45 protein-coding genes, 4 tRNA genes, 3 rRNA genes and 1 riboswitch (1 of these 53 cut by a window edge) are annotated in these 57,671 nt (G+C 55.3%); of the genes, 17 read left to right on the plus strand and 35 right to left on the minus strand.

The window, feature by feature from the left end; genetic code table 11:
* Positions 1-191: 191 nt before the first annotated feature.
* From lysC to SK58_RS00520, 3 genes are all read left to right on the plus strand, one after another.
* Positions 192-1,541: a lysine-sensitive aspartokinase 3 gene (gene lysC / locus SK58_RS00510; RefSeq protein ID WP_045344657.1), complete on the plus strand. Its 1,350-nt coding sequence runs from the start codon at positions 192-194 to the stop codon at positions 1,539-1,541.
* A 93-nt stretch (positions 1,542-1,634) separates the two neighbouring features.
* A complete protein-coding gene (panS, locus tag SK58_RS00515) occupies positions 1,635-2,579 on the plus strand; it encodes a ketopantoate/pantoate/pantothenate transporter PanS (protein WP_015570166.1) in 945 nt (314 codons plus the stop codon).
* Positions 2,580-2,629: 50 nt separating this feature from the next.
* The gene (locus SK58_RS00520; RefSeq protein WP_017382612.1) at positions 2,630-2,902 is read left to right on the plus strand and encodes a YjbD family protein; all 273 of its coding nucleotides are present in this window, start codon (positions 2,630-2,632) and stop codon (positions 2,900-2,902) included.
* Here the strand turns inward: SK58_RS00520 and rluF are convergent, their stop codons facing one another.
* The 5 genes from rluF to metH form a co-directional block, all read right to left on the minus strand.
* Complete coding sequence (gene rluF / locus SK58_RS00525) at positions 2,903-3,775, minus strand: 23S rRNA pseudouridine(2604) synthase RluF (protein ID WP_003860347.1); 873 nt, start codon at positions 3,773-3,775, stop codon at positions 2,903-2,905.
* A 54-nt stretch (positions 3,776-3,829) separates the two neighbouring features.
* Positions 3,830-4,147, minus strand: a complete 318-nt coding sequence (locus SK58_RS00530; RefSeq protein WP_017382610.1) for a CcdB family protein — start codon at positions 4,145-4,147, stop codon at positions 3,830-3,832.
* Positions 4,147-4,440, minus strand: coding sequence for a type II toxin-antitoxin system CcdA family antitoxin (locus SK58_RS00535; RefSeq protein WP_017382609.1), 294 nt, complete (start codon positions 4,438-4,440; stop codon positions 4,147-4,149). The genes SK58_RS00530 and SK58_RS00535 overlap by 1 nt, the downstream gene beginning before the upstream one ends.
* 95 nt (positions 4,441-4,535) lie before the next feature.
* On the minus strand, positions 4,536-6,167 hold the full coding sequence (locus SK58_RS00540) for a Na/Pi cotransporter family protein (protein ID WP_003860350.1): 1,632 nt from the start codon (positions 6,165-6,167) through the stop codon (positions 4,536-4,538).
* A gap of 116 nt (positions 6,168-6,283) precedes the next feature.
* A complete protein-coding gene (gene metH, locus SK58_RS00545; protein ID WP_048219204.1) occupies positions 6,284-9,967 on the minus strand; it encodes a methionine synthase in 3,684 nt (1,227 codons plus the stop codon).
* A gap of 193 nt (positions 9,968-10,160) precedes the next feature.
* On the opposite strand from metH, the gene iclR reads away from it, so the two are divergent.
* Positions 10,161-10,988: a glyoxylate bypass operon transcriptional repressor IclR gene (iclR, locus tag SK58_RS00550; RefSeq protein WP_003860353.1), complete on the plus strand. Its 828-nt coding sequence runs from the start codon at positions 10,161-10,163 to the stop codon at positions 10,986-10,988.
* 23 nt (positions 10,989-11,011) lie between these two features.
* Here the strand turns inward: iclR and aceK are convergent, their stop codons facing one another.
* The 7 genes from aceK to SK58_RS00585 all read right to left on the minus strand — a co-directional run bounded on the left by aceK (position 11,012) and on the right by SK58_RS00585 (position 21,995).
* Entirely contained in the window at positions 11,012-12,763 is a 1,752-nt protein-coding gene (gene aceK, locus SK58_RS00555; RefSeq protein WP_017382607.1) for a bifunctional isocitrate dehydrogenase kinase/phosphatase, read from the minus strand.
* A 51-nt stretch (positions 12,764-12,814) separates the two neighbouring features.
* Positions 12,815-14,119 (minus strand): isocitrate lyase, encoded by a 1,305-nt coding sequence (aceA, locus tag SK58_RS00560; protein ID WP_023295753.1) that lies wholly within the window; start codon positions 14,117-14,119, stop codon positions 12,815-12,817.
* Between the two features lie 31 nt (positions 14,120-14,150).
* The gene (aceB, locus tag SK58_RS00565) at positions 14,151-15,752 is read right to left on the minus strand and encodes a malate synthase A (RefSeq protein WP_017694727.1); all 1,602 of its coding nucleotides are present in this window, start codon (positions 15,750-15,752) and stop codon (positions 14,151-14,153) included.
* Positions 15,753-16,021: 269 nt separating this feature from the next.
* A complete protein-coding gene (gene metA, locus SK58_RS00570) occupies positions 16,022-16,951 on the minus strand; it encodes a homoserine O-acetyltransferase MetA (RefSeq protein ID WP_017382604.1) in 930 nt (309 codons plus the stop codon).
* Positions 16,952-17,169: 218 nt separating this feature from the next.
* A 5S ribosomal RNA gene (gene rrf / locus SK58_RS00575) occupies positions 17,170-17,285 on the minus strand.
* A 65-nt stretch (positions 17,286-17,350) separates the two neighbouring features.
* Positions 17,351-20,255, minus strand: a 23S ribosomal RNA gene (locus SK58_RS00580).
* 198 nt (positions 20,256-20,453) lie between these two features.
* Positions 20,454-21,995, minus strand: a 16S ribosomal RNA gene (locus tag SK58_RS00585).
* Together the 16S, 23S and 5S rRNA genes form the textbook arrangement of a ribosomal RNA operon.
* Positions 21,996-22,558: 563 nt before the next feature.
* Between SK58_RS00585 and purH the strand changes: the two genes are divergently transcribed.
* Both purH and purD read left to right on the plus strand, forming a co-directional pair.
* Positions 22,559-24,148 carry a bifunctional phosphoribosylaminoimidazolecarboxamide formyltransferase/IMP cyclohydrolase gene (gene purH / locus SK58_RS00595; protein ID WP_047726035.1) on the plus strand — a complete coding sequence of 530 codons (1,590 nt, stop codon included), beginning with the start codon at positions 22,559-22,561 and terminating at the stop codon, positions 24,146-24,148.
* Between the two features lie 15 nt (positions 24,149-24,163).
* Positions 24,164-25,456, plus strand: coding sequence for a phosphoribosylamine--glycine ligase (purD, locus tag SK58_RS00600; protein WP_015569963.1), 1,293 nt, complete (start codon positions 24,164-24,166; stop codon positions 25,454-25,456).
* Between the two features lie 48 nt (positions 25,457-25,504).
* Here the strand turns inward: purD and SK58_RS00605 are convergent, their stop codons facing one another.
* From SK58_RS00605 to nudC, 6 genes are all read right to left on the minus strand, one after another.
* Positions 25,505-26,197, minus strand: a complete 693-nt coding sequence (locus SK58_RS00605) for a DUF1481 domain-containing protein (RefSeq protein ID WP_017384076.1) — start codon at positions 26,195-26,197, stop codon at positions 25,505-25,507.
* An 11-nt stretch (positions 26,198-26,208) separates the two neighbouring features.
* Positions 26,209-26,481, minus strand: a complete 273-nt coding sequence (gene hupA, locus SK58_RS00610; protein WP_002445246.1) for a nucleoid-associated protein HU-alpha — start codon at positions 26,479-26,481, stop codon at positions 26,209-26,211.
* Positions 26,482-26,667: 186 nt separating this feature from the next.
* The gene (locus tag SK58_RS00615) at positions 26,668-27,258 is read right to left on the minus strand and encodes a YjaG family protein (protein WP_003862310.1); all 591 of its coding nucleotides are present in this window, start codon (positions 27,256-27,258) and stop codon (positions 26,668-26,670) included.
* Between the two features lie 41 nt (positions 27,259-27,299).
* Positions 27,300-27,971: a deoxyribonuclease V gene (gene nfi / locus SK58_RS00620; protein ID WP_003862312.1), complete on the minus strand. Its 672-nt coding sequence runs from the start codon at positions 27,969-27,971 to the stop codon at positions 27,300-27,302.
* Between the two features lie 9 nt (positions 27,972-27,980).
* Positions 27,981-29,045, minus strand: coding sequence for a uroporphyrinogen decarboxylase (hemE, locus tag SK58_RS00625; protein WP_022650209.1), 1,065 nt, complete (start codon positions 29,043-29,045; stop codon positions 27,981-27,983).
* Positions 29,046-29,083: 38 nt separating this feature from the next.
* Positions 29,084-29,857 (minus strand): NAD(+) diphosphatase, encoded by a 774-nt coding sequence (gene nudC / locus SK58_RS00630; RefSeq protein ID WP_015569966.1) that lies wholly within the window; start codon positions 29,855-29,857, stop codon positions 29,084-29,086.
* A 95-nt stretch (positions 29,858-29,952) separates the two neighbouring features.
* Here nudC and SK58_RS00635 point away from each other — a divergent pair, with 95 nt between their 5' ends.
* From SK58_RS00635 to SK58_RS00680, 10 genes are all read left to right on the plus strand, one after another.
* Positions 29,953-30,450, plus strand: a complete 498-nt coding sequence (locus SK58_RS00635) for an Rsd/AlgQ family anti-sigma factor (protein WP_017384077.1) — start codon at positions 29,953-29,955, stop codon at positions 30,448-30,450.
* A gap of 54 nt (positions 30,451-30,504) precedes the next feature.
* A riboswitch (TPP riboswitch) is annotated at positions 30,505-30,614 on the plus strand.
* 79 nt (positions 30,615-30,693) lie between these two features.
* On the plus strand, positions 30,694-32,589 hold the full coding sequence (gene thiC, locus SK58_RS00640) for a phosphomethylpyrimidine synthase ThiC (RefSeq protein WP_032646854.1): 1,896 nt from the start codon (positions 30,694-30,696) through the stop codon (positions 32,587-32,589).
* Complete coding sequence (gene thiE / locus SK58_RS00645; RefSeq protein WP_048219208.1) at positions 32,589-33,230, plus strand: thiamine phosphate synthase; 642 nt, start codon at positions 32,589-32,591, stop codon at positions 33,228-33,230. Before thiC ends, thiE begins: the two co-directional genes overlap by 1 nt.
* Entirely contained in the window at positions 33,217-33,972 is a 756-nt protein-coding gene (thiF, locus tag SK58_RS00650) for a thiazole biosynthesis adenylyltransferase ThiF (RefSeq protein WP_017384080.1), read from the plus strand. The genes thiE and thiF overlap by 14 nt, the downstream gene beginning before the upstream one ends.
* Complete coding sequence (gene thiS / locus SK58_RS00655) at positions 33,956-34,156, plus strand: sulfur carrier protein ThiS (protein WP_048219209.1); 201 nt, start codon at positions 33,956-33,958, stop codon at positions 34,154-34,156. Before thiF ends, thiS begins: the two co-directional genes overlap by 17 nt.
* Before the next feature lies 1 nt (position 34,157).
* Positions 34,158-34,925, plus strand: coding sequence for a thiazole synthase (thiG, locus tag SK58_RS00660; protein WP_023302917.1), 768 nt, complete (start codon positions 34,158-34,160; stop codon positions 34,923-34,925).
* Positions 34,925-36,052 (plus strand): 2-iminoacetate synthase ThiH, encoded by a 1,128-nt coding sequence (gene thiH / locus SK58_RS00665; protein WP_015569973.1) that lies wholly within the window; start codon positions 34,925-34,927, stop codon positions 36,050-36,052. Before thiG ends, thiH begins: the two co-directional genes overlap by 1 nt.
* A gap of 338 nt (positions 36,053-36,390) precedes the next feature.
* Entirely contained in the window at positions 36,391-37,932 is a 1,542-nt protein-coding gene (locus SK58_RS00670) for a sensor domain-containing diguanylate cyclase (protein WP_045339800.1), read from the plus strand.
* 180 nt (positions 37,933-38,112) lie between these two features.
* Entirely contained in the window at positions 38,113-38,421 is a 309-nt protein-coding gene (locus SK58_RS00675) for a PTS sugar transporter subunit IIB (protein ID WP_010425948.1), read from the plus strand.
* On the plus strand, positions 38,421-38,738 hold the full coding sequence (locus SK58_RS00680) for a PTS lactose/cellobiose transporter subunit IIA (RefSeq protein WP_003862327.1): 318 nt from the start codon (positions 38,421-38,423) through the stop codon (positions 38,736-38,738). The genes SK58_RS00675 and SK58_RS00680 overlap by 1 nt, the downstream gene beginning before the upstream one ends.
* A gap of 115 nt (positions 38,739-38,853) precedes the next feature.
* Here SK58_RS00680 and rpoC read toward each other — a convergent pair whose 3' ends face one another.
* The 13 genes from rpoC to SK58_RS00745 all read right to left on the minus strand — a co-directional run bounded on the left by rpoC (position 38,854) and on the right by SK58_RS00745 (position 52,916).
* Positions 38,854-43,077 carry a DNA-directed RNA polymerase subunit beta' gene (gene rpoC / locus SK58_RS00685; RefSeq protein WP_017384083.1) on the minus strand — a complete coding sequence of 1,408 codons (4,224 nt, stop codon included), beginning with the start codon at positions 43,075-43,077 and terminating at the stop codon, positions 38,854-38,856.
* A gap of 76 nt (positions 43,078-43,153) precedes the next feature.
* A complete protein-coding gene (gene rpoB / locus SK58_RS00690) occupies positions 43,154-47,182 on the minus strand; it encodes a DNA-directed RNA polymerase subunit beta (protein ID WP_015569976.1) in 4,029 nt (1,342 codons plus the stop codon).
* A 319-nt stretch (positions 47,183-47,501) separates the two neighbouring features.
* Positions 47,502-47,867 carry a 50S ribosomal protein L7/L12 gene (rplL, locus tag SK58_RS00695; protein ID WP_002445276.1) on the minus strand — a complete coding sequence of 122 codons (366 nt, stop codon included), beginning with the start codon at positions 47,865-47,867 and terminating at the stop codon, positions 47,502-47,504.
* A 66-nt stretch (positions 47,868-47,933) separates the two neighbouring features.
* Positions 47,934-48,431 (minus strand): 50S ribosomal protein L10, encoded by a 498-nt coding sequence (rplJ, locus tag SK58_RS00700; RefSeq protein WP_003862338.1) that lies wholly within the window; start codon positions 48,429-48,431, stop codon positions 47,934-47,936.
* A 289-nt stretch (positions 48,432-48,720) separates the two neighbouring features.
* Positions 48,721-49,425: a 50S ribosomal protein L1 gene (rplA, locus tag SK58_RS00705; protein ID WP_006810530.1), complete on the minus strand. Its 705-nt coding sequence runs from the start codon at positions 49,423-49,425 to the stop codon at positions 48,721-48,723.
* Between the two features lie 3 nt (positions 49,426-49,428).
* Positions 49,429-49,857: a 50S ribosomal protein L11 gene (gene rplK / locus SK58_RS00710; protein WP_003862340.1), complete on the minus strand. Its 429-nt coding sequence runs from the start codon at positions 49,855-49,857 to the stop codon at positions 49,429-49,431.
* A 156-nt stretch (positions 49,858-50,013) separates the two neighbouring features.
* Complete coding sequence (gene nusG / locus SK58_RS00715; RefSeq protein ID WP_003862341.1) at positions 50,014-50,559, minus strand: transcription termination/antitermination protein NusG; 546 nt, start codon at positions 50,557-50,559, stop codon at positions 50,014-50,016.
* A gap of 1 nt (position 50,560) precedes the next feature.
* A complete protein-coding gene (gene secE, locus SK58_RS00720; RefSeq protein ID WP_003862342.1) occupies positions 50,561-50,944 on the minus strand; it encodes a preprotein translocase subunit SecE in 384 nt (127 codons plus the stop codon).
* 227 nt (positions 50,945-51,171) lie between these two features.
* Complete coding sequence (tuf, locus tag SK58_RS00725) at positions 51,172-52,356, minus strand: elongation factor Tu (protein WP_022646700.1); 1,185 nt, start codon at positions 52,354-52,356, stop codon at positions 51,172-51,174.
* A 118-nt stretch (positions 52,357-52,474) separates the two neighbouring features.
* A tRNA-Thr gene (locus SK58_RS00730) sits at positions 52,475-52,550 on the minus strand.
* Positions 52,551-52,556: 6 nt separating this feature from the next.
* Positions 52,557-52,631: transfer RNA gene (locus tag SK58_RS00735), tRNA-Gly, on the minus strand.
* 116 nt (positions 52,632-52,747) lie between these two features.
* Positions 52,748-52,832 (minus strand) — tRNA-Tyr (locus SK58_RS00740).
* An 8-nt stretch (positions 52,833-52,840) separates the two neighbouring features.
* A tRNA-Thr gene (locus SK58_RS00745) sits at positions 52,841-52,916 on the minus strand.
* Positions 52,917-53,233: 317 nt separating this feature from the next.
* On the opposite strand from SK58_RS00745, the gene coaA reads away from it, so the two are divergent.
* Positions 53,234-54,184, plus strand: a complete 951-nt coding sequence (gene coaA, locus SK58_RS00750) for a type I pantothenate kinase (RefSeq protein ID WP_015569977.1) — start codon at positions 53,234-53,236, stop codon at positions 54,182-54,184.
* A gap of 43 nt (positions 54,185-54,227) precedes the next feature.
* Here the strand turns inward: coaA and dppF are convergent, their stop codons facing one another.
* The 4 genes in view from dppF to dppB are tightly spaced (at most 10 nt apart) and all read right to left on the minus strand, a layout consistent with a single transcriptional unit that may run on beyond the window.
* Positions 54,228-55,241 (minus strand): dipeptide ABC transporter ATP-binding subunit DppF, encoded by a 1,014-nt coding sequence (gene dppF, locus SK58_RS00755; RefSeq protein ID WP_017383568.1) that lies wholly within the window; start codon positions 55,239-55,241, stop codon positions 54,228-54,230.
* Entirely contained in the window at positions 55,238-56,221 is a 984-nt protein-coding gene (dppD, locus tag SK58_RS00760) for a dipeptide ABC transporter ATP-binding protein (RefSeq protein WP_015569978.1), read from the minus strand. The genes dppF and dppD overlap by 4 nt, the downstream gene beginning before the upstream one ends.
* Positions 56,222-56,231: 10 nt before the next feature.
* Positions 56,232-57,134, minus strand: a complete 903-nt coding sequence (dppC, locus tag SK58_RS00765) for a dipeptide ABC transporter permease DppC (RefSeq protein WP_017383569.1) — start codon at positions 57,132-57,134, stop codon at positions 56,232-56,234.
* Positions 57,135-57,143: 9 nt separating this feature from the next.
* On the minus strand, positions 57,144-57,671 hold the 3' portion of the coding sequence (gene dppB / locus SK58_RS00770) for a dipeptide ABC transporter permease DppB (protein WP_006810536.1). The gene runs 492 nt beyond the window's last position; 528 of the gene's 1,020 nt are visible here — the last part of the coding sequence; its start codon lies off the right edge, out of view; it ends in the stop codon at positions 57,144-57,146.

Raw genomic sequence — 57,671 nt, forward strand, 5'->3', positions numbered from 1 at the left:
GGAGCATAAAATATGGGCCTGTTATAAGTCCTGTTTCTGAGGGGTACCCCCCCATGAAAAATCCGCATAATCCCAGCATTGACAGGACCTCCCCCGCATTTTATTTATAGGGCCGTATTTTGCGCCTGCACCTGTTCTCGCTTCATTCTTGTGCCAAGGTCGCTCTATTCATTCCCTGACACGAGGTTGTTATGACGAGTTTTGTGGTCGCCAAGTTTGGCGGCACCAGTGTGGCAGACTACGATGCCATGAACCGCAGCGCCGATGTGGTGCTGGCCGATCCGAATACCCGCCTGGTTGTGCTTTCCGCCTCAGCCGGCGTGACGAACCTGCTGGTTTCCCTGTCTGAAGGACTGGAAGCGACCGAGCGTTTCGTGAAGCTGGATGCACTGCGCAAAATTCAGTTCGACATTCTTGAGCGTCTGCAAAACCCGAACGTCATTCGTGAGGAAGTGGAACGCCTGCTGGAAAATATCACCACCCTGGCTGAAGCCGCGTCGCTGGCCACCTCCAGCGCACTGACCGATGAACTGGTCAGCCACGGCGAACTGATGTCCACCCTGCTGTTCGTTGAGATCATGCGCGAGCGCAATATTCAGGCGCAGTGGTTCGACGTGCGTAAAGTGATGCGCACCAGCGACCGCTTTGGCCGCGCCGAGCCGGACGTGGAAGTCCTGGCAGAGCTGACCAACCAGCAGCTTGCCCCGCGCCTGGATGAAGGCATAGTGATCACCCAGGGCTTTATCGGGAGCGAAGCCAAAGGGCGCACAACCACGCTGGGCCGTGGCGGCAGCGACTACACCGCCGCCCTTCTGGGTGAAGCCCTGCACGCCACCCGCGTGGATATCTGGACGGACGTGCCGGGTATCTACACCACCGACCCGCGCGTGGTCTCTGCGGCAAAACGTATTGACGTGATCGCCTTTGAAGAAGCGGCTGAAATGGCGACTTTCGGCGCGAAAGTGCTGCACCCGGCCACGCTGCTGCCCGCCGTGCGCAGCGACATTCCGGTCTTCGTTGGCTCCAGTAAAGATCCAAAGGCGGGCGGGACGCTGGTCTGCAAGAAAACCGAGAACCCGCCGCTGTTCCGCGCGCTGGCCCTGCGTCGTAAGCAGACGCTGGTTACCCTGCACAGCCATAATATGCTGCACTCCCGTGGATTTCTGGCGGAAGTGTTTGGCATCCTGGCGCGCCACAATATCTCCGTGGACCTGATCACCACGTCAGAAGTCAGCATCGCGCTGACGCTCGACACCACCGGCTCCACCTCTACCGGCGACACCCTGCTGACGCAGTCGCTGCTGATTGAGCTTTCCGAGTTGTGCCGCGTGGAGGTGGAAGAAGATCTGGCGCTGGTGGCCATCATCGGTAATAAGCTGTCGCGCGCCTGTGGCGTGGGCAAAGAGGTGTTCGGCGTGCTCGACCCGTTCAATATCCGCATGATTTGCTACGGCGCGTCCAGCTACAACCTCTGCTTCCTGGTCCCTGCCGATCAGGCCGAGCAGGTCGTGCAGAAACTTCATCAGAATTTGTTTGAATAAAATTCGTTAGCACGATAAACAATATCAATAAGCCGGGCACAGACCCGGCTTTTTTATAACAAAACAACACGACAATACTGCAAGGAATTCACTATGCTCTCCGCTATCACCCGGCTGTTCCCGTTATGGGCGCTGCTGCTCTCTGTACTCGCGTATTACACTCCTGCCACGTTCACGGGCATTGGTCCGTGGGTCACCACGCTGCTGATGCTGATTATGTTCGGCATGGGCGTGCATCTGAAAATTGACGATTTCAAACGCGTGCTGTCTCGCCCGGCGCCGGTTGCCGCAGGGATTTTCCTGCACTACCTGGTGATGCCGCTCGCGGCCTGGCTGCTGGCGATGGCCTTTAAGATGCCGCCCGACCTTTCCGCAGGGATGGTGCTGGTGGGGAGCGTCGCCAGCGGCACGGCATCTAACGTCATGATCTATCTGGCGAAAGGCGACGTGGCGCTCTCCGTCACCATCTCGTCGGTTTCCACGCTGGTGGGCGTGATTGCCACGCCGCTGTTAACCCGCCTGTATGTGGACGCGCATATCCAGGTGGACGTGATGGGCATGCTGCTCAGCATCCTGCAAATCGTGGTGATCCCGATTGCGCTGGGGCTGGTGATCCACCATCTCTTCCCGCGGGTAGTGAAAGCGGTTGAGCCGTATCTGCCCGCGTTTTCGATGGTCTGCATACTGGCCATTATCAGCGCCGTGGTAGCCGGTTCCGCATCGCACATTGCTTCGGTGGGCTTTGTGGTGATCGTCGCGGTTGTGCTGCATAACACTATTGGTCTGCTGGGCGGTTACTGGGGCGGAAAGCTGTTTGGCTTTGACGAATCCACCTGCCGCACGCTGGCGATCGAAGTGGGGATGCAGAACTCCGGCCTGGCGGCGGCGCTGGGTAAAATTTACTTCTCACCGCTGGCAGCGCTACCGGGGGCGCTGTTCTCCGTCTGGCACAACCTGTCCGGTTCGCTGTTAGCAGGATACTGGTCCGGTAAGCCGATTGATGACCAACCGAAAAAAGATGCGGTGAAACAGGGTTAATTGACCCGGCTTGCTTTACACTGAAGCCTCCCCATCAGGAGGCTTCAGCAATGGCTACACCACGTTTGACCCAGAAAGACATGACCGAAGCCGAGCAGCGCGAACTGAAAACGCTTCTCGACCGCGCCCGCATCGCGCATGGCCGCACGCTGACGAACGCCGAAACCAATCAGGTTAAAAAAGAGTACATCGATAAACTGATGGCGCAACGTGATGCCGCGGCGAAAAAAGCCCGCAAGCTGAAAAAAGAGCAGGCTTATAAACCCGATGCAGAGGCGACTTTTTCCTGGTCCGCCAGCACATCAACCCGTGGAAGGCGCTAATCAGCGCCCTTTCTTTTTGCGCCCCGGCTGGGTAAAGCGTTTTCCGTTGCCCGGCTTGCCCCGCCCTTTCTCTTCCGCCTGCGGTGCCTTCACCACCGGACGCTTAATCGCCTGCGTTTTCGGTTTGGCTTTAGCTTTCGGCTTCGCTTCGGACGAGGAGTTCTCGATAAGTTTGAACAGCTCGATCAGCTCGTCATCCGTTAAGTCACGCCACTCGCCCAGCGGGATCCCGGACAGGCTGACGTTCATGATGCGCGTGCGTTCCAGCTTCGTCACTTCATAACCGAAGTACTCGCACATGCGGCGGATCTGGCGGTTCAGGCCCTGCACCAGCGTGATACGAAACGCAAACGGCGCCTCTTTTCTGACTTTACACTTCTTCGTCACGGTGCCCAGAATCGGCACGCCTGCGCCCATTCCCCGGATGAACTCGTCCGTGACCGGCTTGTTCACCGTAACAATGTACTCTTTCTCGTGGTCGTTACCGGCACGCAGAATTTTGTTGACCAGGTCACCGTGGTTGGTAAGGAAAATCAGCCCCTGAGAGTCTTTATCCAGACGGCCAATCGGGAAAATACGGCTGCTGTGGTTCACGAAATCAACGATGTTGTCCCGCTCGCCATCTTCCGTAGTGCTGACAATCCCAACCGGCTTGTTCAACGCGATAAACACCAGGTCTTCGGCATCACGCGGTTCGATGACCTGACCATTCACTTTCACCACATCGCCAGGCACTACCTGATCGCCAATAGTGGCGCGTTTGCCGTTAAGAAACACGTTACCCTGTTCAATGTAACGGTCAGCCTCGCGACGTGAGCAGATCCCGCTCTCGCTAATGTATTTGTTTAATCGGGTTGATTGAGTTGGCAGCATAGTTTCTCCTGTGAAGGGCGAAATATACCTTACCTTGCGCCTGACAAAAAAGTCCTAGTAACCGCTGATCAGAAAATCGAGTGCATCCCGCAATGAAGCACTGCTGTTAGTAAGATCGGCAACGCGTTCACCTAACTCTTTTGAAGAGATGCCTGACAGCATATGCATCATGACAACGCAGGACTTACCCGCGATTTCAACGACAGGGCACACTTTCGCAGGCGGACGAATGCCGCCCAACTGGCTTAATTCAACGGCGGGAGCAACCAGTACATGTTTCATCACATTAGCAACAGGATGCTGCATGTTAATAAGCCATGGATATGCTTTTTTCCCATTACCTTCATTCGCATAAGCAAAATATTGCTCCATCAGAATGACCTCTGAAAGTCACTAAAGGAGCCGTTTTCATCAACCCACTGGTTAATGGCCTCTATAGACGCTTTATTTTCTGCTAACCACTCTGCGCGCTGATGCGCACGAAACTGCTCCTGTAGAGCGGCCGTGAGTACAGCAGAGAGATTGAGCTTAAGACGTCGCGCTTCTTCAAGAATTTCTGGTGCTAACGAAACATTGACTGATTTTTTAATGCCATTAGTAGTGCGCATGATAACCCCCATTGGAATGCGCATGAATTGGCGAAGTGTAGCGTAATAAACGAGCATTTTCTATTCCCTTAAAAATGTAAGGCCTTAAGAATGAATTGCTCTTTAGAAGGTGTCACGCCTCACAAAAGGGTTTTGCGAGGCGCTTTCAGAGATTAATACTCATCCCGCTCATCGTCTTCATCCGGCTGCTCCATCACGCTATAGGCCACCGCACAGAACAACGAGTTGAGACGCTTCATATCCCCCAGCAGCCCCAGGTGGAGTGAGCTGGTCTCGATACTCTGCACGTTCTGCTGGTGCAGACGCTCAACGTGGGCGTGTGAGTAGCGGCGATTAAGAATGCGGAAACGATGCTTGTTGCGGCGCAGGCGGCGCGCACTCGGCACGTCGCTGGAGAAGAAGACCGACATCGCCAGCTTGAGGTTGCTGACCAGCTGTTCGTGCAGCGCTTCCAGCTCTTTCAGCCCTTCAACAGAAAACGCCCGGCGTGCGGCCAGGGATTTGTCTGCGATTTCACTGCCCATACGCTCGACAATATCCGAAGCCTGCTCCAGGTTAAGCGACATCTCGATGATTTCCGCCCAGCGGCGCGACTCCTCTTCCGCCAGCTCGTCCTGGGGGATCCGCGCCAGATAGAGCTTGATGGCGGTATACAGCACGTTGATATCGTCCGCCAGCCTGCGCAGCTCTTTTTCTTCGCGCGGCTCGCCGTGCATCACCTTTTGCAGCCCTTCCAGCATGGTTTCCATCGCGTCGCCCATGCGCAGCGTTTCGCGGGCGGCATTGGCGATTGCCAGCGCAGGAGTATCCAGCACCGAGGTGTCCAGATGCTTCGGTTTAAGGCGCGCGTCCAGCTCCGGTTCATCACGAATAAGCCGCTCGCAGAAGCGGGCCATCGGCGCGGCAAACGGCACCATCGCCAGACAGCGCACCAGGTTGTAGAAGACGTGGAAGTAGATCACCAGCTCCGCTTTCGGCAGAGAGAGATTATCCATCAGGTTCGCCAGCGGGTGCACAAACGGCAGAATGATCAGGCTACCCACCAGCTTAAACAGTAAACTCCCCAGCGCCACCCGGCGGGCGGCAGCGTTGGCGGCGCTGTTGTTGAGCATCGCCAGCAGGCCAGAGCCGAGGTTGGCACCGATCACCAGGCACAGCGCCACCGGGAAGGAAATTACCCCTGCGGCGGTTAAGGTCGCCGTCAGGAGGACCGCTGCCAGGCTGGAGTAGCTGACGATGGCAAATACCGCGCCGATCAGCGCATCCAGCATAATGTCGCCGGTTAACGAGGCGAAGATAACCTGCACACCGTTGGCCTGGGTGATCGGCGTGACAGCCTGCACAATCAGCTCCAGTGCCAGCAGGATCAGCCCGAGGCCAATACCGACGCGGCCAAGCTGCCCGGCACGGCTTTGCTTACGGCCGAGGAAAAAAATGACGCCGATAAAAATCAGCAGTGGCGACAGCCAGGAGAGATCGAACGTCAGGATACGCGCCATCAGCGCGGTACCGACGTCGGCGCCAAGGACAATCACCAGCGCCGGGGCGAGCGCCACCAGATCCTGCGCCACGAACGAGGTGACGAGCATGGTGGTGGCGTTGCTGCTTTGCACCAGCGCCGTGACGCCAATACCCGCGCAGAAGGCGAGCGGCTTCTTCTCAACGCTGCCGCTGAGAACGGTACGTAAACGTGCGCCAAACACACGCATCACGCCGGTACGAACGATATGGGTGCCCCATACCAGCAGTGCGACTGCGGAGAGCAGGTGTAACAACGTCAACACGGTAGGTATTCCTCCTTATCGTTATTCGTTTTCCTGAGGTTCAGTATAAGGGTTTAAACGTAAGAAAGAGACAAGGCACCATAGCGGTGCCCTGTTTGTTGTAAGGAAAAGTGACGTTAGTCTGCGTCGTAGCCCAAATTCGGCGCCAGCCAGCGTTCCACCTCTGACACGCTCATGCCTTTACGCAGGGCGTAATCCTCAATCTGATCGCGCTGAAGCTGTGCCACGGCGAAGTACTTGCTGTCCGGATGGCTGAAGTACCAGCCGGAAACGGACGCGCCCGGCCACATGGCGAACGACTCGGTGAGCTTCATGCCGGTATGCGCTTCGACGTCCAGCAACTTCCAGATAGTGCCCTTCTCGGTGTGTTCCGGGCAGGCCGGATACCCCGGCGCCGGACGAATGCCCTGGTAATTTTCGCGAATCAGCTCCTCGTTGCTGAGATTCTCATTCGCCGCGTAGCCCCAGTGCACCTTACGTACGCGTTCATGCAGATATTCAGCGAAGGCTTCCGCCAGACGGTCGGCGATCACTTTCACCATGATTTTGTTGTAATCATCGTGCTGCGCGTCGTACGCATCCGCCAGCGCGTCTTCTTCCAGACCACCAGTTACGGCAAAGGCGCCGATATAGTCGGCTTTACCGGAGAGTTTCGGTGCGACGAAATCCGCCAGGCAGTAGTTGGCAAAGCCCACTTTCTCGGTTTGCTGGCGCAGGTGGTGGCTCACGGCCAGCACGTGGGTGCGGGTTTCATCGCGGTAGATTTCCACATCGTCGCCCACGCGGTTCGCCGGGAACAGCCCCACCACGCCGCGCGGGTTGAGGGCTTTCTCTGCGCTCAGCCTGTCGAGCATGTCGTTAGCATCTTTAAACAGGCGCTTCGCCTCTTCGCCCACCACCTCGTCTTCAAGAATGCGCGGATATTTGCCCGCCAGCGACCAGGTCATGAAGAACGGCGTCCAGTCGATGTAGTTACGCAGCGTTTCGATGCTGGCCGTCACGTCCTGCACGCCCAGACGGTGTGCGACCGGCGGCGTATAGCTGGACCAGTCGAACGCCAGATCGTTATCGCGCGCCGCCTGAAGCGAAACCGGCGGCGTGCGCGGTTTCTTACGTCCATGCTGAATGCGGACGGTTTCATACTCTTTGCGGGTGCGGGCGACAAAGTCATCGCGCTGGGTGTCGGACAGCAGCGCGGAGACCACGCCCACGGTGCGCGAGGCGTTTTGGACATACACCGTCGGCCCACTGTAGTTCTGCTCGATTTTCACCGCCGTGTGGGCTTTCGAGGTGGTTGCCCCGCCAATCAGCAGCGGAATGGTAAAGCCCTGGCGCTCCATCTCTTTTGCCACGTTGACCATTTCGTCAAGCGAAGGCGTAATCAGCCCGGAAAGACCAATCAGATCCGCATTCACTTCGCGCGCGGTCCTGAGGATTTTATCCGCCGGGACCATCACGCCAAGATCGATAATTTCGTAGTTATTACACTGCAACACCACGCCAACGATGTTTTTGCCGATGTCGTGTACGTCGCCCTTCACGGTGGCGATGACCATTTTACCGTTACTGGAGCCCTTCTCTTTGCTGGCTTCGATAAAGGGTTCCAGATACGCCACCGCCTGCTTCATGACGCGGGCGGATTTCACCACCTGCGGCAGGAACATTTTGCCCTCGCCGAACAGATCGCCGACCACGTTCATACCGTCCATCAGCGGCCCTTCGATCACTTCAATCGGACGGGCGGCCTGCTGACGCGCTTCCTCGGTATCCTGCTCGATAAACTCGGTAATGCCTTTTACCAGCGAGTATTCCAGACGCTTATTCACATCCCAGGAGCGCCATTCGGCCTGTTGAACGTTGGCTGATTCGTCAGATTTACTGCCGCGGTATTTTTCCGCCAGATCCAGCATGCGTTCGGTGGCGTCGTCACGACGATTGAGGATCACGTCTTCTACGGCGTCGCGCAGCTCGGCTGGCAGATCGTCGTAAATTGCCAGCTGGCCGGCGTTGACGATCCCCATGTCCATCCCGTTGCGGATGGCGTAGTAGAGGAATACGGCGTGGATCGCCTCACGCACCGGGTCGTTGCCGCGGAACGAGAACGACACGTTTGACACGCCGCCGGAGATCAGCGCATGCGGTAGCTCGCGTTTAATGTCTTCACACGCGCCGATAAAGTCCTGGGCGTAGTTGTTGTGCTCTTCGATGCCGGTCGCGACAGCGAAGATGTTCGGGTCGAAGATGATGTCTTCCGGCGGGAAGCCCACCTCTTCGGTCAAAATTTTGTACGCGCGGCGGCAAATCTCAATCTTGCGCTCGCGGGTATCGGCCTGACCCACTTCATCGAAGGCCATCACCACCACGGCGGCTCCGTAGCGACGGACCAGCTTCGCGTGGTGGATAAAGGTATCGACGCCCTCTTTCATCGAGATGGAGTTAACGATACCTTTGCCCTGAATGCACTTCAGCCCTTTTTCGATGACTTCCCATTTGGAAGAGTCAATCATGATCGGCACGCGGGCGATATCCGGCTCACCGGCAATCAGGTTGAGGAAACGCACCATTGCCGCTTCGGCATCAAGCATCCCCTCGTCCATGTTGATATCGATGATCTGCGCGCCGCTTTCTACCTGCTGGCGGGCAACGTCCAGCGCTTCGCTGTACTTCTCTTCTTTGATCAGACGCTTGAACTTCGCAGAACCGGTAACGTTAGTACGTTCACCCACGTTCACAAACAGGCTGTCGTCGCCGATGGTCAACGGCTCCAGGCCGGACAGACGACAGGCTACCGGAAGCTCGGGTAGCTTGCGCGGTGGAAGCCCGGCGACGGCGCGGCTCATGGCGGCGATATGCTCAGGCGTGGTGCCGCAGCAGCCGCCGACGATGTTGAGGAAACCAGATTCGGCCCATTCGCGGATTTGCGCCGCCATGGTGTCGGCATCGAGATCGTATTCACCAAACGCGTTCGGCAGACCGGCGTTCGGGTGGGCGGTGACGTAGCACTCTGCGATGCGCGAAAGCTCCTGCACGTACTGGCGCAGTTCGTCCGGCCCCAGCGCGCAGTTCAGGCCGAAGGAGAGCGCTTCGGCGTGGCGCAGGGAGTTATAAAACGCTTCGGTTGTCTGGCCGGAAAGTGTGCGCCCCGAGGCGTCGGTGATGGTGCCGGAAATCATGATCGGCAGGTCGACGCCCAGCGCCTCGAACTCCTCTTTCACCGCGTAAATTGCCGCTTTGGCGTTGAGGGTGTCGAATACGGTTTCAATCAGGATCAGATCGGAACCGCCTTCCACCAGCGCTTTAGTGGACTCACGATACGCGGCCACCAGCTGGTCAAAGGTGATGTTCCGAAACGCCGGGTCGTTGACGTCCGGAGAAATCGACGCGGTGCGGTTGGTTGGGCCCAGCACCCCGGCTACGTAGCGCGGCTTGTCCGGCGTACGGGCCGTCCATTCGTCGGCGCAGGCGCGCGCCAGCTTCGCCGCTTCAAAGTTGATCTCCGCCGACAGGGATTCCATCTGGTAATCCGCCATGGCGATGGTTGTCGAGTTGAAGGTGTTGGTTTCAACAATATCCGCACCCGCTTCGAAGTAAGCGTTGTGGATATCCCTGATAACAGACGGTTTGCTTAACACCAGCAGGTCATTGTTCCCTTTCAGGTCACAAGGCCAGTCGGCAAAGCGATCGCCGCGGAAATCGTCTTCACTCAGACGATAGCCCTGGATCATGGTGCCCATGCCGCCGTCCAGCACCAGAATTCGTTCATTTAACTGCGCACGCAGTTGCTCTACTTTGCTGCTCACACTTGCTCCCGACAACGCTCAACATGGCCAAAAGGCTGCGTTCCATACTGGCATAATCTCGCAGGGTCGAAAAGTCACACAGCGGTAACATGAGACATGTTCACTATCACTCCTCCGATCAGTCAGGAAAGCGGTTGCAAAACCACCAAATAAAACGAAAATGATTTCCACGATACAGAAAAAGGAGTTCGTCATGGTTACGACCGTTCCCGCTAAACGCGGCAGAAAACCTGCTGCAACCACCGCTGCACAACCTGGCGGACAGGTTCAATCCCTGACGCGCGGCCTGAAGCTGCTGGAATGGATAGCCGAATCGCATGGTAGCGTGGCCCTGACGGAGCTGGCGCAGCAGGCTGGCCTGCCGAACTCCACCACGCACCGTCTGCTGACCACCATGCAGCAGCTGGGCTTCGTGCGTCAGGTGGGCGAGCTGGGGCACTGGGCGGTGGGGGCGCATGCGTTTATTGTCGGCAGCAGCTTCCTGCAAAGCCGCAACCTGCTGGCGATTGTCCACCCGATTCTGCGCAAGCTAATGGAGGAGTCCGGCGAGACGGTAAACCTGGCCGTACTGGATCAGAGCGATCACCAGGCGATTATTATCGACCAGGTGCAGTGTACGCAGCTGATGCGCATGTCCGCGCCGATTGGCGGCAAGTTGCCGATGCACGCCTCTGGCGCAGGGAAAGCGTTTCTCTCGCAGCTGAGCGAAGAGCAGGTAACGGGGCTGCTGCACCGTAAAGGACTGCACGCCTATACCCACGCCACGCTGGTGTCGCCGGTGCATCTGAAAGAAGATCTGGCTCTGACCCGCAAGCGCGGCTATTCGTTTGATGACGAAGAACATGCCCTCGGGCTGCGCTGCCTCGCGTCCTGCATTTTTGACGAGCACCGCGAGCCGTTTGCCGCTATCTCCATCTCCGGGCCGATTTCACGTATGACCGACGACCGCGTCACCGAGCTGGGCGCGATGGTGATTAAGGCCGCGAAAGAGGTGACGCTGGCGTATGGTGGGATTCGTTAAACGTGCATTGCCGCCTGATGCCCTCACCCCGGCCCTCTCCCACAGGGAGAGGGAGAAAAGCGGATGCAAAACCGCTGCTTGCGGCGGTAAGCATAGACATCTTCCACGTGCCCATTTTTGATCCGCGTTTGCAGCCCGCGCCAGTAGCTGGCGCGGAACAGATCGGCATGCATCTCTTCGAATAGCGGCCCGATGCGCGGGTCGGCACAAAGCCAGTGGCGAAACTCCTCCGGAAACACATCGCCCGGCGATACGCTGTACCACGGCTCGCTGGACAGTTCATCTTCCGGGTAGCGCGGCGGCGGGATATCGCGGAAGTTCACCTCGGTCATGTAGCAAATTTCATCGTAATCGTAGAACACCACCCGCCCGTGACGGGTGACGCCGAAGTTTTTAAACAGCATGTCGCCGGGGAAAATATTGGCGGCGGCGAGCTGGCGAATCGCATTGCCGTACTCTTCAATGGCGTCTCGTAAAGCCTGGCCTTCGGATTGCTCCAGCCAGATATTTAGCGGCACCATCCGGCGTTCGATGTAGAGATGGCTAATCGCAATCTTATCGCCAAGATCGGTAATTTTCGTCGGCGCTTCCTGCATTAGGAGCGACATCAGCGCCGGATCGATCTGCTGCTTATCCAGCACAAAGTTTTCAAACTCCTGGGTATCCGCCATCCGCCCGACGCGATCGTGCTCTTTAACCAGCTGATAGCAGGCGCGGACGTGAGCGGCGGTCATCTCTTTCTGCGGGGCGAATTTATCCTTAATCACCTTAAACACGCGGTCGAAGCCCGGCAGTGTGAAAACCAGCATCACCATGCCGCGGATCCCCGGCGCTTCGATAAACTGCTCATCAGCCGTGGTGACATAACGCAGGTATTCCCGATAACTTTCCGTTTTGGCATGCTTCTGACAGCCAATCGCCATATACAGCTCGGCGGTGGTTTTGCCCGGCAGGATCTCGCGCAGCCACTCCACCAGGGCGGCAGGCAGTGGGGCATAGACCATGAAATAGGAACGGGCGAAGCCAAATACGATACTGGCCTCAGCGCTGGTAGTCAGGCAGGTATCGACAAACAGTTCGCCGTCGTCGGTACGGTGAATGGGTAGCAGAAACGGCACGATGGCTGTCGGCGTAACCAGTTTGCCCACCAGCCAGGCGGCCTTATTCCGGTAGAAAAGCTCGTTGGCAACCTGCAAATGGCTGCGGCTGAGCACCGCCTCGCCGAAGGTTTCACTGAGATACGCGTGGATATAGCCGATATCCCGGGGTTTATTCTCCCACGGCAGGCGCAGCGGCAAATCCGTTAAGACGCGGTGCAGGAGCTTTTCCCAGCCGCGATCGGGAAAGAAATCTTTCGCCAGCGGACGCGGGATGGTACGGAAGCGGCGCTCCGGCTGGGAGCTGAAGATAAATAACCGCTCAGGAGATAATGAGCGGTGGTCAAATAACCGGCAATAGACGGAGTTGAAAAAGCTCTCCGCAATCTCGAAGCGCGGGTAGTCGGGTAACAGATGGGTGTAATGCTCTTTCACGCGCAGTAAAAATTCCGCATCCGGGCTTTTACCGTCGGTGATACAGCGCAGTTGCTCCACCACCAGACCTACGTGGTGATCATAAAGATGGATACGCTGCTTCATGGCCTGCTGAACCGCATGCCAGTCGGCGTGCTCAAAACGCTGTTGCGCGCCGGAGGTGACTTCCAGAAAGCGGCCATACTGGGCATCGAAGCCCTGCAAAATAGTTTGGGCAATCAGTAATTCCAGACCACGCGACATATATTCCCCCTCACCCCAACCCTCTCCCCGAGGGGGGAGAGGAGGAAAAGATTAGAACTGTGCTTCTTCCGTCGAGCCCGTTAATGCCGTGACGGAGGAGGCCCCGCCCTGAATAATCGTGGTCACATTATCGAAGTAGCCGGTTCCCACTTCCTGCTGGTGCGAAACGAAGGTATATCCTTCTTTGCCCGCCGCAAATTCTGGCTGCTGCACCTTCTCAACATAGTGTTTCATGCCTTCGCCCTGCGCGTAGGCGTGCGCCAGGTCGAACATGTTGAACCACATGCTGTGGATACCCGCCAGGGTGATGAACTGGTACTTGTAGCCCATATCTGACAATTGCTGCTGGAAGCTGGCGATGGTCGTATCGTCCAGATTCTTTTGCCAGTTGAAGGACGGCGAACAGTTATAGGCCAGCAGCTTGCCCGGATACTTCGCATGAATCGCATCGGCAAAGCGCTTCGCCAGCGCCAGATCCGGCGTGGAGGTTTCACACCAGACCAGGTCGGCGTAAGGGGCATACGCCAGGCCGCGGCTGATCGCCTGTTCAATACCGGCATGTGTGCGATAGAACCCTTCGCTGGTACGTTCGCCGGTAATGAATTCGCTGTCATACGGGTCGCAGTCAGAGGTGATCAGGTCCGCCGCGTCAGCATCGGTACGGGCAATCACCAGCGTCGGCACGCCGAGCACGTCAGCAGCCAGACGCGCGGCAACCAGCTTCTGGATCGCTTCCTGGGTTGGCACCAGCACTTTCCCGCCCATATGCCCGCACTTCTTCACCGACGCCAGCTGATCTTCAAAGTGAACGGCCGCTGCACCGGCCTCAATCATGGATTTCATCAGCTCAAAGGCGTTCAGCACGCCGCCGAAACCGGCTTCCGCATCGGCGACGATCGGCAGGAAATAGTCGATAAAACGCGGATCGTGGGGTTCGATACCCGCGGCCCACTGGATCTGATCCGCACGGCGGAAGGTATTGTTGATCCGATCCACCACTGACGGCACCGAGTTCGCCGGATAAAGAGATTGATCTGGATACATGCTGGACGCAAGGTTAGCATCCGCCGCGACCTGCCAGCCGGAAAGATAGATAGCCTCAATGCCGGCCTTCGCCTGCTGCAATGCCTGACCGCCGGTCAGCGCGCCGAGGCTGTTGATATAGCCTTTTTTAGACCCCCCATGAAGCAGATCCCACATTTTCGCCGCGCCGTTCTGCGCCAGCGTACATTCCGGGTTAACCGAGCCGCGTAACTTCACCACTTCCTCTGCGCTGTACGGACGGCGAATGCCTTCCCAGCGCGGTTGGGTCCACTCTTTTTGTAACTCTTCGATCTGTTGGGTACGGGTTTTCATGTGCAGATGCTCCATATTGTTATGTGGTGAATTACGCCAGGAAGCGGTAGCCCGGCAGGGTCAGGAAGTCGATTAAGTCATCAGAGGTGGTGATTTGCTCCATCAGACGTGCGGCATCGTCAAAACGCCCACTGCTGAAGCGGTGCTCGCCCAGTTCGTCCTGGATGACCCGCATCTCTTCGGCCAGCATCTGACGGAACAGGGCTTTGGTTACCGGTTTGCCGTTGCTGAGCGTTTTTTGATGATGGATCCACTGCCAGATGGAGGTACGTGAAATTTCCGCCGTGGCGGCATCTTCCATCAGTCCGTAGATCGGCACGCAGCCGTTGCCTGAGATCCATGCCTCGATGTACTGCACGGCGACGCGAATGTTGGCGCGCATCCCCTCTTCCGTGCGTTCGCCCGCACACGGCGCCAGCAACTGTTCTTCTGCGATTGGCGCATCGTCTTCACGGGTGACAAACAGCTGGTTTTTGTTGTCGCCGAGTACGCGGTTAAAGACTTCCATCGCCGTATCGGCCAGACCAGGATGGGCAATCCACGTCCCGTCGTGGCCATTACGGGCTTCCAGCTCTTTATCGGCTTTCACCTTGTTGAGCACCTGATTGTTACGCTCTGCGTCTTTGCTCGGGATAAACGCCGCCATGCCGCCCATCGCAAAGGCGCCGCGTTTGTGGCAGGTCTTAATCAGCAGGCGCGAGTAGGCGCTGAGGAACGGTTTATCCATGGTGACAACCTGACGATCCGGCAATACCCGGTCGGCATGGTTTTTCAGCGTCTTGATATAGCTGAAGATGTAATCCCAGCGTCCGCAGTTCAGGCCCACAATATGGTCACGCAGCGCATGGAGGATCTCATGCATCTGGAATACGGCAGGCAGGGTTTCAATCAGCAGCGTGGCCTTAATGGTGCCGCGCGGCAGGCTGAAGCGGTCTTCTGCGTAGCTAAAGACTTCACTCCACCACGCCGCTTCCTGCCAGGACTGTGTTTTAGGCAGATAGAAATAGGGGCCGCTGCCTTTCGCCAGCAGGTTTTTATAGTTGTGGAAGAAGTACAGCGCAAAGTCGAACAGGCTGCCCGGAATCGCTTCTCCGCGCCAGGTGACGTGTTTTTCTGGCAAATGCAGACCGCGTACACGGCAGATCAACACCGCCGGATTCGGTTTAAGCTGGTAAATTTTACCGGCTTCGTTGGTATAGCTGATGGTGCCGTTGACGGCGTCGCGCAGGTTGATCTGCCCGTCGATAACTTTCTGCCAGTCCGGCGCGAGGGAATCTTCGAAGTCCGCCATAAACACTTTGACGTTGGCATTCATGGCGTTGATCACCATTTTGCGCTCTACCGGACCGGTGATCTCTACGCGACGATCCTGTAAATCTTCAGGGATTCCGCGGATTTTCCATTCACCATGACGAATGGAAGCGGTTTCCGAAATAAACCCTGGCAACTTGCCGTTATCGATCTCCTGCTGTTGATGAATGCGCGCCGCCAGCAGTTTATTCCGCTGTGGCGTAAAGCGCGTCACCAGTTCAGTCAGAAACTCTACCGCTTCTGCCGTCAAAACTTGCTGTTCTTGCTCACCATTCGGCTGGGTAAAAGTCAGTTCATCGACCGTTGTTGCCTGTTGAGTCATCGTTCTGCTCCTCATCAAAGATCCAAATCACGCCCCCGACTCGAGCGAAAGATCGTTGTGTAGTTTTCGCTCAGCAGAATTAAGACTATCTATAATTTTTCCAAAATCAAAAACAATTTCCATTTTAATTTATATCAAATCACAACTGCATGATTAATATGGAATTAAAGTTTTCTTCGATGTTGAGTTGGATTTCGGAAATAAAAAAGGCACCCGAAGGTGCCTGATCTGAATAGCTGAAACGCTTTAGGATCGTTTAATGCAGACGATTACTCCAGCGTCGGATTCATGTGGCGCAGATCGTACGGCGTAATCTGGTAGACGTAATAGTTGAGCCAGTTGGTAAACAGCAAATTTCCGTGGCTACGCCAGGTTGCCCGAGGCGTGTTTTGCGGATCATTTTTCGGGAAATAGTTGTACGGGACATCCGGATTCAGACCCGCTTCAACGTCACGAAAATACTCTGACGCGAGGGTATGCGGATCGTACTCAGGATGGCCGGTAACGAACGCGATGCGTTTGTCTTTACTGGCGAACAGGTAGGCATCGCCGTCTTCCGTTTCGGCCAGGATTTCCAGGTCGGTGTAATCGCGGATCAGCTGTGCCGGAAAATCGGCGTAGCGAGAATGCGGGGCCAGGAAAGTGTCATCGAAACCACGCGTCAGCAGCGCATGCGGGTGAAGAATGTGGTGTTCGTATACGCCAGAAAGTTTGTCGCTGCGGGTTTGCTTGGGAATGCCATAGAGGATATTCAGCGCGGCCTGTACCGCCCAACAGACAAACAAGGTGGACGTGACGTGATCTTTTGCCCACTCCAGCACCTGCCTGATCTGTGGCCAGTAGGCAACGTCATTAAATTCCACCAGACCCAGCGGTGCGCCGGTGACGATCAGTCCATCGAAATTCTCATCGCGAATATCTTCAAAATTACAGTAGAAGTTATTCAGATGCTCAGCAGGCGTGTTGCGTGACTCACGCGCGTCAATGCGCAGCAGCTGGATATCAACCTGAAGCGGAGAGTTGGAGAGCAAACGCAGGAACTGGTTCTCCGTTTCGATCTTCTTTGGCATCAGATTAAGGATCAGCACCTTCAGCGGGCGAATTTCCTGACCAGAAGCACGCGAAGTTGTCATTACGAAGACATTCTCTTCACGCAAGAAATTGACGGCTGGTAGCTCGTCCTGCACCCGAATCGGCATAACCTTAAATCCTCACAGCATACGTATAAACGTTTAGACATCCAGACAGCTAACGATACCCAGAAACGGGGTTAATGTCGAGTCTGCAAGCGAAAGGTGAGAAAGTTTCAAGGAGGAAAAGCATGTAGGGCGGGTAAGGCTGGGCCACCACCCGACTTTTCAGAACGTGCAAAGCAAAAAACCCCGCACCTTACGGTACGGGGTTCTTCTTAATTGATGCCTGGCAGTTCCCTACTCTCACATGGGGAGACCCCACACTACCATCGGCGCTACGGCGTTTCACTTCTGAGTTCGGCATGGGGTCAGGTGGGACCACCGCGCTAAAGCCGCCAGGCAAATTCTGTTAATCTGTATCAGGCTGAAAATTTCGTCTCTTCGCCAAAACACCTTCGGCGTTGTAAGGTTAAGCCTCACGGTTCATTAGTATCGGTTAGCTCAACGCATCGCTGCGCTTACACACCCGACCTATCAACGTCGTCGTCTTCAACGTTCCTTCAGGAGACTCAAGGTCTCAGGGAGAACTCATCTCGGGGCAAGTTTCGTGCTTAGATGCTTTCAGCACTTATCTCTTCCGCATTTAGCTACCGGGCAGTGCCATTGGCATGACAACCCGAACACCAGTGATGCGTCCACTCCGGTCCTCTCGTACTAGGAGCAGCCCCCCTCAATTCTCCAGCGCCCACGGCAGATAGGGACCGAACTGTCTCACGACGTTCTAAACCCAGCTCGCGTACCACTTTAAATGGCGAACAGCCATACCCTTGGGACCTACTTCAGCCCCAGGATGTGATGAGCCGACATCGAGGTGCCAAACACCGCCGTCGATATGAACTCTTGGGCGGTATCAGCCTGTTATCCCCGGAGTACCTTTTATCCGTTGAGCGATGGCCCTTCCATTCAGAACCACCGGATCACTATGACCTGCTTTCGCACCTGCTCGCGCCGTCACGCTCGCAGTCAAGCTGGCTTATGCCATTGCACTAACCTCCTGATGTCCGACCAGGATTAGCCAACCTTCGTGCTCCTCCGTTACTCTTTGGGAGGAGACCGCCCCAGTCAAACTACCCACCAGACACTGTCCGCAACCCGGATCACGGGTCTACGTTAGAACACCAGCCATTAAAGGGTGGTATTTCAAGGTTGGCTCCACGCAGACTGGCGTCCACGCTTCAAAGCCTCCCACCTATCCTACACATCAAGGACCAGTGTTCAGTGTCAAGCTATAGTAAAGGTTCACGGGGTCTTTCCGTCTTGCCGCGGGTACACTGCATCTTCACAGCGAGTTCAATTTCACTGAGTCTCGGGTGGAGACAGCCTGGCCATCATTACGCCATTCGTGCAGGTCGGAACTTACCCGACAAGGAATTTCGCTACCTTAGGACCGTTATAGTTACGGCCGCCGTTTACCGGGGCTTCGATCAAGAGCTTCGCCTTACAGCTAACCCCATCAATTAACCTTCCGGCACCGGGCAGGCGTCACACCGTATACGTCCACTTTCGTGTTTGCACAGTGCTGTGTTTTTAATAAACAGTTGCAGCCAGCTGGTATCTTCGACTGATTTCAGCTCCGCCCGCAGGGGCTTCACCTACACATCAGCGTGCCTTCTCCCGAAGTTACGGCACCATTTTGCCTAGTTCCTTCACCCGAGTTCTCTCAAGCGCCTTGGTATTCTCTACCTGACCACCTGTGTCGGTTTGGGGTACGATTTCGTGTTACCTGATGCTTAGAGGCTTTTCCTGGAAGCAGGGCATTTATCACTTCAGCACCGTAGTGCCTCGTCATCACACCTCAGCGTTAACAAGGTACCGGATTTACCTGGAACCTCCGCCTACATGCTTAAACCGGGACAACCGTCGCCCGGCTGACATAGCCTTCTCCGTCCCCCCTTCGCAGTAACACCAAGTACAGGAATATTAACCTGTTTCCCATCGACTACGCCTTTCGGCCTCGCCTTAGGGGTCGACTCACCCTGCCCCGATTAACGTTGGACAGGAACCCTTGGTCTTCCGGCGAGCGGGCTTTTCACCCGCTTTATCGTTACTTATGTCAGCATTCGCACTTCTGATACCTCCAGCATGCCTCACAGCACACCTTCAACGGCTTACAGAACGCTCCCCTACCCAACAACACATAGTGTCGCTGCCGCAGCTTCGGTGCATGGTTTAGCCCCGTTACATCTTCCGCGCAGGCCGACTCGACCAGTGAGCTATTACGCTTTCTTTAAATGATGGCTGCTTCTAAGCCAACATCCTGGCTGTCTGTGCCTTCCCACATCGTTTCCCACTTAACCATGACTTTGGGACCTTAGCTGGCGGTCTGGGTTGTTTCCCTCTTCACGACGGACGTTAGCACCCGCCGTGTGTCTCCCGTGATAACATTCTTCGGTATTCGTAGTTTGCATCGGGTTGGTAAGCCGGGATGGCCCCCTAGCCGAAACAGTGCTCTACCCCCGAAGATGAGTTCACGAGGCGCTACCTAAATAGCTTTCGGGGAGAACCAGCTATCTCCCGGTTTGATTGGCCTTTCACCCCCAGCCACAGGTCATCCGCTAATTTTTCAACATTAGTCGGTTCGGTCCTCCAGTTAGTGTTACCCAACCTTCAACCTGCCCATGGCTAGATCACCGGGTTTCGGGTCTATACCCTGCAACTTAACGCCCAGTTAAGACTCGGTTTCCCTTCGGCTCCCCTATACGGTTAACCTTGCTACAGAATATAAGTCGCTGACCCATTATACAAAAGGTACGCAGTCACCCCATAAAGAGGCTCCCACTGCTTGTACGTACACGGTTTCAGGTTCTTTTTCACTCCCCTCGCCGGGGTTCTTTTCGCCTTTCCCTCACGGTACTGGTTCACTATCGGTCAGTCAGGAGTATTTAGCCTTGGAGGATGGTCCCCCCATATTCAGACAGGATACCACGTGTCCCGCCCTACTCTTCGAGTTCACAGCATGTGTGCTTTCGTGTACGGGACTATCACCCTGTACCGTCGGACTTTCCAGACCGTTCCACTAACACACAAGCTGATTCAGACTCCGGGCTGCTCCCCGTTCGCTCGCCGCTACTGGGGGAATCTCGGTTGATTTCTTTTCCTCGGGGTACTTAGATGTTTCAGTTCCCCCGGTTCGCCTCGTTAACCTATGTATTCAGTTAACGATAGTGTGACGAATCACACTGGGTTTCCCCATTCGGACATCGCCGGGTCAAGGGTTCATATCACCTCGCCGGCGCTTTTCGCAGATTAGCACGTCCTTCATCGCCTCTGACTGCCAGGGCATCCACCGTGTACGCTTAGTCGCTTAACCTCACAACCCGAAGATGTTTCACTTCTGATTGCGAAAATTTGAGAGACTCGAACACACATGAGCTGTGTGTCGTTTCAATTTTCAGCTTGATCCAGATTTTTAAAGAGCAAAACTTCTTAATGCACTCGAAAGTACATTCAGAAGTTCATCATTCATCAGACAATCTGTGTGAGCACTACAAAGGCAGGTTCTTTAAGGTAAGGAGGTGATCCAACCGCAGGTTCCCCTACGGTTACCTTGTTACGACTTCACCCCAGTCATGAATCACAAAGTGGTAAGCGCCCTCCCGAAGGTTAAGCTACCTACTTCTTTTGCAACCCACTCCCATGGTGTGACGGGCGGTGTGTACAAGGCCCGGGAACGTATTCACCGTGGCATTCTGATCCACGATTACTAGCGATTCCGACTTCATGGAGTCGAGTTGCAGACTCCAATCCGGACTACGACGCACTTTATGAGGTCCGCTTGCTCTCGCGAGGTCGCTTCTCTTTGTATGCGCCATTGTAGCACGTGTGTAGCCCTACTCGTAAGGGCCATGATGACTTGACGTCATCCCCACCTTCCTCCAGTTTATCACTGGCAGTCTCCTTTGAGTTCCCGGCCGGACCGCTGGCAACAAAGGATAAGGGTTGCGCTCGTTGCGGGACTTAACCCAACATTTCACAACACGAGCTGACGACAGCCATGCAGCACCTGTCTCAGAGTTCCCGAAGGCACCAATCCATCTCTGGAAAGTTCTCTGGATGTCAAGAGTAGGTAAGGTTCTTCGCGTTGCATCGAATTAAACCACATGCTCCACCGCTTGTGCGGGCCCCCGTCAATTCATTTGAGTTTTAACCTTGCGGCCGTACTCCCCAGGCGGTCGACTTAACGCGTTAGCTCCGGAAGCCACGCCTCAAGGGCACAACCTCCAAGTCGACATCGTTTACGGCGTGGACTACCAGGGTATCTAATCCTGTTTGCTCCCCACGCTTTCGCACCTGAGCGTCAGTCTTTGTCCAGGGGGCCGCCTTCGCCACCGGTATTCCTCCAGATCTCTACGCATTTCACCGCTACACCTGGAATTCTACCCCCCTCTACAAGACTCTAGCCTGCCAGTTTCGAATGCAGTTCCCAGGTTGAGCCCGGGGATTTCACATCCGACTTGACAGACCGCCTGCGTGCGCTTTACGCCCAGTAATTCCGATTAACGCTTGCACCCTCCGTATTACCGCGGCTGCTGGCACGGAGTTAGCCGGTGCTTCTTCTGCGGGTAACGTCAATCGACAAGGTTATTAACCTTATCGCCTTCCTCCCCGCTGAAAGTACTTTACAACCCGAAGGCCTTCTTCATACACGCGGCATGGCTGCATCAGGCTTGCGCCCATTGTGCAATATTCCCCACTGCTGCCTCCCGTAGGAGTCTGGACCGTGTCTCAGTTCCAGTGTGGCTGGTCATCCTCTCAGACCAGCTAGGGATCGTCGCCTAGGTGAGCCGTTACCCCACCTACTAGCTAATCCCATCTGGGCACATCCGATGGCAAGAGGCCCGAAGGTCCCCCTCTTTGGTCTTGCGACGTTATGCGGTATTAGCTACCGTTTCCAGTAGTTATCCCCCTCCATCAGGCAGTTTCCCAGACATTACTCACCCGTCCGCCACTCGTCAGCGAAGCAGCAAGCTGCTTCCTGTTACCGTTCGACTTGCATGTGTTAGGCCTGCCGCCAGCGTTCAATCTGAGCCATGATCAAACTCTTCAATTTAAAAGTTTGATGCTCAATGAATTAAACTTCGTAATGAATTACGTGTTCACTCGTTGAGACTTGGTATTCATTTAGTGTCCGAAGACATTAAGAATCCATGTCACTTTGAGTGCCCACACAGATTGTCTGATAAATTGTTAAAGAGCAGTGCAACGCGGCTTTCGCTCACCGTTGCGAGGTGGCGTATATTACGCTTTCCTCTTTCAGAGTCAACCCGTTATTTCAGGATTTTTTCTCTTCAACCGACCCGGTTGTTTGTGAAGTGATTCACATGTTCCGTGTCGATGGAGGCGCATTATAGGGAGTTCTCCGCAGGCCGCAACCGCTAAATGACAGAAAAATGACTGACTGCTGCATTCCACAGCAAAACCCCGCCTTATACCTTTTTACGCACAGACTTATCCACAATGATACGAAAAAGTAAAAATGTGCGAGCGTTGCGCAAACGTTTTCGTTAAAATGCTCGCGCTTCACAAGGATGCCTCGTCAGGTGTGTTAGATGAGTTTTTCACAGGAAAATTCATCTAACGCTCTCTGTAATCGTGAAATCCAGGGGATTTACCATGCAACAACGTCGTCCAGTCCGCCGCGCTCTGCTCAGTGTTTCTGATAAAGCCGGTATCGTCGAATTCGCTCAGGCACTTTCTGCACGTGGCGTAGAGCTGCTTTCTACAGGCGGTACCGCTCGCCTGTTAGCAGATAAAGGTCTGCCGGTAACCGAAGTGTCCGATTACACCGGTTTCCCGGAAATGATGGATGGACGCGTCAAAACCCTGCATCCGAAAGTGCACGGCGGTATTCTGGGCCGTCGCGGTCAGGACGACGGCATTATGGAGCAGCACAATATTGCCCCCATCGACATGGTGGTTGTTAACCTCTACCCGTTCGCCCAGACCGTTGCCCGCGAAGGCTGTTCTCTGGAAGACGCTGTTGAGAATATCGACATCGGCGGCCCGACCATGGTGCGCTCCGCAGCCAAGAACCATAAAGATGTGGCCATCGTGGTAAAGAGCAGTGACTACAACACCATTATTAATGAGATGGATGCCAACGAAGGGTCCCTGACGCTTGAAACGCGTTTCGATCTCGCCATCAAAGCCTTCGAGCATACCGCCGCCTACGACAGCATGATCGCCAACTATTTCGGTAGCCTGGTACCTGCCTACCACGGTGAAAGCAAAGATCCATCTGGCCGCTTCCCGCGCACGCTGAACCTGAACTTCATTAAGAAGCAGGATATGCGTTACGGTGAGAACAGCCACCAGCAGGCTGCCTTCTATATAGAAGAAGAGGTAAAAGAAGCCTCTGTAGCGACTGCCCAGCAGGTTCAGGGCAAAGCGCTCTCCTATAACAACATTGCCGATACCGACGCCGCGCTGGAATGCGTGAAAGAGTTCAGCGAGCCAGCCTGCGTTATCGTCAAGCACGCCAACCCATGCGGCGTTGCGGTAAGTGCGTCTATTCTGGAAGCTTACGATCGCGCCTACAAAACCGACCCGACCTCCGCGTTCGGCGGCATTATCGCCTTCAACCGCGAGCTGGATGCGGAAACCGCGCAGGCCATCATCTCCCGTCAGTTTGTCGAAGTGATCATCGCGCCATCAGCATCCGAAGAGGCGCTGAAAATCACCGCGGCGAAACAGAACGTGCGCGTACTGGTTTGCGGCCAGTGGGCAGAGCGCGTTCCAGGCCTGGACTTCAAGCGCGTGAACGGCGGGCTGCTGGTTCAGGACCGCGATCTGGGTATGGTGGGCGAAGCCGATCTGCGTGTCGTCACCAAACGTCAGCCAACCGAGCAGGAACTGCGTGACGCGCTGTTCTGCTGGAAAGTGGCGAAGTTCGTGAAATCCAACGCCATCGTCTACGCCAAAGAGAACATGACCATCGGAATAGGCGCAGGCCAGATGAGCCGCGTTTACTCTGCGAAAATCGCGGGTATTAAAGCAGGTGACGAAGGTCTGGAAGTCAAAGGTTCCGCCATGGCCTCTGACGCCTTCTTCCCGTTCCGCGACGGTATCGATGCGGCCGCTGCTGTGGGCATCACCTGTGTGATACAGCCTGGCGGTTCAATCCGTGATGACGAAGTGATTGCCGCTGCCGACGAGCATGGCATCGCAATGATCTTCACCGACATGCGCCACTTCCGCCATTAATTCCCGGAGCAGAAAATGAAAGTATTAGTGATTGGTAACGGCGGGCGCGAGCACGCCCTGGCGTGGAAAGCAGCGCAGTCTCCGCAGGTTGAAACCGTCTTTGTGGCACCGGGTAACGCCGGGACCGCGCTGGAGCCCGCACTACAGAACGTCGCCATCGGCGTAACCGACATCCCGGCGCTGCTGAGCTTTGCCCAAAACGAGAATATCGATCTGACGATTGTTGGCCCGGAAGCACCGCTGGTGATCGGCGTTGTAGATGCCTTCCGCGCCGCGGGCCTGAAAATTTTCGGCCCAACGGAAGGGGCTGCGCAGCTGGAAGGCTCAAAAGCCTTCACCAAAGATTTTCTCGCGCGTCATAACATCCCGACGGCGGAATATCAGAACTTCACCGAGGTAGAGCCTGCTCTGGCTTACCTGCGTGAAAAAGGCGCGCCCATCGTGATCAAAGCCGACGGCCTGGCTGCCGGGAAAGGCGTTATCGTGGCGATGACCCTCGAAGAAGCGGAAGCCGCCGTGCAGGATATGCTGGCGGGTAACGCCTTTGGCGACGCGGGCCACCGCATCGTGATTGAAGAGTTCCTCGACGGCGAAGAAGCGAGCTTTATCGTGATGGTTGACGGCGAGCACGTTCTGCCGATGGCGACCAGCCAGGATCACAAGCGCGTAGGCAATGCCGACACGGGGCCAAACACCGGCGGGATGGGAGCTTACTCCCCTGCTCCGGTGGTCACTGACGAAGTACACCAGCGCACCATGGACCGCATCATCTGGCCAACCGTGAAGGGGATGGCTGCGGAAGGCAATACCTACACCGGTTTCCTTTACGCAGGCCTGATGATCGACAAGCAGGGTAACCCGAAGGTGATTGAATTCAACTGCCGCTTCGGCGATCCGGAAACCCAGCCGATCATGCTGCGCATGAAGTCCGATCTGGTTGATCTGTGTCTGGCGGCGTGCGAAGGCAAGCTGGACGAGAAAACTTCCGAGTGGGACGAGCGTGCCTCTTTAGGTGTGGTGATTGCTGCGGGTGGCTATCCGGGTAGCTACAACACCGGAGATGAGATCCACGGCCTGCCGCTGGAAGAGATTGACGGTGCGAAGGTGTTCCACGCCGGTACAAAGCTCTCTGACGACGACCGCGTGCTCACCAACGGCGGTCGCGTGCTGTGTGCGACCGCGCTGGGCCAGACCGTGGCAGAGGCGCAGAAGCGCGCCTATGCGCTGATGGCGGATATTCACTGGAATGGCAGCTTCAGCCGCCAGGATATCGGCTATCGTGCCATTGCGCGGGAGCAGGGAGAGTAATTTCACACCCTCACCCTAACCCTCTCCCACAGGGAGAGGGGATTTACGTCAGAAACTCTTCTCTGTCGGCTGCCAGGTGCAGAAATCTTCATTCGCCACCAGCAACAGCTGAGAGCCTTCCGGCGCTTCCAGCCATGCCACACTCACCTCCACAGATGAATGCCGCTGACGACGCTGAATGTGTTCGGTTGCCCAGGATTCAAGCTCAGGCTTCACCGTCTGCCCTTCGCAGGTGGTCACCGTGCCGTCGGCATGCCAGCGCCCCTGGCGCAGCACCACGCGGCCCTGACGCAGCGCATCGCTGGTCTGGCGGAGTTGTTCAGCACGGTAGCGGTAGAGAGCGACCTGATCGCTGGAAAGCTGCTGTTTCAGTCCACTGACCTCATGCTGCATAAAGCTCAGCTCGCCGTGGTCGTCGAAACGCACCTTCACGTGTTCGGGAGTCTTACTGTAGATATTCAGTTCAATGAGCGACAGCGCATCGCCCTGCCAGCGGTATTCTGCGGTCGAGGTGTTGCCGTTATGCCACGGGCTGAATGCGGTGAGCATATGGACTTCATCGCTGGAATCTTTGCGCCAGATCCTGACCGCACCCTGGTTGTCAGCATAGCCGCTGGCGGTAAACGGGGGGAGTGAGGAATCATGGCTACAGGCAGACAGCAACAGTACGCCTGCCAGCGCGAGCGTTCCACGCCAGAATGACAAAAGGGGCGTTGCCGCCCCTTCGTTAAAACTGTTCACTGCCACGCGTCTTACTTAACTGCGTCTTTCAGTGCTTTACCAGAAACAAATGCCGGCACGTTAGCTGCGGCGATTTTGATTTCTTTACCGGTCTGCGGGTTGCGGCCAGTACGCTCAGCGCGGTGGTTCACTTTGAAGGTACCGAAACCAACCAGTTGTACAGCATCGCCTTCTTTCAGAGACTCAGTAATAGCAGCCAGGGTAGATTCCAGAGCAGCTTTAGCCTGCACTTTAGACAGATCAGCCTTGTCCGCAATTACATCAATCAGTTGAGTCTTGTTCATAAGTTATCCTTTCAATGTGTTTATCGCTTGCTAAGCATCGAGTGCGACGAAAATGCCAAAAAAGCACTCTCCTGCATACACGCACCGATAGCCACTTTTTTTCGCCCCCCAAATGTAGACCAGACGGGGGGCGAAAGGGAAGAGTCGAGGAGTGACAAAACAGGCGTTAAATCACGTTTTGTTGTCTCATTGGTTAAAAATTATACCAATATTGCTCTCACCGGCCTCGCGAAGGTCCGCGCGAAGCCCTTTGATCAGCTCAATATCACGTTCTTCACACTCCGCCAGCAGACGGAAAATTTCCCACTGAATATCCCATTCCTGTTCAACCGCCGGGTTAGCACGCAGCTCCTCGTCGGTCATTTCACGGCCTTCCTGGGTCATTTCCAGCATCGCAACGGTGGTAATGGATGCCTTACTGACTTCAATGGCGTGTTCCAGGGTTTCACCGCTCAGACGGGAGTGGATCAGCTCGCTCAACGCCACACAGGCATCAATGGCCGGGTAGACGCCATACAGATCGAAATCATCCGCAGCCGGAATAGCCTCTTCCAGCTTTTCGAGCTGAGAGTCAAAATTTACCTTCGCATCTTTGACCGTCAGCGTCTCCCAGATTAAATCCAGGATACGACGATAAATCTGGCCTTCGCCAAACGCCGTCTGCTTGCAGAACGCGGCATAGTTGGGATACATGCGCTCGCACAGGCAAGCCATAAACGTCACGTGCTGCCAGCTTTCCAGCTTCTCAAGGCGCAGATGAATCGGGTTTTGTAACATGATGATGTCTCGAATCGAAAATTAGCCGCAGTTTACCTGAATCACGGCTGAATTTCCTGCCAACGAATGAATGCCGGACGTGAAGAGGCCACGGCGTCAGCCCAGCGGGTTGGCTCCGGTAAACGGTAGCCCTTCATACAGCGTTGCACCCACGCCAGTGCGCTATCCATGCTGACCCGATGCCCGGTGGCGATAAACAACGGGTTGCAGCGCGCTTTACTGCGCCAGACCCACGCCAGCTGCTCGCCTTTATGGATAAGCGGCGCCAGTGCGCCCGGTTCGGCAGAGAGCGGCTCAAACGCGCCGCACAGGCGTTTTTTCGCCACGCCGATGGTCGGCACGTCCACCAGCAGACCAAAGTGGCTGGCGACACCTAAGCGACGCGGATGGGAGATACCATGCCCATCAACAAACAGCAGATCGGGTTTTTGCGAGAGTTGCTCCCACGCGGCCAGCAGCGCGGGATATTCGCGGAAGGAGAGAAAGCCGGGGATATAGGGCATGGTGGTGGCGATACGCGCCACCTTGTACTCCACCAGCTCCAGCGAAGGGTATTTCAGCACCACCATCGCCGCTCGCGTCACTTCACCGCCCTGCTCAAACCCGACGTCCGCCCCGCCAATGTACCGCGGAGGGTCCGTATCCAGACGATCCTCGCGGATCACTGATGAAGCCAGTTCGATTTGCTGAGCGCGTAGCGACGCGAGATCCATAACCACTCCTTACTTATGATACTGGGCAGAAAGCCGATGCACCGCCTCCACAAATACGCCAGCGTGTTCTGGCGGTACATCCTGATGAATACCGTGACCGAGGTTGAAGACGTGGCCTTCGCCCTGGCCGAAACCAGACAGTATAGTCGACACTTCTTCTTCGATACGGGCAGGCTGCGCATAGAGCATGGACGGATCCATGTTGCCCTGGAGCGCCACTTTGTCCCCCACGCGACGGCGCGCATCGGCAATATCGGTGGTCCAGTCGAGGCCCAGCGCGTCGCAGCCGGTGGCCGCCATCGCTTCCAGCCACTGACCGCCGCCTTTGGTAAACAGCGTCACCGGCACGCGACGGCCTTCGTTTTCACGCAGCAGGCCATCGACAATTTTGTGCATGTAGTACAGGGAGAACTGCTGATAATCACGTCCGGTCAGCACGCCGCCCCAGGTGTCGAAAATCATCACCGACTGCGCGCCCGCTTTAATCTGCGCGTTGAGATAGAGCGTGACGCTCTTCGCCAGCTTGTCGAGCAGGGCATGCAGGGCCAGCGGCTCGGCGTACATCATCTTTTTGATGACGGTAAAGGCTTTGCTGCTGCCGCCTTCCACCATGTAGGTGGCCAGCGTCCACGGACTACCGGAGAAGCCAATCAGCGGCACGTCGCCTTTCAGTTCGCGGCGAATGGTGCGCACGGCGTTCATCACATAGCCCAGCTCGCCTTCAGGATCGGGGATCGGCAGCTTATCAACGTCGGCTTTGCTTTTGATCGGAGAGGTAAAACGCGGGCCTTCTCCGGTTTCGAAATAGAGCCCAAGGCCCATCGCATCCGGAATGGTGAGAATGTCCGAAAAAAGAATGGCGGCATCGAGCGGGAAGCGGCGCAGCGGCTGGAGCGTCACTTCACAGGCCAGCTCGGCGTTTTTGCACAGCGACATAAAATCGCCTGCCTGCGCGCGCGTGGCTTTGTACTCTGGCAGATAGCGTCCCGCCTGGCGCATCATCCACACCGGGGTGACATCAACGGGCTGGCGCAGCAGCGCACGCAGATAACGATCGTTCTTCAGTTCGGTCATTTTGCAGTTCCTTATTGCGTCAGTCCGTCAGTGTAACACTACTCATACTCGGCCCGACACATTGCCACGGTATCTTCTATCAGGCGACGCGCCACCGTTCCCGGTGGGGGCAGCAGCGGTAAATCGTCGTAGCGATACCAGTTCGCCTCCAGCAGCTCTTTCTGATCGATAACAATCTCGCCGCTGTCGTATTCCGCCATAAACGCGGTCATCAGGGACATCGGGAACGGCCACGGCTGCGACGTCACATAGCGCAGGTTTTTCACCTTAATGCCGCTCTCCTCCATCACCTCGCGCGCCACCGCCTGTTCCAGCGTTTCGCCGACTTCCACGAACCCGGCGAGGACGGTGTGAATGCCGTTGCGATGGCGGGTATGCTGCGCCAGCAGGATGGAATCATCACGGCGGATGGCGACAATGATGCACGGTGCGATTTGCGGGTAGTAGCGTTCACGGCAGTGGCCGCAGAGCATTGCCCACTCGGTTTTGCTCGGGTGCATGGTGTGGCCGCAGTAGCCGCAGTATTTGTGCGAGCGGTAAAACTCCGCCAGCTGCACGCCGCGCCCCGCCAGCTGGAACAGGCCGACATCCCGATCCAACACCTGACGAACGGATCCCATATCCTGACGACGAGCCTGTTGGATCAACCATACCGGATCGCCCTGCCACTCGCCGATCCGCAGCGCCGGTTGGCCGACGAGATCGAAGATGTCTGCCGCACCGTAGGGTATCTCCCCACCGGGCAGCCATAATTTTTGTTCGTGACTGACGATCCACCAACCCAGATCTGATTTTTCAATAATACGATCCATATCTATTGCACTACCTTCGCTTCACTGACATGTTGTTAGCATTATGGTTACATTTTGGATAAGCAGATCCCATTCTAAACCTTATGGAGTCGACCATGTTAAACCAGCTGGAAAGCCTGACTGAGCGCGTTGGAGGAAGTAACACCCTGGTGGATCGCTGGCTACATGTGCGCAAGCATCTACTCGTGGCGTATTACAATCTGGTTGGTCTTAAGCCTGGCAAAGAATCCTTTATGCGGCTGAATGAAAAAGCGCTGGACGACTTCTGTCAGAGCCTGGTCGACTACCTTTCCGACGGCCATTTCAACCTTTATGAACGCATTATCCGCGAAATGGAAGGGACAACGCCGTATTTAGCGGCCAGCAAACTCTGTCCGCTGCTGGAAGCCAACACCCAGCAGATCATGGACTACTACGATTCCACGCTAGAGAACGCTATCGATCACGATAACTATCTTGAGTTTCAGCAGGCGCTTTCCGACCTTGGCGAAGCGCTGGAAGAGCGATTCACGCTGGAAGACAAGCTCATCGCCCTCGTGCTGGACAACAACCTGAATATCAGCACCAGCGATAACGTTGCGCGCCCTGCTTGAGTTCTTAATCGTTAACGAGTAATTTACAACCATTCGCCCCTCTCACGAGGGGGATTTTTCTTGTCGGAGTGCCCAGTGTGAAAGCACGGGCTGAGACCGTTAATTCGGGATCCGCGGAACCTGATCAGGTTAATACCTGCGAAGGGAACAAGAGTCACACTGCTGTTGTATCGCCCCTGAGGCGATCTTCTCTTGCTTCATCCGTCGTCTGACAAGCCATGTCCTTCACATCTGGAATGAGCTATGTCTACAACAAAACTGACCCGCCGCGAACAGCGCGAACACGCACAACGCTTCATCGACACCCTGGAAGGCACCGCTTTCCCGAACTCAACGCGCATCTACATCACCGGTTCACAGGCTGATATCCGCGTGCCGATGCGCGAAATCCAGCTCAGCCCGACGCTTATCGGCGGCAGCAAAGAAAACCCGCAGTTTGAAGACAACGAAGCCGTGCCGGTGTATGACACCTCCGGCCCGTACGGCGACCCTTCTGTTGCTATCAACGTACAGCAGGGTCTGGCAAAACTGCGCCAGCCGTGGATTGACGCCCGTAACGACTGCGAAGAACTGCGCGTGCGCAGCTCGGCGTATACCAACGCGCGCCTGGCCGACGACGGTCTGGACGAGCTGCGCTTTACCGGCCTGCTGACGCCGAAACGCGCTAAAGCGGGCAAATGCGTCACCCAGCTGCACTACGCGCGCCAGGGTATCGTCACGCCGGAGATGGAGTTCATCGCCATCCGCGAAAACATGGGCCGCGAGCGCATCCGCAGCGAAGTGCTGCGCCACCAGCATCCTGGTGAAGGGTTTGGCGCTCGCCTGCCGGAAAACATCACGCCGGAATTTGTGCGTGACGAAGTGGCCGCCGGGCGCGCCATTATCCCCGCCAACATCAACCACCCGGAATCCGAGCCGATGATTATCGGCCGCAACTTCCTGGTGAAGGTCAACGCCAACATCGGCAACTCAGCGGTGACGTCATCCATCGAAGAAGAGGTGGAAAAGCTGGTCTGGTCGACGCGCTGGGGCGCGGACACGGTGATGGACCTTTCCACGGGCCGCTATATTCACGAAACCCGCGAGTGGATCCTGCGTAACAGCCCGGTGCCGATTGGCACCGTCCCGATTTATCAGGCGCTGGAGAAGGTCAACGGCATCGCCGAAAACCTCACCTGGGAAGCGTTCCGCGACACGCTGCTGGAGCAGGCCGAGCAGGGCGTGGACTACTTCACCATCCACGCGGGCGTGCTGCTGCGCTACGTGCCGATGACGGCGAAACGTCTGACCGGTATCGTCTCACGCGGCGGTTCGATTATGGCTAAATGGTGCCTTTCCCATCATCAGGAAAACTTCCTCTACGAGCACTTCCGCGAAATCTGCGAGATCTGCGCCGCGTACGATGTCTCCCTGTCGCTGGGCGACGGCCTGCGTCCTGGCTCCATCCGCGATGCTAACGACGAGGCGCAGTTTGCCGAGCTGCACACGCTGGGCGAGCTGACCAAAATCGCCTGGGAGTACGACGTGCAGGTGATGATTGAAGGCCCGGGCCATGTGCCGATGCAGATGATCCGTCGCAACATGACCGAGGAGCTGGAGCACTGCCACGAAGCACCGTTCTACACCCTGGGGCCGTTGACCACCGATATTGCGCCGGGCTACGACCACTTCACGTCAGGCATTGGCGCGGCGATGATCGGCTGGTTCGGCTGCGCCATGCTCTGCTACGTGACGCCGAAAGAGCACCTCGGGCTGCCAAACAAAGAGGACGTGAAGCAGGGGCTGATCACCTACAAGATTGCCGCCCACGCGGCGGATCTGGCGAAAGGCCATCCGGGCGCGCAAATTCGCGACAACGCCATGTCCAAAGCGCGCTTTGAATTCCGCTGGGAAGACCAGTTTAACCTGGCCCTCGATCCGTTCACCGCCCGCGCCTATCACGACGAAACCCTGCCGCAGGAATCGGGCAAAGTTGCGCACTTCTGCTCCATGTGCGGACCTAAATTCTGCTCGATGAAGATCAGCCAGGAAGTACGCGATTACGCCGCCGCGCAGACCATTGAAGTCGGCATGGCGGACATGTCGGAAACCTTCCGCGCGAAAGGCGGCGAAATCTACCTCAAAAAAGAGGAGGCATAATGTACCAGCCTGATTTCCCCCCTGTCCCCTTCCGCTTAGGGCTTTACCCGGTGGTGGACAGCGTGGCGTGGATCGCTCGCCTGCTGGAGGCAGGCGTTCGCACGATCCAGCTACGCATTAAGGATAAACGCGATGAAGAGGTGGAGGCCGACGTGATCGCCGCTATCGCGCTGGGACGTCGCTACCACGCCCGCCTGTTTATCAACGACTACTGGCGGCTGGCGGTTAAACACCAGGCGTACGGCGTGCATCTGGGACAGGAAGATCTGGAAACGACCGATCTCAACGCGATCCGTGACGCCGGTCTGCGGCTGGGCGTTTCTACCCACGATGATATGGAGATCGACGTGGCGCTGGCGGCCCGCCCCTCTTACATCGCGCTCGGGCACGTTTTCCCAACGCAAACCAAACAGATGCCGTCCGCTCCACAGGGTTTGACGCAGCTGGCGGCCCACGTTAAGCGCCTTGCCGATTACCCCACCGTCGCCATCGGCGGGATCAGCCTTGAACGTGCGCCCGCGGTGCTGGAGACCGGCGTCGGCAGTATCGCCGTCGTCAGCGCTATCACCCAGGCGGCAGACTGGCAGGCCGCCACCGCGCAGCTTTTACAACTGGCAGGAGCAGGTGATGAAAGATCGTGATTTTATGCGTTACAGCCGCCAGATCCTGCTGGAGGATATCGCCATCGAGGGGCAGCAAAAGCTGCTCGCCAGCCGGGTACTGATTGTCGGTCTGGGCGGATTAGGCACCCCCGCCGCGCTGTATCTGGCCGGCGCGGGCGTGGGCACGCTGGTGCTGGCCGATGACGACGAGGTACATCTCAGCAATCTGCAACGGCAAATTCTCTTTACGACAGAAGATATCAACCAGCCTAAAGCGCACGTTACGCGCCAGCGGCTGAACCAGCTTAACCCCGATATCGAACTGGTCGCACTCCAGACGCGGCTGAGCGGGGAAGATCTGCAACGCGAAGTGGCCCTTGCCGACGTGGTGCTGGACTGTACGGACAATATGGCGACACGTCAGGCCATCAACGCGGCCTGTGTTGCGCAGAACACGCCGCTGATCACCGCCAGCGCGGTCGGTTTCGGTGGGCAAATAATGGTGCTTACGCCGCCGTGGGCACAGGGCTGCTACCGCTGCCTGTGGCCGGACGAGGCTGAACCGGAGCGTAACTGCCGCACGGCAGGCATTCTGGGCCCGGTGGTGGGCGTGATGGGTACTCTTCAGGCGCTGGAGGCCATCAAGTTGCTCAGCGGCATGGAGACAGAACGCAACACGCTGCGGCTGTTCGACGCCCGCTCCAGCGGCTGGCGTCATCTGGCGTTAAACCGTGCCAGCCACTGCCCGGTATGCGGAGGCCGCAATGCGCATTCTTTTTAACGATGAGCCGATGACGTGCGACGACGATCTCACCGTTGCCGCCCTGCTCGACATGCTGCGCCAGCTGAAGCCGGGAACGGCGCTGGCGCTCAATCAACAGATCCTGCCGCGCGAGCGGTGGGAACATCAGCAGGTCAATGAGGGCGACCAGATCCTGCTGTTTCAGGTTATCACAGGGGGCTGAGATGTTACGTATTGCCGACAAAGTCTTTGATTCACATCTGTTTACCGGAACCGGAAAATTCGCCTCCCCGCAACTGATGGTGGATGCCATTCGTGAAAGCGGCAGCCAGCTGGTGACGCTGGCGATGAAGCGCGTGGATTTGCGTCAGCACAACGATGCCATACTTGCGCCGTTACTGGAGGCAGGCGTGACGCTCTTACCGAATACCTCCGGTGCGAAAACGGCCGAGGAAGCAATTTTCGCTGCGCAACTGGCGCGGGAAGCGCTCGGCACCCGCTGGCTGAAGCTGGAAATTCATCCGGACGCCCGCTGGCTGTTGCCCGATCCGATCGAAACCCTGAAAGCGGCAGAGAAGCTGGTGCAGCAGGGGTTTACCGTTCTGCCCTACTGTGGTGCCGATCCTGTGCTGTGCAAGCGTCTGGAAGAGGTCGGCTGCGCGGCTGTAATGCCGCTAGGGGCGCCCATTGGCTCCAACCAGGGACTGGAGACCCGGGCGATGCTGGAGATCATCATCGAGCAGGCGACCGTGCCCGTGGTGGTGGATGCGGGCATCGGCGTACCCAGTCACGCCGCGCAGGCACTGGAGATGGGGGCCGATGCGGTGCTGGTCAATACCGCGATTGCGGTGGCCGACGACCCGGTGATGATGGCGCGTGCGTTCCGCCTTGCCGTCGAGTCCGGTCTGCTGGCTCGGCAGTCCGGCCCCGGCTCGCGCAGTGTTCAGGCGCAGGCCACCAGCCCGCTGACCGATTTTCTGGAGGCGCTCTGATGGCTACCTTTACCGATCGCTGGCGTCAGCTTAACTGGGACGATATTGCCTTACGCATCAACAGTAAAACCTCTGCGGACGTAGAGCGGGCATTAACAGCCAAACATTTGACGCGCGAAGATTTGATGGCCCTGCTTTCTCCGGCAGCCAGCGCGTACCTTGAACCGATGGCCCAGCGCGCGCAACGCCTCACCCGCCAGCGTTTTGGCAACACGGTGAGCTTTTACGTGCCGCTCTATCTTTCTAATCTGTGCGCCAATGACTGCACCTACTGTGGTTTCTCCATGAGCAACCGTATTAAGCGTAAAACGCTGGATGAGCATGAGATCGCCCGCGAGTGTGCGGCTATTCGTGAGATGGGTTTTGAACATCTCCTGCTGGTGACGGGTGAACATCAGGGCAAAGTGGGGATGGACTATTTTCGCCAGCATCTTCCGGCCATCCGCCGCGAATTTGCCTCGTTGCAAATGGAAGTGCAGCCTCTGTCGCAGGAGGAATATGCGGAGCTGAAAACCCTCGGGCTGGACGGCGTAATGGTTTATCAGGAAACCTACCATGAGGCGACCTATGCCCGGCATCACCTGAAAGGGAAGAAGCAGGATTTCATCTTCCGGCTGGAAACGCCGGACAGGCTGGGGCGCGCCGGTATCGATAAAATTGGGCTGGGCGCGCTTATCGGTCTGTCCGACAGCTGGCGGGTGGACTGCTATATGGTGGCGGAGCATCTGCTGTGGCTACAGCAGCAGTACTGGCAAAGCCGCTATTCCATCTCTTTCCCGCGACTGCGTCCCTGTACGGGAGGCGTTGAACCCGCCTCGCTGATGGATGAGCGCCAGCTGGTGCAAACCCTGTGTGCATTTCGCCTGTTCGCGCCGGAAGTGGAATTGTCGCTCTCCACGCGTGAATCCCCCGCGTTTCGCGACCGCGCGATCCCGCTGGCGATCAATAACGTCAGCGCCTTTTCCAAAACGCAGCCGGGCGGTTACGCGGACGATCACCCGGAACTGGAACAGTTTGCACCGCACGACGGCCGACGGCCCGAAGCGGTGGCGGAAGCCCTGACTGCACAGGGGCTACAGCCGGTGTGGAAAGACTGGGATAGCTGGCTGGGAAGAGCCTCGCATTAGCGCTGAAACTGTCTGCAAAAATGCGAAAAGGTTACGAGGCGGCTCGTAAGATCATAACCGGGCGATTGAGGCGATCTGCCCGGTTTTCTTATGCTTAACCACGTCAGCAACGGACGCTGACCAGGGTGAAAATGCTTCTTCCTCGTTTCGCCCTGCCCTCCGCCTCTTAAACAAAATTCAATTGATACAATAAATACGTCGTTTCTTATCTACGCTTAAGATAAATCATCTCGTCGGTAATCGCCTTCTGTATAATTTACTACCAGCAACCGGACAGCGACTATGCTGAGGGTATCGACAGACGCAACGCGTCTACCATCTGGATTGATGTACAACTCATGGCACTCCACAGTAAAAAGCTCTCTTTTACCCGGCCAATTATGGTCAGCTTCGCGGGGATCCTGTTCAGTTTCGCGCTGATCGCCATCCTGGTCATCCTTTCACAGAGAAAGGATTTTCTTGAGGATTATCATAAAATTAATGGTAATTTCACCCATAATCTGGCGGTGAACTATACCGAATCCATCCTGCGAGAAAATGACTATATTCTTGGTCGCGCTGCGATGTACTTCGCCCGTAACGACAGAGTAAATCAGACAATAAATATCGATCCGACACACGGTTTGCAGATGTTGATGCATTTGCAGAACCTGATGCCGACGGTGTCGTCTATCTCTCTGGCGGACACAGAAGGGCGCCATCTGCGCGCGCCGGAAGTGCTGCCAACGGAGAAAAGTAAGTCGTTCGACGCCAGAACCCGCCCATGGTTTGTCGGGCAAGCGGAAGCCAGCAACTTTCCTCACTACACCCGCCCCTATCTGGACTATTTCACCCAACATCCTACTGTCACCCTCTATAAGCCGGTCATTTCACCGGAAGGCCGTCTGAAGGGCACGCTCGCTTTCCATCTTGATTTAACGTCCATGGGGTATACCCTGCGCCAGATGGTGGCGCCTGTTCAGGGTGAGTTTTTTGTCGTGGAGCGTGACGGCGCCGTTGTGCTGCATCCGGACACGGGGGCGCTCTTTAAGCAGTACGTAAGCGAAGCGCTGATGGACAAAATGACCAGCGGCGAAGGCCATCTTTTCGACCCCAAAAGTAAAACCTGGTATTACTACTACTCTTTCACCAATCCGGACTGGTTTGTGATTTATCGGGTCTCCGATGCCACGCTTAACGTCATCACCCGGCATGAAACCACCGTCGTCGGCTGGGGATTTGCGCTGGCGGCAATCATCATCATTTTGTTCGGGCTTTACCTTCGTCATGCCTCGCGTTCTGTGCTGATGAACATTATCAACGCCATCAAAACCGGCGACGTCAACCAGGCACCACGCCTTGAGGCGATGCTCAGCCATACCATTCGAACCAATAAAGAACGCGAGCTGGCCTATGTCCGTCAGGCCACCCATGATGCGCTGACAGGTTGCAAAAATCGCCGTGCGTTCGATAACGATGTGGATGAGCTGCTGACCGCTCATCAACCCTTCGTTCTGGCGCTGATCGACATCGATAACTTCAAATCCATTAACGACACCTGGGGCCACCTGAGCGGGGATATTGTGCTGCGCAACGTGGCGCGGGAAGGTATTCAGATCATGCAGCCGCACCACGTTTCCGTTTACCGCTACGGTGGAGAAGAGTTCGGCGTGATATTCCCGGCCGAGCTGATGAACTCCGCGCACGCGCTACTGGAAGCCTGGCGCACCGCCGTTGAAAAGCGGACCTGGCGGGAAGAGAACCTGCGAGTGACCTTCAGCGCCGGGATGGGAGAGTGGCACTTCGAACCGCTGGAACAATTTATCGGTAGCGTAGATGAAGCGCTGTATACCGCTAAACAACAGGGTAAAAACCGCATCGTAAGCACGGCCAGCCGATAATACCCTTCCTCAAATTCTGCCCGATCTGACGGGCAGAATGCTCTCCGCTGTAAAATTGTAACCGGTTTCAGAAAAATGCCGATTTCTTTGTGATGCCTGACACACAATCGCGGTAAAGCGGTTGTTGAAGCGGTCTGCACGGGATAATTATCAATAAACACATGTAGATCGAGGCTGACTATGAAGAACATCGTTTTATGCTGTGCAGCGGGAATGTCAACCAGCATGCTGGTTCAACGTATGAAAGATGCCGCGCAGAAAAAAGGAGTCGAAGTAACCATTAAAGCCGTTCCGGTCGCGGAGTTTAAAGATAACATCGCGACGGCTGATATCGTATTACTGGGGCCACAGGTTAAATACGAACAGGCAAAACTCCAGGCGCAGGCCGATCCGCTCGGAAAAAAGGTTGCGGTCATCGACATGATGGATTACGGCATGATGAAAGGTGATGCCGTACTGGAAAAAGCGCTCAAACTTCTGGAGTCATAATGGAAGACTTAGAAACCACGATTATGGAACTGCTGGTCAACGCAGGCGCAGCGCGCAGCGCGGCCCTGACGGCGTTACAGATGGCGCGAAAAGGCGACTTTGATGAAGCCGAGAAAGCGATGGAAGAATCGCGTGAATATGTGAAACATGCGCATACGATCCAGACGCAGCTTATTGGTCTTGATGAAGGGACCGGGAAACTTCCGGTTAACCTGATCACCGTTCACTCTCAGGATCACCTGATGAACGCGATGGTTATTCAGGATCTGGCGGGCGATATGATTGAGCTTTATCGACGTATCCCGTTAGTGAACTGAAGACATACAGATGTAAAAAAACCCGCCGAGGCGGGTTTTTTATTGTCGGGTGGCGCTACGCTTACCCGACCTGTGATTCATATGCCCGGTAATTTTACCTACCGGGCATCAACGATTACTCGTTGTCGGAACCGCCCAGACCTGCGTTCAGCAGTTCTGCAAGGCTCGCGGATGCATCTTCGGCAGTCACCTGCGGTGCAGCTGGCAGTTCGCCCGCTGCGCGACGACGCATACGATCCTGGTGGTACGCATAACCGGTACCGGCCGGGATCAGACGACCCACGATAACGTTCTCTTTCAGACCGCGCAGTTCATCACGTTTACCTGCAACAGCCGCTTCGGTCAGGACACGAGTGGTTTCCTGGAACGATGCAGCAGAGATGAAGGACTCGGTTGCCAGAGACGCTTTGGTGATACCCAGCAGATCGCGTGCGAAGGTCGCACCGATTTTGCCGTTCGCTTCCAGATCGCGGTTAGCGATCTTAACGCGTGAGTATTCAACCTGCTCGCCTTCCAGGAAGTCGGAGCTGCCCGCGTTTTCGATGGTTGCTTTACGCAGCATCTGACGAACGATAACTTCAATGTGTTTATCGTTAATCTTAACGCCTTGCAGACGGTATACGTCCTGTACTTCGTTAACGATGTAACGGGTAACAGCATGCACACCACGCAGACGCAGGATGTCGTGCGGCGCTTCTGGACCATCGGAAACCACGTCACCACGTTCTACGCGTTCACCTTCGAACACGTTGAGCTGACGCCACTTAGGAATCATCTCTTCGTACGGCTCGCTGCCATCTACTGGCGTAATAACCAAGCGGCGCTTACCTTTGGTCTCTTTACCGAAGGAGATGATACCGCTGATTTCAGCCAGGATCGCAGGCTCTTTCGGACGACGTGCTTCGAACAGGTCCGCAACGCGTGGCAGACCACCGGTGATGTCCTTGGTACCGCCGGATTCCTGAGGAATACGCGCCAGGGTGTCACCAGAGCTGATCTGTACGCCATCTTCCAGCTGTACAATCGCTTTACCCGGCAGGAAGTACTGCGCAGGCATATCGGTACCAGGGATCAGAACGTCGTTACCCTGAGCATCAACGATTTTCAGTGCAGGACGCAGATCTTTACCGCCGGTAGTACGTTCAGCAGAATCCAGAACCACCAGAGAAGACAGACCGGTCAGCTCGTCGGTCTGACGAGTAATGGTCTGGCCGTCGATCATGTCAGTGAAGCGGATGAAACCACTTACTTCGGTGATAACCGGCATGGTGTGTGGATCCCAGTTTGCAACGGTTTCACCGCCAGCAACCTGCTCGCCATCACCTTTCGCCATAACCGCACCGTAAGGCACTTTATAGCTCTCTTTGGTACGACCGAATTCGTCGATCAGCTTCAGCTCGGTGTTACGGGAAGTGATAACCAGTTTACCGCTGGAGTTCACAACCGACTTCGCGTTGCTGAGCTTGATGCTACCTTTGTTTTTCACCTGGATGCTGGATTCAGCAGCCGCACGAGATGCCGCACCACCGATGTGGAACGTACGCATCGTCAGCTGTGTACCCGGCTCACCGATGGACTGTGCCGCGATAACGCCGATAGCCTCACCTTTGTTGATGATGTGGCCACGCGCCAGGTCACGACCGTAGCAGTGCGCACACACACCAAAGTCGGTGTCACAGGATACAACGGAACGCACTTTCACGGAGTCAACAGAGTTCGCTTCCAGCAGGTCACACCACTGTTCGTGCAGCAGGGTGTTGCGTGGAACCAGAATGTCTGCGGTGCCCGGCTTCAGAATGTCTTCCGCGGTCACACGACCCAGTACGCGATCGCGCAGCGGCTCTTTAACATCACCACCCTCGATAACCGGGGTCATGGTGATACCTTCGAGGGTGCCACAATCGTCTTCGGTGACGACCAGATCCTGCGCAACGTCAACCAGACGACGCGTCAGATAACCGGAGTTCGCCGTTTTCAGTGCGGTATCCGCCAGACCTTTACGCGCACCGTGCGTGGAGATGAAGTACTGGAGTACGTTCAGACCTTCACGGAAGTTCGCGGTGATTGGCGTTTCGATGATGGAGCCATCTGGCTTCGCCATCAGACCACGCATACCTGCCAGCTGACGAATCTGTGCCGCAGAACCACGCGCACCGGAGTCGGCCATCATGTAGATGCTGTTGAAGGAGACCTGCTGCTCTTCTACGCCGTCACGGTTAATCACGGTTTCGGTTTGCAGGTTATCCATCATCGCTTTAGATACACGATCGTTCGCCGCAGCCCAGATATCGATAACTTTGTTGTAACGTTCGCCTGCGGTTACCAGACCAGACTGGAACTGCTCCTGGATCTCAGCAACTTCAGCTTCCGCTTCAGAGATGATCTCGTGTTTCTTCTCTGGGATGACCATGTCATCGATACCAACAGATGCACCTGAACGCGCTGCATAAGCAAAGCCGGTGTACATTGTCTGGTCAGCGAAGATTACGGTCGGCTTCAGACCCAGAATGCGGTAACAGGTGTTCAGCATTTTGGAGATCGCTTTCTTGCCCAGCGCCTGGTTGACGATGGAGAAAGGCAGACCTTTCGGTACGATCATCCACAGAATGGCACGGCCAACGGTCGTGTCTTTCAGGCTGGTGTGCGCAACGAACTCGCCGTTTTCATCTTTTTCGTATTCGGTGATACGCACTTTAACGCGCGCATGCAGAGAGGCCAGGCCAGCGCGATAAATACGCTCAGCTTCTTTCGGGCCAGTCAGCACCATGCCTTCGCCTTTGGCGTTAACACAGTCACGGGTCATGTAGTACAGACCCAGTACAACGTCCTGAGAAGGAACGATGATAGGTTCACCGTTCGCTGGAGACAGGATGTTGTTGGTAGACATCATCAGCGCACGCGCTTCGAGCTGGGCTTCCAGCGTCAGCGGTACGTGAACAGCCATCTGGTCACCATCGAAGTCGGCGTTATAGGCCGCACAAACCAGCGGGTGCAGCTGGATCGCTTTACCTTCGATCAGGACTGGCTCAAAGGCCTGGATACCCAGACGGTGCAGAGTTGGTGCACGGTTCAGCAGTACCGGATGTTCGCGGATCACTTCGTCCAGGATATCCCAAACGACAGCTTCTTCACGCTCAACCATTTTCTTCGCGGCTTTGATGGTGGTGGCGAGGCCACGCAGTTCCAGCTTGCCGTAGATGAACGGTTTGAACAGCTCCAGTGCCATTTTCTTCGGCAGACCGCACTGATGCAGACGCAGGTATGGACCTACGGTGATTACAGAACGACCGGAGTAGTCAACACGCTTACCGAGCAGGTTCTGACGGAAACGACCCTGCTTACCTTTGATCATGTCGGCCAAAGATTTCAGAGGACGTTTGTTAGAACCGGTGATCGCACGACCACGACGACCGTTATCCAACAGGGCATCGACTGCTTCCTGAAGCATACGTTTTTCGTTGCGTACGATGATGTCCGGCGCAGCCAGATCCAGCAGACGTTTCAGACGGTTGTTACGGTTGATCACGCGACGGTACAGATCGTTCAGATCCGACGTTGCGAAACGACCACCATCCAGCGGAACCAGCGGACGCAGATCTGGCGGCAGAACCGGCAGAACGGTCAGGATCATCCACTCTGGTTTGTTACCAGACTGAACGAACGCTTCCAGCAGTTTGATACGCTTGGTCAGCTTTTTACGCTTGGTTTCGGAGTTGGTTTCGTTCAGCTCTTCGCGCAGAGTTTCACACTCTTGCTCCAGATCCATGCTCTTCAGCAGGGCCTGGATAGCTTCCGCACCCATCTTCGCGTCGAATTCGTCACCGAACTCTTCCAGCGCGTCCAGATACTGTTCTTCGGTCAGGATCTGGTTACGTTCCAGATTGGTCATCCCGCCTTCGATAACCACATAAGATTCGAAGTACAGAACACGTTCGATATCGCGCAGCGGCATATCCAGCAGCAGACCGATACGGGACGGCAGAGATTTCAGGAACCAGATGTGAGCGGTCGGAGACGCCAGCTCGATGTGGCCCATACGCTCACGGCGTACTTTGGTCTGGGTCACTTCAACGCCGCACTTCTCACAGATCACACCACGGTGTTTCAGGCGCTTGTACTTACCGCACAGGCACTCGTAATCTTTTACTGGCCCGAAAATACGCGCACAGAAAAGGCCGTCACGCTCAGGTTTGAACGTACGGTAGTTAATGGTTTCCGGCTTTTTAACTTCACCGAAAGACCATGAACGGATCATGTCTGGCGAAGCCAGAGCAATTTTGATCGCATCAAACTCTTCGGTTTTAGTTTGCGCTTTCAGAAACTTTAATAAGTCTTTCACGGATTTGCTCCCGTCGGAGTTAGCACACTCTGCTGTCGGGCGTTAACCCGACAGCAGTGACCTGTTTGAGCGAGAATTACTCGTCTTCCAGTTCGATGTTGATACCCAGCGAACGAATCTCTTTCAACAGTACGTTGAAGGATTCTGGCATGCCCGGTTCCATCTGATGGTTGCCGTCTACGATGTTCTTATACATCTTAGTACGACCGTTCACGTCATCAGACTTAACGGTGAGCATTTCCTGCAAGGTGTATGCTGCGCCGTATGCTTCCAGCGCCCACACTTCCATCTCCCCGAAGCGCTGACCACCGAACTGAGCCTTACCACCCAGCGGCTGCTGAGTAACCAGGCTGTAAGAACCGGTAGAACGAGCGTGCATCTTGTCGTCGACCAGGTGGTTCAGTTTCAGCATGTACATGTAACCTACGGTTACCGGACGCTCGAACTGTTCACCGGTACGGCCGTCAAACAGCGTAATCTGACCAGACGTTGGCAGACCACCCAGTTGCAGCAGCTCTTTAATTTCAGCTTCTTTTGCACCGTCGAATACCGGCGTTGCAATTGGCATACCTTTGCGCAGGTTCTCTGCCAGACGCAGCACTTCTTCATCGCTGAAGGTGTTCAGGTCGACTTTCTGACGAACGTCGGTACCCAGATCGTAGGCACGCTGGATGAACTCGCGCAGTTTCGCGACTTCCTGCTGCTGTTTCAGCATGGCGTTGATCTTATCGCCGATACCTTTCGCAGCCATACCCAGGTGGGTTTCCAGAATCTGACCGATGTTCATACGAGACGGTACGCCCAGTGGGTTCAGTACGATATCTACCGGCGTACCGTTAGCATCGTGCGGCATATCTTCGATCGGGTTGATCTTAGAGATAACACCCTTGTTACCGTGACGACCTGCCATCTTATCACCAGGCTGGATCTGACGTTTAACAGCCAGATACACCTTAACAATCTTCAGCACGCCTGGTGCCAGATCGTCGCCCTGAGTGATTTTGCGGCGTTTCGCTTCGAGTTTTTTCTCGAACTCGTGTTTCAGTTCGTCATACTGCTCAGCCAGCTGTTCCAGCTGATTCTGTTTCTCTTCGTCGGTCAGGCCCAGTTCCAGCCAGCGATCGCGTGGCAGTTTGTCGAGCTTCTCAGCTTCAACGCCACCGGCAACCAGCACCGCATAGATACGGCTGAACAGACCTGCTTCGAGGATTTGCAGTTCTTCAGACAGGTCTTTCTTAGCCTGTTTGAGCTGCATCTCTTCGATTTCCAGCGCACGCTTATCTTTCTCAACGCCGTCACGGGTGAAGACCTGAACGTCGATAACCGTACCGGAAACACCGTTTGGTACGCGCAGAGAAGAGTCTTTAACGTCAGACGCTTTCTCACCGAAGATAGCACGCAGCAGTTTCTCTTCTGGCGTCAGCTGGGTTTCGCCTTTCGGCGTGACCTTACCAACCAGAATGTCACCGCCGGTCACTTCCGCGCCGATGTAAACAATACCGGATTCATCCAGTTTAGAGAGCGCAGCTTCACCCACGTTCGGGATGTCAGCGGTGATCTCTTCTGGCCCCAGCTTGGTGTCACGGGACACACATGCCAGTTCCTGAATGTGGATGGTGGTGAAACGATCTTCCTGAACCACACGCTCGGAGACGAGGATGGAGTCTTCGAAGTTGTAACCGTTCCACGGCATGAACGCTACGCGCATGTTCTGACCGAGCGCCAGTTCACCGAGGTCGGTGGACGGACCGTCTGCCAGCACGTCGCCGCGCTCAACTGGCTCACCCAGAGACACACATGGCATCTGGTTGATACAGGTGTTCTGGTTAGAACGGGTGTATTTGGTCAGGTTGTAGATGTCGATACCCGCTTCGCCCGGATACATCTCGTCTTCGTTAACTTTGATAACGATACGGGATGCGTCAACGTACTGAACGGTACCGCCACGCTTAGCAACTGCTGTAACACCAGAGTCAACGGCAACAGCACGTTCCATACCGGTACCAACCAGCGGCTTATCAGCACGCAGAGTTGGAACGGCCTGACGTTGCATGTTCGCACCCATCAATGCACGGTTGGCGTCATCGTGTTCCAGGAACGGGATCAGGGACGCACCGACGGATACCACCTGCTGGGTGGATACGTCCATGTAGTCAACCTGGTCGCGGCTGAACAAGCTGGATTCGCCTTTGCTACGGCAGGTAACCAGATCTTCTACAAAGTGGCCTTCGTCATCCAGGTTGGAGTTCGCCTGAGCAATAACGTAGTTGCCTTCTTCGATAGCAGACAGGTAATGAATTTCGTCAGTAACAACACCGTCGGTCACTTTACGATACGGGGTCTCGAGGAAACCGTATTCGTTCGTCTGTGCGTACACGGACAGGGAGTTGATCAGACCGATGTTTGGACCTTCAGGCGTTTCGATTGGACATACGCGACCGTAGTGAGTCGGGTGTACGTCTCGAACTTCAAAGCCTGCGCGTTCACGGGTCAGACCGCCTGGGCCGAGTGCGGAGATACGACGTTTGTGTGTGATCTCAGACAGCGGGTTGTTCTGGTCCATGAACTGAGACAGCTGGCTGGAACCGAAGAACTCTTTCACTGCCGCAGAAATCGGCTTCGCGTTAATCATATCCTGAGGCATCAGGGTATCCAGATCGCCCAGAGACAGACGCTCTTTCACCGCACGCTCTACACGTACCAGGCCAACGCGGAACTGGTTTTCCGCCATTTCGCCTACGGAACGGATACGACGGTTGCCGAGGTGGTCGATATCGTCCACTTCGCCTTTACCGTTACGGATATCGATGAGCTTCTTCATCACTTCAATGATGTCGTCTTTGCTCAGGATACCGGAACCTTCGATCTCGTCGCGCAGCAGAGAACGGTTGAACTTCATACGACCAACCGCGGACAGATCGTAGCGGTCTTCGGAGAAGAACAGGTTCTCGAACAGGCTTTCAGCCGCTTCGCGAGTTGGTGGCTCACCAGGACGCATCATGCGGTAGATTTCGACCAGCGCGCTCAGACGATCGTTGGTTGGGTCGACGCGTACAGTCTCAGAGATGTACGGACCGTGGTCCAGATCGTTGGTGAACAGCGTTTCGATACGTTTGTGGCCAGACTGGCTCAGCTTAGCCAGCAGATCCAGGCTCAGCTCCATGTTCGCCGGGCAGATCAGCTCGCCAGTTGATTCATCAACGTAATCTTTCGCGGCTACTTTTCCTGCAATGTATTCAACCGGAACTTCGATGTGTTTGATATCATCTTTTTCCAGCTGGCGGATGTGGCGCGCGGTGATACGGCGACCTTTTTCCACATACACTTTGCCGTCGGCTTCGATGTCGAACGACGCGGTCTCACCACGCAGACGTTCCGGCACCAACTCCATTTGCAACTTGTTGTCGCGGATTTCAAAGATCACTTTCTCAAAGAACAGGTCCAGGATCTGCTCAGTGGTATAGTTCAGTGCACGCAGAATGATGGTTGCAGGCAGCTTACGACGACGGTCGATACGGACAAACAGGTTGTCTTTTGGATCGAATTCGAAGTCCAGCCATGAACCACGGTAAGGAATGATGCGTGCGTTATACAGTACTTTACCGGAAGAGTGCGTTTTACCTTTATCGCTGTCGAAGAAGACGCCCGGGCTACGGTGCAGCTGGGAAACGATAACACGCTCAGTACCGTTGATAACGAAAGTACCGTTGTCCGTCATGAGTGGAATTTCACCCATGTAGACTTCTTGTTCTTTAATGTCTTTTACGGTGCCTTCCGGCGCTTCGCGCTCGTAGATCACCAGACGCAGTTTTACGCGCAGCGGTGCGGAATAGGTCACGCCACGGATCTGACATTCCTGAACGTCAAACACCGGTTCGCCAAGGCGGTAGCTGACGTACTGCAGCTCGGAATTACCGCTGTAGCTCTGAATCGGGAACACGGAACGGAAGGCTGCTTCCAGGCCGTACTGCCCTTCAGGATCTTGCTCGATAAACTTCTGGAACGAGTCAAGCTGGATAGAAAGGAGATATGGAATGTCCAGAACTTGTGGACGTTTACCAAAATCCTTACGAATACGTTTTTTCTCGGTATAGGAGTAAACCATAGGGTTCCTCAGCTCGCTGACAAGTCGACCCATCTGTCCGACGAAGGGACAGTTTGTGCAACACCATTTTGTGGACCGGAAAATTGAATACTTTCCGCAATACCTGTTGCTATCACGCTTAAACCATTTCATTGCGATTTACACAGAGCGAGCACCCTGTCGCAGTATATTAAGTCGTCGATAGAAACAAGCATTGTCAGGACAACCAGCAGTCAAACAGTGTGAAATGCTGCTGATGCCTTACAGCGCAAAAAGGCTGGTGACTAAAAAGTCACCAGCCATCAGCCTAATTGCTTAGGCTGCAACCAGAAAAGTTGGCTTATTTAACTTCAACTTCAGCGCCAGCTTCTTCCAGAGATTTTTTCAGTGCTTCTGCGTCGTCTTTGCTCACGCCTTCTTTCAGCGCAGCTGGAGCAGATTCTACCAGGTCTTTAGCTTCTTTCAGACCCAGGCCAGTTGCGCCACGTACTGCTTTGATTACAGCAACTTTGTTCGCGCCAGCAGCTTTCAGAATTACGTCGAATTCAGTTTTTTCTTCAGCAGCTTCAGCCGGGCCCGCAGCTACAGCTACAGCAGCAGCAGCAGAAACACCGAATTTTTCTTCCATTGCAGAAACCAGCTCTACAACGTCCATTACGGACATAGCTGCTACTGCTTCAATGATTTGATCTTTAGTGATAGACATTTAAATTGTTCCTGAAAATCAGAATAAGTTTATACGTAAGCAAATGCTTTATAAAGATAACTGCGATTAAGCAGCTTCTTTCGCATCGCGTACAGCAGCCAGAGTGCGAACCAGTTTGCCAGCCGCAGCTTCTTTCATGGTTGCCATCAGGCGTGCAATTGCTTCTTCGTAGGTCGGCAGGGTTGCCAGGCGATCGATTTGCGATGCCGGGATCAACTCACCTTCAAAGGCTGCAGCTTTGACCTCAAATTTTGCATTCGCTTTCGCGAACTCTTTGAACAGACGAGCAGCAGCGCCCGGGTGTTCCATAGAGTATGCAATCAGGGTCGGACCAACAAACGTGTCTTTCAGGCACTCGAACTGAGTACCTTCAACTACGCGACGCAGCAGGGTGTTACGAACAACACGCATGTATACGCCAGCTTCACGACCTGCTTTACGCAGTTCAGTCATTTTGTCTACAGTAACGCCACGGGAATCCGCAACTACTGCAGACAGCGCGCCTTTGGCTACTTCGCTGACTTCAGCAACAATCGCTTGTTTGTCTTGAAGATTTAAAGCCATTAGCTTTGCTCCTGGATGTTTGCCGGAACTCATGTTCCGGAACTCACTTCACTCGACCCAACGGGAAGAGCGTCTTAATACGGTGAGCAGAAACAAGCCAGAGTATTTAAAATAATCTTAGCGTTCTGTCACCGTCTACGCAGGGGATTAAGTTTCTTGCGAAACACCTGCGGTCTTCGACGGAGGCCTGGATAGGCCAGGCTCCAACGAACAATTCTTTTAGCCGCTAACTTTTGTTAGCAAACGTGGGGGTAAGATTGTAGACAAAATCACCGCCCACGTAAAGGCATTAGTTTGCAGCAGCGCTCAGGCCAGCCTGGTCAACTGCAACACCTGCACCCATGGTGGTGGAGATGCTAACTTTCTTGATGTACACGCCTTTCGCCTGAGTTGGTTTTGCTTTTTTCAGCGCAACCAGCAGAGCTTCCAGGTTTTCTTTCAGTTTGTCAGCGTCAAAGTCCACTTTACCGATGGTGGTGTGGATGATGCCGTTTTTGTCGTTACGGTAACGAACCTGACCTGCTTTAGCGTTCTTAACCGCTTCAGCAACGTTAGGCGTTACAGTACCCACTTTCGGGTTTGGCATCAGGCCGCGTGGACCCAGAACCTGGCCCAGCTGGCCAACAACGCGCATTGCATCTGGAGAAGCAATAACAACGTCAAAGTTCATTTCGCCTTTCTTGATCTGATCAGCCAGATCTTCCATACCTACCAGTTCAGCGCCGGCAGCTTTAGCAGCTTCAGCGTTTGCACCCTGAGCAAATACAGCTACGCGTACGGAACGGCCAGTACCGTGTGGCAGTACAGTTGCGCCACGAACGTTCTGATCGGATTTACGAGCGTCGATGCCCAGGTTAACGGCAACGTCAACGCTTTCAACGAACTTAGCAGTTGCCAGTTCTTTCAGCAGAGCGATAGCTTCGTTGATGTCGTACTGTTTGGTCGCATCAACTTTGTCACGGATCACGGACATGCGCTTGGTCAGTTTAGCCATTTCTTAGTCCTCCACTACCAGGCCCATGGAACGTGCAGTACCTTCGATGGAGCGAGTCATCGCTTCAATGTCGGAACCAGTCATGTCGGCAGCTTTGGTCTGCGCGATTTCCTGCAACTGAGCGCGGGAAATTTTACCCACTTTGTCTTTGTTCGGCTTACCGGAACCAGACTTGATGCCCGCTGCTTTCTTCAGCAGAACTGCTGCTGGAGGGGTTTTGGTAACGAAAGTGAAAGAACGGTCAGCGTAAACAGTGATTACAACTGGGATTGGCAGACCTTTTTCCATGGATTCAGTTTTGGCGTTGAACGCTTTACAGAATTCCATGATGTTCACACCCTGCTGACCCAGAGCTGGACCAACTGGTGGACTTGGGTTCGCCATACCTGCTGCAACCTGCAGCTTGACGTAGGCTTGTACTTTCTTAGCCATTCTAAAATCCTCTGATTGGGTAATAACGCCTCGGAGAGGCTCCCCGTGAATAAAATTCGTTTTACGGGTCGGGACCCATAAAAACAAAAGGCGCGAAATTGTATTCCAATCTCGCGCCCTGTGCAACGATTAAATCGTCGCTTTTTTGATCGCTGCTTAGGCTTTTTCTACCTGAGCAAAGTCCAGCTCTACCGGGGTCGCACGACCAAAGATAGAAACGGAAACTTTCAGGCGGGACTTCTCGTAGTCCACTTCTTCGACGACGCCATTAAAGTCAGCAAACGGACCGTCGTTAACACGAACCATCTCACCCGGTTCAAACAGCGTTTTCGGACGCGGTTTATCACCAACCTGCTGGAGGCGGTTCATAATCGCATCAACTTCTTTGTCGCTGATTGGCGCCGGACGGTCAGATGTGCCGCCGATAAAGCCCATCACGCGTGGTACGCTGCGCACCAGGTGCCAGCTCGCGTCGTTCATCACCATCTGAACCAGCACGTAACCCGGGAAGAATTTACGCTCGCTTTTGCGACGTTGGCCGCCACGGATCTCAACCACTTCTTCGGTCGGAACCATAACTTCGCCAAATAACTCTTCCATATTGTGTAATTTGATATGCTCACGCAGCGACGTAGCTACGCGGCCTTCAAAACCGGAAAACGCCTGAACGACGTACCAGCGCTTTTTAGGGGCTTCAGACATCTCAGAACCTCAGGCCAGTGATAAAGGATACCAGGCGAACCAGAATACCATCCAGTCCCCACAGGATCAGTGACATTACAGCGGTTACCGCCGCTACAATCAGCGTGGTGTGCAATGTTTCCTGGCGAGTCGGCCAAATGACCTTGCGGACTTCGGTACGCGCTTCGCGGGCAAACGCAACGGTCGCTTTGCCTTTCGTCGTCAACAGCGCGACACCACCCGCCGCAGCAATCAGAATTACCACTGCAAGCGCGCGTAGCGGCAGCATCATGTCACGATAAAGATAGTTGCCGACAATCGCCACAATCAGCAGCACGGCTACAACTACCCATTTCATCGCTTCCAGGCCGCGCCCGCTCCCTTGAGCTTCGGTATTCGCACTCATAAACCAACCTGTCAGAAGTATTCTACAAACATTTTCACCCCGCGAGTGCGAGGCAAACCAATCGAAATGCTATTCGCTTTTCGTATTATACGCTCTCCGCAGAGCCTGTCTCAGCAATGATTATGACAAAATTAATCACTGATGAGCCAGGTTCTGATGTGAAAGCGTGCAAAAAGGGCATCAAATGATGCCCTTTTATTGCGCATTGCGTCAAATGTTATCAGCGATTAGCCGAGAACTTTAGCAACAACGCCCGCGCCAACGGTACGGCCGCCTTCACGGATTGCGAAACGCAGACCGTCGTCCATCGCGATTGGGTGGATCAGCGTCACAACCATCTTGATGTTGTCGCCTGGCATTACCATCTCTACGCCTTCTGGCAGTTCGATGGTACCGGTCACGTCAGTTGTACGGAAGTAGAACTGTGGACGGTAGCCTTTGAAGAACGGAGTATGACGGCCGCCTTCGTCTTTGGACAGAATATACACTTCAGATTCGAACTTGGTGTGTGGCTTGATTGAGCCTGGCTTCGCCAGAACCTGACCACGTTCGATTTCTTCACGTTTGATACCACGCAGCAGAACACCAACGTTCTCACCAGCACGGCCTTCGTCCAGCAGTTTGCGGAACATTTCAACGCCAGTACAGGTAGACTTCGCAGTCTCTTTGATACCAACGATTTCAACTTCTTCACCAACCTTGATGATACCGCGCTCTACACGACCGGTAACAACGGTACCACGACCGGAGATGGAGAATACGTCTTCGATTGGCAGCAGGAATGGCTTGTCAATCGCACGCTCTGGTTCTGGGATGTAAGAATCCAGGAAGCCAGCCAGTTCGATGATTTTCGCTTCCCACTCTGCGTCGCCTTCCAGCGCTTTCAGCGCGGAACCACGAACGATTGGAGTGTCGTCGCCTGGGAAATCGTACTGAGACAGCAGTTCACGAACTTCCATCTCTACCAGTTCCAGCAGCTCTTCGTCATCAACCATGTCACATTTGTTCAGGAACACGATGATGAAAGGAACGCCTACCTGACGACCCAGCAGGATGTGCTCACGAGTCTGAGGCATAGGGCCGTCAGTCGCAGCAACAACCAGGATCGCGCCGTCCATCTGCGCAGCACCGGTGATCATGTTTTTAACATAGTCGGCGTGGCCTGGGCAGTCTACGTGTGCGTAGTGGCGAGTCGGGGTGTCATACTCAACGTGAGAGGTGTTGATGGTGATACCACGAGCTTTTTCTTCTGGTGCGTTATCGATCTGGTCGAAAGCACGAGCAGCACCGCCGTAGGTTTTAGCCAGTACGGTAGTAATTGCAGCGGTCAGCGTTGTTTTACCATGGTCAACGTGGCCGATAGTACCGACGTTAACGTGCGGTTTTGTACGTTCAAACTTTTCTTTAGACATCGATTGTCCCTCTAAGACACGGATAAATCGGTGATATCACCACATCAACCAGGCGAAAATGCCTGAACTGTTGAATACATTTACATTGAAACAGAGAGAAAGGGAGGGAGAAGTGAAGTGGTGCTGATACCCAGAGTCGAACTGGGGACCTCACCCTTACCAAGGGTGCGCTCTACCAACTGAGCCATATCAGCACGTATTGGAGCGGGCAGCGGGAATCGAACCCGCATCATCAGCTTGGAAGGCTGAGGTAATAGCCATTATACGATGCCCGCATCCTGAAACTCGGCTACCCAGTTCTTTCTGTAACAAAAAAAGAGATTTCTCTCTTTTCTGTTCGAGCTGGTCAATTTTTCCAACCAGCTCCGGCGGCGTTGTCGCTGCCAGAAAGTGGTGGTGGGGGAAGGATTCGAACCTTCGAAGTCTGTGACGGCAGATTTACAGTCTGCTCCCTTTGGCCGCTCGGGAACCCCACCGGACTTGATGGTGCCGACTACCGGAATCGAACTGGTGACCTACTGATTACAAGTCAGTTGCTCTACCTACTGAGCTAAGTCGGCATCAAGTAGCGCGCATTCTATGGAGACCTGCGCAGTCATGCAACTAAAAAATTGCATAAAACGTTCTTTCGCTCACATTTTATTCGAAACCAGGGCTAACCGCTGTAAATTCATCCGCTCACGGTTAAAAATTCAACATGAACGCCTGATTTCGGCACGCTATAGCCCCAGGTGATGCCTGCCCGGTTAAGCATCGCTTTCCCATATTTTTTCTTATTATTCCTCTCATCTGGTGTTAACCTCCTGCCCATTGTCCAAAATTAACTATGTGATGAGCCCGCACCCGCCGTTTCGTGATGGTTCACAGAAGCATGCTTATGAGCAAAAAAGAGCAAACGTTAATGACGCCCTATCTTCAGTTTAACCGTAGCCAGTGGGCAGCCCTGCGTGACTCCGTCCCTATGACACTGACGGAAGGTGAAATCGCACGGCTAAAAGGGATAAACGAAGATCTCTCCCTGGAAGAGGTGGCAGAAATCTATCTCCCCCTTTCTCGCTTGCTTAACTTCTATATCAGCTCCAATTTGCGCCGTCAGGCCGTACTGGAACAGTTCCTCGGCACGAACGGTCAACGTATTCCTTATATCATCAGTATTGCGGGCAGCGTGGCAGTGGGTAAAAGTACCACCGCGCGCGTGCTACAGGCGCTGCTGAGCCGCTGGCCGGAACACCGCAGCGTGGAGCTGATCACCACCGACGGCTTCCTGCATCCCAACGAGGTGTTGAAAGAACGCGGCCTGATGAAAAAGAAGGGCTTCCCGCTCTCTTATGATATGCACCGCCTGGTAAAGTTTGTTTCAGATCTAAAATCGGGCGTACCTCACGTTACCGCGCCGGTTTACTCGCATCTGATCTACGACCGCATCCCGGATGGCGACAAAACGGTTGTGCAGCCCGACATCCTGATTCTGGAAGGCTTAAACGTCCTGCAAAGCGGGATGGATTATCCTCACGATCCGCATCATGTGTTTGTCTCTGACTTTGTCGATTTCTCAATTTATGTCGATGCGCCGGAAGATTTGCTGCAACGCTGGTATATCAACCGCTTCCTGAAGTTCCGCGAAGGCGCGTTCACCGACCCGGATTCCTACTTCCACAACTACGCCCAGCTCTCTGAAGAAGAGGCTATCAGCGTGGCGACCGGGCTGTGGAATGAGATCAACTACGTCAACCTCAAAGAGAACATCCTGCCGACGCGCGAACGCGCAAGCCTGATCCTCACCAAGAGTGAGAAACACGCCGTCGACCAGATTCGTTTACGGAAGTAGACCTCAGACGTAAAAAAAACCGGCTTAACGCCGGTTTTTTTATTTATGCCTGCGGCTTTTCGCCGTTTTCATCCTGATCGACCGCGAAGCAGGCCACCAGCTGTCCGCCATAATCCTTCAGCTGTGGCTGCAACTGCGTGCACGGGCCGAAGCGGCGACGGCAACGGGCGTTGAACGCACATCCCGGCGGCGGGTTAAGTGGGCTTGGCAACTCGCCGGTCAGCTTAATGCGCTCCCGGCGGTCATCCGGGTTCAGCCGCGGCGTTGCAGACAGCAGCGCCTGCGTATACGGATGACGCGGGTTAGTAAAGATCTGATCTTTCGTCCCCTTCTCCACGCAGCGTCCCAGATACATCACCATCACCTCATCGGCAATGTGCTCAACCACGGACAGGTCATGGGAGATGAAGACGTACGACAGTCCCAGATCCTGCTGTAAATCCATCATCAGGTTAAGCACCTGCGCACGTACGGACACGTCAAGCGCTGAGACCGGCTCATCGGCAATCACCACGTCCGGGTCAAGCATCAGCCCACGGGCGATGGCAATACGCTGACGCTGACCGCCAGAGAACATATGCGGGTAGCGATCGTAATGCTCGGTTTTAAGCCCCACCTTCGCCATCATCGCCAGCGCTTTTTCACGACGCTGCTCTTTGCTCAGATTGCTGTTAATCAGCAGCGGCTCTTCCAGAATCTGCCCCACTTTTTTACGCGGGTTTAAAGAACCGTACGGGTTCTGGAACACAATCTGGATTTTTTGACGACGCAGCTTCTGCGCCTGCGGATCGTGCTTGAGCAGATCCTGGCCCTGATAGTAAAGCTCGCCGCCGGTTGGCGTTTCGATCATCGTCAGCAGACGGCCCAGCGTGGATTTTCCACAGCCCGACTCCCCGACGACCGCCAGCGTTTTACCGCGTTCAAGGCTGAAGGAGACGCCGTCCAGCGCTTTTACCAGGCGCTCGGGGGCAAAAATCCCCTTCTTCACCGGGTAATGTTTTTTCAGGTCGATAGCCTGCAACAGCGGCTGTTGCGTGGTGGCCTCGTGCGTACTCATAGTGTTGGCCTCCCGGCATCATCGAGTGGGTAGTGGCATTTTGACTGCCGACCATCGGCCAGCAGATTCAGCTCTGGCTCCTCGGCGCGGCATTTATCCGTCGCATACGGGCAGCGCGGATTCAGCAGGCAGCCCTGCGGACGGTCATATTTACCCGGAACCACACCCGGCAGTGACGCCAGACGCGCTTTGTCCTGGGCAAACTCCGGCAGCGCGCGCAGTAACGCCTGCGTATACGGGTGACGCGGCGCGCGGAAGATATCGTGCGAACTTCCGGTCTCCACTACCTGACCCGCATACATCACGATGATTTTGTGTGCCGCTTCCGCCACCAGCGCCAGGTCGTGCGTAATCAGCACCAGCGCCATATTCTCTTTCTGCTGCAACTCCAGCAGCAGCTCGATGATTTGCGCCTGGATGGTTACGTCCAGCGCGGTAGTTGGTTCATCCGCAATCAGCAGTTTTGGTCGACAGGCAATCGCCATGGCGATCATCACGCGCTGGCTCATGCCGCCGGAAAGCTGATGCGGGTAAACGTCCAGACGCGATGCTGGGTCAGGTATCCCCACCAGGTTCAGCAGATCGATAGCACGCTGGCGACGGGTTTTCTTATTCCCGCCCTGATGCACCTTAATGGCTTCCATAATCTGGAAACCGACGGTGTAGCATGGGTTCAGGCTGGTCATGGGGTCCTGGAAGATCATCGCCACTTCCGCGCCCACCAGCTGGCGGCGCTGTTTTTCGGAAATGCGCTTCAGATCCTGACCGTTGAACTCCAGATTTTCCGCCATCACGCGACCGGGGTAGTCAATCAGCCCCATAATCGCCAGCGAACTCACTGACTTACCGGAGCCCGACTCTCCTACAATCCCGACCACTTCGCCCTGATTAACGCTGTAGCTGATGCGGTCCACGGCGCGAAACGGTGTGCCTTCGTCGCCAAAGTGCACGGATAATTTATCTACATTTAATAACGCCATCTCGTGCCTCTTACTGCTTCAGTTTGGGATCAAGTGCATCACGCAGACCGTCACCCATCAGGTTAAATGCCAGCACCGTCAGCAGAATCGCCAGACCCGGGAAGGTGACGACCCACCAGGCGCTTTGCGCGAACTGCAACACGTCGGAGAGCATGGTGCCCCACTCCGGTGTTGGCGGCTGCGCACCCATGCCAAGGAAGCCAAGAGCGGCCATATCAAGAATGGCGTTAGAGAAACCGAGCGACGCCTGAACAATCAGCGGCGCAAGGCAGTTTGGGAAGATATTGATAAACATCTGACGCATAGCACCGGCACCCGCCACGCGAGAGGCGGTAACGTAGTCCCGGTTCACTTCCACCAGCACCGCCGCACGGGTCAGACGCACGTAATGCGGTAGCGCAACAAACGTCAGCGCAAGCGCGGCGTTACCAATCGACGGACCAAAGATCGCCACCAGCACCAGCGCCAGCAGCAGGCTTGGCAATGCCAGCATAATGTCGACGACGCGCATGATGATGTTATCAACAATGCCGCCGAAGTAGCCTGCCACCAGGCCGAGTACGATCCCCATGATCAGCGACAGTACGACAACGAGGCAGCCAACCAGCAGCGACAGGCGTGCGCCGTACATCAGGCGCGACAGCACATCGCGGCCCACGTCGTCGGTGCCCAGCAGGTGCGTCAGGCTTCCGCCGTCCTGCCATGCAGGAGGTGCCAGCAGCGCATCGCGGAACTGATCAGCCGGGTTATACGGCGCAAGGAAGTTCGCAAACACCGCAATCAGGATCATGATGGAAACATACACCAGCCCGACGACCGCGCCTTTGTTGCGCTTGAAGTAGTGCCAGAACTCCTGCATCGGCGTCATTGGCACCGGTGCGGTGACCACTTTATTTTGAGTAACTTGTGACATGATGGCCCCTTACTTCTTATGACGAATACGCGGGTTCACCACGCCGTACAGCAAATCGACCAGCAGGTTGACGAGGATAATCATCGTCGCGACCAGCAGTACACCGCCCTGCACAACCGGATAGTCACGGCGTTGCAGCGCATCAATCAGCCAGCGTCCAAGACCCGGCCAGGAGAAGATGGTTTCGGTCAGGATCGCCCCCGCCAGCAGCGTACCGACCTGCAAACCGATAACGGTTACCACCGGCAGCATAGCGTTACGCAGGGCATGAATGATGATGACGCGCATACGGGTCAGGCCTTTAGCGCGGGCAGTACGAATATAATCCTCGCCCAGCACTTCCAGCATGGAGGAACGGGTCATACGCACGATCACCGCCAGAGGGATGGTGCCCAGCACCATTGCAGGCAGGATCATGTGCGCAACCGCATCAATGAAGTTGCCCTCTTCGCCCCAGATCGCCGTATCAATCAGCATAAAGCCGGTTAACGGGTTGGTGTCGTCAAGGAAAACCATGTCGCTGACGCGTCCGGAGAC

The organism is Enterobacter sp. BIDMC93 (assembly GCF_001037805.1).
In the GTDB taxonomy this organism is placed as follows: domain Bacteria; phylum Pseudomonadota; class Gammaproteobacteria; order Enterobacterales; family Enterobacteriaceae; genus Enterobacter; species Enterobacter hormaechei_C.

What these genes read in the sequence shown, in the direction of transcription:
- thiG (WP_023302917.1), top strand. Translation starts at nt 34,158, where the DNA reads ATGTTACGTATTGCCGACAAAGTCTTTGATTCACATCTGTTTACCGGA.
- rluF (WP_003860347.1), bottom strand. Translation starts at nt 3,775, where the DNA reads ATGCTGCCAACTCAATCAACCCGATTAAACAAATACATTAGCGAGAGC.
- thiE (WP_048219208.1), top strand. Translation starts at nt 32,589, where the DNA reads ATGTACCAGCCTGATTTCCCCCCTGTCCCCTTCCGCTTAGGGCTTTAC.
- SK58_RS00535 (WP_017382609.1), bottom strand. Translation starts at nt 4,440, where the DNA reads ATGCTCGTTTATTACGCTACACTTCGCCAATTCATGCGCATTCCAATG.
- hemE (WP_022650209.1), bottom strand. Translation starts at nt 29,045, where the DNA reads ATGACCGAACTGAAGAACGATCGTTATCTGCGTGCGCTGCTGCGCCAG.
- SK58_RS00670 (WP_045339800.1), top strand. Translation starts at nt 36,391, where the DNA reads ATGGCACTCCACAGTAAAAAGCTCTCTTTTACCCGGCCAATTATGGTC.
- metA (WP_017382604.1), bottom strand. Translation starts at nt 16,951, where the DNA reads ATGCCGATTCGGGTGCAGGACGAGCTACCAGCCGTCAATTTCTTGCGT.
- rplA (WP_006810530.1), bottom strand. Translation starts at nt 49,425, where the DNA reads ATGGCTAAACTGACCAAGCGCATGTCCGTGATCCGTGACAAAGTTGAT.
- thiS (WP_048219209.1), top strand. Translation starts at nt 33,956, where the DNA reads ATGCGCATTCTTTTTAACGATGAGCCGATGACGTGCGACGACGATCTC.
- aceK (WP_017382607.1), bottom strand. Translation starts at nt 12,763, where the DNA reads ATGTCGCGTGGTCTGGAATTACTGATTGCCCAAACTATTTTGCAGGGC.
- aceA (WP_023295753.1), bottom strand. Translation starts at nt 14,119, where the DNA reads ATGAAAACCCGTACCCAACAGATCGAAGAGTTACAAAAAGAGTGGACC.
- nudC (WP_015569966.1), bottom strand. Translation starts at nt 29,857, where the DNA reads ATGGATCGTATTATTGAAAAATCAGATCTGGGTTGGTGGATCGTCAGT.
- hupA (WP_002445246.1), bottom strand. Translation starts at nt 26,481, where the DNA reads ATGAACAAGACTCAACTGATTGATGTAATTGCGGACAAGGCTGATCTG.
- secE (WP_003862342.1), bottom strand. Translation starts at nt 50,944, where the DNA reads ATGAGTGCGAATACCGAAGCTCAAGGGAGCGGGCGCGGCCTGGAAGCG.
- SK58_RS00675 (WP_010425948.1), top strand. Translation starts at nt 38,113, where the DNA reads ATGAAGAACATCGTTTTATGCTGTGCAGCGGGAATGTCAACCAGCATG.
- nusG (WP_003862341.1), bottom strand. Translation starts at nt 50,559, where the DNA reads ATGTCTGAAGCCCCTAAAAAGCGCTGGTACGTCGTTCAGGCGTTTTCC.
- dppC (WP_017383569.1), bottom strand. Translation starts at nt 57,134, where the DNA reads ATGTCACAAGTTACTCAAAATAAAGTGGTCACCGCACCGGTGCCAATG.
- iclR (WP_003860353.1), top strand. Translation starts at nt 10,161, where the DNA reads ATGGTTACGACCGTTCCCGCTAAACGCGGCAGAAAACCTGCTGCAACC.
- rplJ (WP_003862338.1), bottom strand. Translation starts at nt 48,431, where the DNA reads ATGGCTTTAAATCTTCAAGACAAACAAGCGATTGTTGCTGAAGTCAGC.
- thiF (WP_017384080.1), top strand. Translation starts at nt 33,217, where the DNA reads ATGAAAGATCGTGATTTTATGCGTTACAGCCGCCAGATCCTGCTGGAG.
- thiH (WP_015569973.1), top strand. Translation starts at nt 34,925, where the DNA reads ATGGCTACCTTTACCGATCGCTGGCGTCAGCTTAACTGGGACGATATT.
- SK58_RS00520 (WP_017382612.1), top strand. Translation starts at nt 2,630, where the DNA reads ATGGCTACACCACGTTTGACCCAGAAAGACATGACCGAAGCCGAGCAG.
- SK58_RS00615 (WP_003862310.1), bottom strand. Translation starts at nt 27,258, where the DNA reads ATGTTACAAAACCCGATTCATCTGCGCCTTGAGAAGCTGGAAAGCTGG.
- thiC (WP_032646854.1), top strand. Translation starts at nt 30,694, where the DNA reads ATGTCTACAACAAAACTGACCCGCCGCGAACAGCGCGAACACGCACAA.
- lysC (WP_045344657.1), top strand. Translation starts at nt 192, where the DNA reads ATGACGAGTTTTGTGGTCGCCAAGTTTGGCGGCACCAGTGTGGCAGAC.
- panS (WP_015570166.1), top strand. Translation starts at nt 1,635, where the DNA reads ATGCTCTCCGCTATCACCCGGCTGTTCCCGTTATGGGCGCTGCTGCTC.
- purH (WP_047726035.1), top strand. Translation starts at nt 22,559, where the DNA reads ATGCAACAACGTCGTCCAGTCCGCCGCGCTCTGCTCAGTGTTTCTGAT.
- dppF (WP_017383568.1), bottom strand. Translation starts at nt 55,241, where the DNA reads ATGAGTACGCACGAGGCCACCACGCAACAGCCGCTGTTGCAGGCTATC.
- aceB (WP_017694727.1), bottom strand. Translation starts at nt 15,752, where the DNA reads ATGACTCAACAGGCAACAACGGTCGATGAACTGACTTTTACCCAGCCG.
- rplK (WP_003862340.1), bottom strand. Translation starts at nt 49,857, where the DNA reads ATGGCTAAGAAAGTACAAGCCTACGTCAAGCTGCAGGTTGCAGCAGGT.
- SK58_RS00680 (WP_003862327.1), top strand. Translation starts at nt 38,421, where the DNA reads ATGGAAGACTTAGAAACCACGATTATGGAACTGCTGGTCAACGCAGGC.
- purD (WP_015569963.1), top strand. Translation starts at nt 24,164, where the DNA reads ATGAAAGTATTAGTGATTGGTAACGGCGGGCGCGAGCACGCCCTGGCG.
- dppD (WP_015569978.1), bottom strand. Translation starts at nt 56,221, where the DNA reads ATGGCGTTATTAAATGTAGATAAATTATCCGTGCACTTTGGCGACGAA.
- SK58_RS00635 (WP_017384077.1), top strand. Translation starts at nt 29,953, where the DNA reads ATGTTAAACCAGCTGGAAAGCCTGACTGAGCGCGTTGGAGGAAGTAAC.
- SK58_RS00530 (WP_017382610.1), bottom strand. Translation starts at nt 4,147, where the DNA reads ATGGAGCAATATTTTGCTTATGCGAATGAAGGTAATGGGAAAAAAGCA.
- coaA (WP_015569977.1), top strand. Translation starts at nt 53,234, where the DNA reads ATGAGCAAAAAAGAGCAAACGTTAATGACGCCCTATCTTCAGTTTAAC.
- tuf (WP_022646700.1), bottom strand. Translation starts at nt 52,356, where the DNA reads ATGTCTAAAGAAAAGTTTGAACGTACAAAACCGCACGTTAACGTCGGT.
- rplL (WP_002445276.1), bottom strand. Translation starts at nt 47,867, where the DNA reads ATGTCTATCACTAAAGATCAAATCATTGAAGCAGTAGCAGCTATGTCC.
- nfi (WP_003862312.1), bottom strand. Translation starts at nt 27,971, where the DNA reads ATGGATCTCGCGTCGCTACGCGCTCAGCAAATCGAACTGGCTTCATCA.
- rpoB (WP_015569976.1), bottom strand. Translation starts at nt 47,182, where the DNA reads ATGGTTTACTCCTATACCGAGAAAAAACGTATTCGTAAGGATTTTGGT.